Here is a 47,411-nt window from a genome sequence, read left to right on the forward strand (position 1 = left end):
CTGTCTCTCGGTTCCCGAAGGCACCAGTCCGTTTCCGGACCGTTCCGAGGATGTCAAGGGCAGGTAAGGTTCTTCGCGTTGCATCGAATTAAACCACATGCTCCACCGCTTGTGCGGGCCCCCGTCAATTCCTTTGAGTTTTAGCCTTGCGGCCGTACTCCCCAGGCGGTCTACTTATCGCGTTAGCTGCGCCACCAAGGAGTCAAGCTCCCCGACGGCTAGTAGACATCGTTTACGGCGTGGACTACCAGGGTATCTAATCCTGTTTGCTCCCCACGCTTTCGCACCTCAGCGTCAGTGTTGGTCCAGGAAGTCGCCTTCGCCACTGATGTTCCTCCGCATATCTACGCATTTCACCGCTACACGCGGAATTCCACTTCCCTCTACCACACTCTAGTCCAGCAGTATCAAATGCAGTTCCCAGGTTGAGCCCGGGGCTTTCACATCTGACTGACCAGACCGCCTACGCGCGCTTTACGCCCAGTAATTCCGATTAACGCTTGCACCCTCCGTATTACCGCGGCTGCTGGCACGGAGTTAGCCGGTGCTTCTTATTCAGGTACCGTCAAATTACGGGGTTATTAACCCTGTACCTTTCTTCCCTGCTGAAAGGGCTTTACAACCCTAAGGCCTTCTTCACCCACGCGGTATGGCTGCATCAGGCTTTCGCCCATTGTGCAATATTCCCCACTGCTGCCTCCCGTAGGAGTCTGGGCCGTGTCTCAGTCCCAGTGTGGCTGATCATCCTCTCAGACCAGCTACGGATCGTTGCCTTGGTGAGCCTTTACCTCACCAACAAGCTAATCCGACGCAGGCTCCTCAAACAGCGCGAGGCCCGAAGGTCCCCCGCTTTCCCCCGTAGGGCGTATGCGGTATTAGCCCGGATTTCTCCGGGTTGTCCCCCACTGTTTGGCAGATTCCTACGTGTTACTCACCCGTCCGCCACTCGCCAGCACCAAACGCACCCCGAAGGGATTGTCACGGTCTGCTGCCGTTCGACTTGCATGTGTTAGGCCTACCGCCAGCGTTCAATCTGAGCCAGGATCAAACTCTCCAGTTTCAAGATTGATTCCGATTTGAACCGTAAAGGCATCAAATCGTCACTCTGTCCGTGCAAGCACCGACAGAGCGTTTACTACTGGTAATTGGAATCAGACGCTAAAAGCGCCCACACAATCTACCTAATCAAATTGTTAAAGAGCGTGGCGGTTGAAATAAGCTCAACCGACCGAGGTGCGGAATTATACCCTTGAATCTCGCCTAGTCAATGAATTTACCTCCCTTTAACGGCAAATGTAGCGAAATTAAACGATTTTGGGGTCACGATCTGATCGGCACAGGCAGAGACTCCATCGGAACCCGGCGGGCCTTCAAATTACGCGGATTCGGGCAAATCGGCGCTTGCCGACCTGAAACAGCGCACTTACCCCGGTTTTGATCGTCAATTTTCGATCGTCGACTCGCTCGCCGTCGATGCGAACAGCGCCTTGTGCCATCAGGCGGTAGACCTCGGAGGTACTCCCAGCAAGACCTGCAGACTTGATGACATTGGCTACAGGCATGTCATTACCCTGGTTATCGATATCAACTTTAGCAATCTCATCAGGAATTTCACCATGCTGAAACTGATTGACAAACGACTGATGCGCTTTTTCAGCATCGCTGGCCGAATGAAACCGCTCAACTATCTCATGCGCCAATTGATACTTAACGTCTCGGGGGTTGACACCGGCCGTGACTTCTTCCTGAAGCCTCCGGATGTCTGCCAGCGGTCGGAAACTCAATAATTCAAAATATCGCCACATCAGCTCATCAGAAATCGACATCAGTTTGCCGTACATCTCGACCGGCGGCTCAGTGATCCCCACGGTATTGCCCAGCGATTTGGACATCTTCTGAACACCGTCAAGACCTTCAAGCAGCGGCATAGTCAATACGATTTGAGGCTCAAGACCATATTGTTTCTGAAGTTCACGCCCAACCAGCAAATTGAATTTCTGATCCGTACCACCAAGCTCAACATCAGCCTTAAGTGCAACAGAATCGTAACCCTGCATAAGTGGATAAAGAAATTCGTGTATCGCGATGGGTTGGCCATCCCGGTAACGTGTCGAAAAATCATCCCGTTCCAACATTCTGGCGACGGTATAGCGCGATGCCAGTCGAATCATGCCTTCTGCACCCAATTCACTGCCCCACCTGGAGTTGAAGTCGACAATGGTTTTATCCGGGTCCAGGATCTTGAACACCTGCTCTTTATAGGTCAGAGCGTTCTGATCGATCTCTTCCCGGCTGAGTGCGGGGCGTGTGGCATTTTTACCGCTTGGATCTCCAATCATCCCGGTAAAGTCGCCAATCAGAAAGATGATCTCGTGACCCAGGTCCTGAAACTGGCGCATCTTGTTGATCAACACTGTATGACCCAGGTGTAGATCAGGAGCTGTCGGGTCAAAGCCGACTTTTACGCGCAGTGATTTACCGTTCTCGAGTCGTTCTATCAACTCGGTTTCAACGAGGATTTCTTCTGCACCCCGTCGAATTTCCAAAAGCGCTTCAGTGACCGGTTTACTGGACATGACATCAAACATTGGATAAGTAGGAATACAAATTTTACCCGAAGCAACAAGAACCAGGGCGTATCATGCCGATGACCGACTCTGCCCACTGCCCTGAGCGAACGCTCACGGGTCAGCGGCTGTTCTATGACCGTTGCATCGCAGTCCTGACCAATCGACCCGCTGAGCGGTCGGTTGGAAACAAACGCCACGATTGGATTGCATGATCGCCGGTGCGCTGACTAAAACCGGCGGTTTTGTGCTCGGCATTAGGCAATTACTTTAAGAAACCATCGGAAATGACTTTGACGCAACAATTAATCACAGGTAAATTACGGACTTCCCGTATACCCCGACGGGGCTGGTGAAGCTATCGCAATGGCGCAACAGCGTTCCCTATTCGACTCTGATCTTCGTAATATGCTCAAGAGCGGGCCGCGTGACCGACCCTTGAGTCGCCGCCATGCCCTGTTTGGGGCAACAATACTCGCGATGATAATGCTGGTCGCGACCTGGCTTGCCAGTCGACCAGACGCGTCTATTGACGAGGTTGATAATTCCCAAGTGGAATACGATCCCTTGCGCTCTCAAATAGCGCAGGTACTCAATGCTCGTAAAAAAACCGCAGTAGCGAGTTCTGCAGCGCTAATTCCAAACAAATCAGTCGTCCCGTTAGGTTCGTCCAGTGCGTCATCTGCGGATCGCGGATCAGGTTTCGAAGTTGACCTGTGGCCAGCGATGAAGGAATTGCCGAAGGTCACAGTCTCCGTGTCACTTGATACGAAGGCTATCCATGCAGTCCAGCCACTATCAGCTGCCAAAATGGCTGATAGTGTTCCAACACAGACCGTAGCCAGTTCGACGAAAACCAACTGGGTTGATATCGATATACGCCCCGGTGATTCCCTGACCCGCATTTTCAGCCGTCTCAAACTCGACCCCGCGGTCGCGATTACGATTGCAGCACATCGCAAAGGTCAAGTGCTTACCAGTCTCAAAACTGGCCCTCGTCTGAAAATTCGACTCACTGACGGGCAGTTCCGTGAACTGGAATATGAGAAGAGCCTTAAACAGCTGTTACTCGTTAAAACCACCGACAACGGCTTGCGTTTCGATACGGTTAACCGGTCGTTTGAAGTGATTGAACAGAAGGCCACCGGAGTGATCACATCAACACTTTTTGACAGCGGTCTAAAGGCAGGCCTCAGCGAGCCATTGCTCTATAAGCTTATGTCAACATTTGAATGGCAGATTGACTTCAACACCGATATCCGGTCAGGCGATCAGTTTGCAGTCATCTATGAAGAGAGGTTCCTGGAAGGAAGAAAGATCGGTACCGGCCCGGTTCTGGCTGCTTCCTTTATTCTGTCTGGAAAACCTCACCATGCCATCCGCCACACCGACTCAGCCGGGATCGCCCGCTACTTTTCTCTTGACGGGACCAGCATGCAGGGCAAGTTTTTGCATTCACCTGTACGCAACAGCCGAATCACTTCAGGTTACTCGTTACGACGATTCCATCCCATACTGAAAGTATGGCGCCCTCATCGCGGACTGGATTTTTCGGGTCGAAATGGGAATTCGGTGCTCTCTACCGCCGACGGCAAGGTGGTTTTTGTGGGTCGAAAAGGCAACTATGGCAAGACCGTCATCATCAAACACGGCAGCAATTACCGAACTCTCTACGCGCATCTTTCAAAATATGGGAAGAAAGTTCGGAAAGGCCGCTGGGTCCAACAGGGCCAGATCATCGGCTATGTCGGCAGCACCGGACTGTCAACAAGTCCCCACCTGCACTACGAACTGTGGCTGAATGGAAAACGCAGAAATCCGCTAAAACTGAAGCTACCCCGCGCCACTTCAGTTCGCCAGAATGAGAAATCTGAGTTTCTGCGCCGAGCATCGACTTTTTCGGCAGCATTAGATCGACTTGTCGACGCCTGACACCGCAAGAACCTCCGGCAAAACCGGTTCGCACTTATCACCCGAATGAACAGCGGCCAAGATTTCTACATTGGCCTGATGAGCGGTACCAGTTCGGATGCCATCGACGCGGCACTGGTTCAATTCTCAGACTCGGGATGTGAACTGGTTTCTACCCTGGCTGCATCATTAGACGCGTCTATCTTGGAACGCATACAACACGCAGCTGACGGTACAGCCGATCGAATAAGCGACGTTGCAGAACTGGACGCACTTCTGGCTCAGGCGTTTGCCGATACCGCTCTGAGTCTTAAAGCCCAGGCGGGGGTCGATCAAATTACCGCAATCGGTTCACACGGCCAGACCGTAAGACATCAGCCGGATGGTTGTTTGCCCTATACCGTACAGCTTGGCAGTGGTGCCCGTATCGCAGCCTTAACAGGCATCACCACAGTGTCCGATTTCAGAACAGCCGACCTGGCTCTTGGCGGTCAGGGCGCACCGCTGGTACCCACCTTCCATCGCGCTGTTTTTTCAGATCCCGATGAGAACCGGGTAATCGTCAATATCGGTGGTATCGCCAATGCAACAACCCTCCATCAAAAAGACCCGCTATCCGGATTCGACACAGGGCCCGGGAACACATTGATGGACCATTGGTTCAGACGACATCAGCTGGGTGCCTATGATCTAAATGGCGCCTGGGCGCGGTCCGGACGGAATCTGCCAAAGCTGTTAAACGCACTTCTTGCGTGCGATTTCTTCTCCAGGCCTCTGCCAAAATCAACTGGGCTGGATGAATTTAACCTAGACTGGTTGAACACGCATCTTACTGCGGACGAACGTCCGGAGGACGTTCAGGCCACACTGGTTGAACTGACCGCTGAATCGATTGCTCAATCGCTTAAGAGAAACGCACCGGGTACTGATGCGGTGTACCTATGCGGTGGCGGTGCAAATAATGAGTACTTGGTGTGTCGGCTCGACAATCGAATTACACCTTTACCACTCTACACCACCGATCGTCTTGGTTTACCGGTAGACTGGGTGGAGGCAGTCGCTTTTGCGTGGCTGGCAAAAGAACGTCTCAAAAGCCAACCGACAAATTGTCCTGAAGTCACAGGGTCTTCTCGAGAACTGGCTTTGGGCGCTGTCTATCTGGGTTAAGTCAGCGCGCTACGACTATTACGTACTAGACACCAAATGATGAACCGCAACCGCAGGTTGTTGTCGCATTTGGATTGTTGACCACGAAACGACTCCCCTGAAGATCGTCGATAAAGTCGATTTCCGCGCCGCCAAGATACTGAAGACTCATCGGATCGACAACAACCCGGACCCCACTGTGATCAAACTCAAGATCATCGCCGGCCGCCTCCTCTTCGAATTGAAATCCGTATTGAAAGCCCGAACAACCGCCACCCTGGATATAAACCCGAAACAGCAGATTTGGGTTATCCTTGGACGCGATCAAATTCGCGAGTTGGTTTACGGCGCTATCGGATATTTGAATATCTGGCGTCACAGTATTTAAGTGGGCTATGTTCAAGGTGAACTGCTATTTTACAACCGATTGCACCCTATATTCAGACTTTTTATCAATCGCTAAAATCTAGCCGCTGAACCTGTTCGGCATTGGCGTCAAAAGCAACACTCAGTGTCCGTTCGTACTTTTTTAACAGAATTCCTTCATCACCGCAGCAATCCTGGCTACATTTGTTAACAGCATGAAGTTGCTTCCAACCAGGCAAAATCTGTTCGACTGGAGCATTCTCAGTCGCACAGTCACAGCCTTTGTCACCATAGGTATAAACACTCGTAAGTCCGGCCATCAGCGCCTGCTGCCGGGCCGCATTAAGTGTCTTTACGGGTGTCGGCTCTATATAACTTAACTGGTAGGCCGGGTAGAAACGGGTGATATGCCAAGGACTATCCGACCCAAGATGGTCCCTGATCCAGTGCGCAATCCGAAGCAGATTCGCAGTATCATCATTCAGTCCTGGTATGACATTGGTTCGTGTTTCTACATGAATACCTAAATTCTGAGCCAATTCGATCCCGTGAAGAACAGATTCGACATCTGCTTTACCGCAAATGTTCCGGTAAAACTGATCTTCCATGCTCTTAATATCAGAACAAAGAACATCTATCCGGCCGGCCAACTGCTCCAAGGCTTCATCAGTCACAAAGCTATTGCTGACATAAACCGTATAGAGTCCTTTGGTTCTTGCTAAATCACAGACATCGATCACGTATTCCAGCCACACCGCCGGTTCCGAATACGTGAAAGCGATACCCTGAACGCCCGCCTCAATCGCAGCACTCACCAATTCCTCGGGAGTCACAAACGCTGCTTTAGATTCTCCTCGAGCTAATTCGTCAAGTGCGTCGACACCCCAAGATATCTCAAGATTGTGGCAGCCTGTACAGCGAAAATTGCAACCATAGCTGCCAATCGAAAGTACCTTGGTACCCGGTCGAAAGTGACGTACTGGCTTGTCTTCTATCGGACCCACATCTGCTGAAGAGATAATTCCGTAAGATAAGGTTATACAACGTCCCGTTGCGATTCACATGAGCCTGGCAAAAGCCGCGTTGCCCGTGTCGCAAGCGACAGCGCCACAGGCACAGATTGCACACAGTGCGGCCATCATCGAATTTTTCCTGTAAACGGGTTTCGACTAGCTGGTAATTATTCTGCACGATGACTACTTGCCAATAGCTGTGTCCTAACTAGGATAACTATAAGGATTGATCGTGGTGCATTGTGACAGAACCTGTATTTATCATTCAAGCCAAATTAATTGAAACCCGCAGAGAACAAGACTGCACGCCGCGTTCAGACACTGTTAGGCTCGGCATACCAGGTAGTGGAATTCGAACACTCTACGCGAAGCGCTGCTGACGCCGCTAAAGCGATAGGTTGCGAGTCACGCCAAATCGCAAAATCACTTGTATTTCGACAAGCAGATGAGCGCCCTGTCCTGATCATAGCCTGTGGAGACAATCGCGTGGACGAACAAAAAGCAGCCGCAGTTATTGACAACGTGCTCTATCGGGCCGATGCCGACTTTGTCAAGTCGAACTCAGGGTTTTCGATTGGTGGCGTTGCTCCTATTGGACATCGCGTGCTACCTATCGTCATTCTTGATCATCACTTGGAAGATTTGGGCACAATCTGGGCTGCTGCAGGAACACCTAATGCGGTTTTCTGTTTAACTCCAAAGCAGCTGGCAGGGTTGACCCACGGCACTTTCGAGGATATTGCTGAATAATCAGCATCGGACAGAACAACACTGACAGTGCATTTGGCTGGGGGACCAGGATTCGAACCTGGGTTGGCGGAGTCAGAGTCCGCAGTCCTACCGCTAGACGATCCCCCAGTGAGTTGGACGGTAACATCGATCATTGAAAATTAGGCCGAACAGTGTTGCTATTGTACTGCAGCGCTGAATTCCATTGTTTGGCTGCACATCACTTAAACCTCTGAACGTGACCGCGTTATATCAAACTAGGCAAGGGAAACACTCGCCGGTACAGTCAACTGAAATGGAAGATATAAATCGCAAGACTCGGGCGATTGTCAACAATAACTCGTTACACGACTCCATAGAATATTTGCTGCCAAACACCCAGAATTAATCGATAAAACTCCTACAAAATGACTCAACCTGTCTTATCGGATGACTCACCAATCGGGCGTAGGGAATTGACCAAAACTATATACCTCGGCCTAGTACAGCTAGACCCGTACCTTGGAGAGAATCTCGGCCGGCACACGCTCAATATAGGCGCCGGCGCCTGGATCTGGGCAAGGTGGATCGGGTATCGGCTGAAGGACAACATATTCAAACTCTATACCTTGGTCAGACGCGGTCTGGATGATTTCAGTCAGTTGTTCACCGATAGCTGACGCTCCGCCAAGCAGACAAAACGCCCGGGCGTGTTCATCGGACAAGAAATTAACACAGCGTCCACTCGCTTCCAGGTCTGGAGCATGGTGGAAATCAGGCCACACCCGGCCACCTGATTTAAACTCATTCGGGTGCGCGCCCTTCCAATCCAGTCCCAAATGATCCAGAAGCATTGGCGAGTATTCATAGTACCCCGCCGCCATTGACTTACCCATGAGGAGCGCAACATCTTGATCATCCACAAAGACCGTATGAAACACAGCTCCTAATCGGATATTGCCAGGGTCCCTGCCTGCCCGCTTGGCACCCTTTCTGATCCGCTCCACGGACATCTGAATATTGCGTAGATGGGTGCCCACGCGGATAAATACACCATCTGCACAGGCACCCGCCATTTCTAGAGTTTTTGGTCCACCGGCGGCAACCCAGACCGGCACTTGTACCGGGAAAGGCAATACAGCAGGTTTAACTGCACCCACTTCGACCTCGTCACCGGCCAGTAACGATTTCATCAACTTGACGCTGGCTTCGAGTTCGTTGATACGGGCAGGTTTCAACCCTGCCAGGCGTACCGCAGTATCACCAATACCGCACCCCAGTATCGTGCGGCTAGGCGCTAACTCGGCAATGGTTGCAATACTGGATGCGGTGACTGTAGGGTGCCGGTTAACAGGATTGACCAGCAAGGTGCCGATGTCGATCACGTGTGTCAATTGCGCAGCAGCAGCGAGAAGAACATAAGTATCGCGCCGCCTGAGCTGCGAATCCGGTATGAACGCAGCATCCCAGCCGCAAGCTTCAGCACGGGCTACGTCCGACGCATAGGCGGCGACGGATGAGGTGTCATGTCGATTAAGTCCGAACTTAGGGACGCTCATAGACAGGTAATCAGCTCTGATGTTCCAGTTGTGTCACAACGACTGGATATGGATTGTATCAAGTAAAATAAGACCTCAAACTCGGCAATTTACCGGGTTCGGCGTCAATAGTGCAGTATCAATTCGATCAGCGAATCTCCGCTGTGGCGGGCCAGCCGACGACGGTACCAGGCACTGGCAAACACCAGGGCACCAGTGACAATGAGAAGCGCAGATACCACCATCACAAATAGCGGCGGATATACTGCAATCAGAATTCCAGCGGCACAAATCAGTATTCCAGCGAGCATAATGACCCTCCACTTGCAATCATCGGGGCTTCAATCAGCTTAATCAAGCGGGGATTCAATTGCTGCTGGCACGGTATTCGTAGCACAGACGTCTCTCGCAGCGTAGGCAGAAGTACAATTCAATAAAGTGTCACAACCTTCATCTAATCCCTTTCACCGCACTCCTCAGCGATAACCATGCCTGTACATTTTGAACCCGAAGAGATGGAGATCCGCCGGCACCAGGTGTCAAAGCGGCTGTCCGAACTCGGCCTGGATGGATTGCTGATGTTCAAGCAGGAATCAATGTACTACCTGACTGGATACGATACGTTTGGTTTCAGCATGTTTCAGTGCCTGATTATCGATGGCAGTGGCCACACAGTACTGCTGACACGACTTCCAGACCTGCGCCAGGCTCAGTTCACCTCGGACATCCAGGATATAAGATTGTGGCACGACACAGAAGATGTTAATCCGGCGCTGGAACTGCGTGGCCTCCTGGATGACCTTGGCTATCGAAACAAAACACTCGGCATAGAGTTCGACAGCTACGGTCTTAAAGCTCACTACTGGCGACTGCTGGAACCTCAACTCGACGGATTCTGTAGGCTGGTAGATGCATCAACCCTGGTCGATCAGTTTAGAAGGGTTAAAAGTCCCACAGAAATCGAATACATACGCAGGGCCGCCGAGCTGTCGGATGATGCCTGGGATGAGGCCGTACGGCTCGCCGAACCTGGCGCCTTTGAAGGGGATATCCTGGCCGCCATGCAGGGCATTGTATTTCGTGGCGACGGCGATTATGCCGGCAACGAATTCATCATTGGATCTGGTCCCAGCGCGCTTCTTGTCCGCTATCATTCCGGCAAACGACATCTCGACGATCAAGATCAACTGACACTGGAATGGTCAGCGGCCTATCGCCGCTACCATGCGGCGATGATGCGAACACTGATTGTAGGGATCGTTCATCCCGAGCATCTCGGTATGTATCAGGCCTGTAAGGATGCACTCCTTGCCTGCGAAGCGGTGATCCGCCCCGGTCGACCGATGGGTGATGTCTATCAGGCGCATGCAAAAGTCCTCGATGCCGCCGGCCTTGGCGAACACCGGATGCGCGCCTGCGGCTACGGCATGAGCGCCATATACACCCCGCTCTGGGTCGATCCGCCGATGTTCTATGAGGGCAATTCCCAGTTGATGGAAGCGGGGAATACGTTCTTCCTGCACATGATCCTCGCCAATTCTGACACAGGCCGCGCTATGACCTTAGGCCATAGCGTACTGATTACAGAATCCGGTTGCGACAGACTCAGTCGATCGTCACTGGATCTGGTCATTAAATGACACGCCACTCAACTAATGTAAATTTCTAGCATAAACAGCAGCGAGACGTCCCCGCAGCCTTCGTAGCGATTTATCCGGTATCTGATATATAGATGACGACTTGCCAATTGTCTGGTAGGGTGAGATCTGACCGGTACTTCTACAAGCATCGGTCGAGTGACGTGTAACTCGATAAAACAACTCCCTCAGGAGAATCAACTGATGAAAATAAAACAACTTTTGTCCTCAGTCGGTGTCTCATTGGTCATAAGTTTGGCCGGGACATCAGCCCACGCCGGAGAAATAACCGTTGCATCATGGGGCGGATCTTTTCAGGCAGCCCAGAGCAAGGCTATTTTTCAGCCCGTCGCGAAGGCCATGGGTATCACTATCAATGAAGAATCCTACAAGGGCATCGGCCAGGTGAGAACGAAGGTCGCCGCCGGCGCAGTACCATGGGACATTATTGACACTGGCGCCGGTGGTGGTGCCCGCGCCTGCCAAGAGGGTATCTTGATCGATCTTGATTACGACATCATCGATGTCTCGAACTTCATACCCGGTACTTATTTGCCCTGCTGTGTAGGCACCTCTACGTATTCCACAGTACCCGCGTGGAACACGGAAACCTATGGCATGAATGGCCCACGAGGCTGGGCTGATTTCTGGGATGTTAAAAAGTTTCCGGGAACCCGGTCGATTAGGGGCAAAATGCATGGCATGCTCGAGCCCGCCCTGATGGCCGACGGTGTGCCGATGGACCAGATATACAAAGTATTATCCAGCGAAGCCGGTATAACACGGGCGCTGGATAAAATCCGTGAACTCAAGCCCCACGTTGCTGTCTGGTGGGGATCGGGCGCGCAACATGCCCAGTTGATGAAGGACGGTGAAGTGGACATGTCGACTGGCTGGAACGGCCGTTTTGACGTGGCCAAAGCAGATGGCGCAAAGGTCGCCTACCATTATGATCAAGGGCTCCTTGATTACGACTGTTTCGGCATCCCCAAAGGTGCACCCAATACGGACCTTGCAATGGAGGCACTCGCGGAATTCAGTAAACCTGAATTCCAGGCTGATCTTCCCAAGTACATCAACTACGGGCCCACCAACTCTTTGGCCTATACAATGGGTAAGATGAGCGATGAAGTCGTGGCTGGACTACCGTCGTCGCCGGCAAACCTTGCAGTTCAACTTCTGATTGGAGCATCGGGAGGGTTCGACTGGTACGCGAAATGGGAAAAAATCGCGTCCGAGATGTACCAGGACATGATGACCGAGTAATTTCCTTCAGTTAGTGAGATCACCAAGTGATAAAGGCGGCGCGTTACACGCGCCGCCTTTATCTTTATTTCCACACTTCTCGATTGAGGATCTGTAAATGGCTGATGCTAATCAGATCAATGCCTTACCCATCACCATTCGAGGCTTAACTAAAACCTATGGGCCGGTATTTGCACTGGATCATGTCGACCTGGACGTACGCAGCGGCGAGTTTCTGACCCTGCTAGGGCCGTCCGGCTCAGGCAAGACGACCCTGCTGATGGTCCTGGCGGGATTTACACGCCCCGATCATGGCAGTGCGCTGTTTGGAGACGACGAGGTGATCCGGATGCAGCCCCACAAACGGGAGGTGGGGATGGTGTTTCAGAACTATGCGCTTTTCCCGCATATGACGGTCGCGAGAAATATCGGTTTTCCCCTCAAGCTCAGAAACGTGAACAAAGCGACTCTTCGCCAGCGCGTAGAAAGTGCTCTCGAAACGGTTCAGCTCGAAGGTTTCGGCGACCGACAAATCGACCAGTTATCCGGTGGTCAGATGCAGCGTGTTGCGCTGGCCAGGGCAATCGTTTTCGAACCCCGCATCCTGTTAATGGATGAGCCATTATCAGCCCTGGATAAAAAACTCCGGGAACACATGCAGATCGAATTGCGTCACCTGCATGAAAAACTCGGCATGACAACAGTCTACGTGACGCATGACCAGCGCGAGGCGCTAACCATGTCCGACCGCATTGCCGTCATCAACGATGGCAAGCTAATGCAGCTTGACTCGCCACGACGAATTTATGACCAGCCGGCGAATCCCTTCGTGGCAAATTTTATTGGTGAGTCGACACTCCTGCCGGTCGAACATAGTGACGGTCATGTGTCCTACGCTGGAACCCCGGTGAATGTCTCTGGTTCTGAATCGAAGGATGGCCGACTGCTGATGCTTCGACCAGAGCGGCTGGTACTCTTAAAACCAGGAGAAGAGGCAGACTACAATACCTTTCAAGGGGTGGTAAAAGATGTTGTCTACCAGGGGGAAAGCTTTCTTCTGTATGTCACGCTTATGGACGGAGCCGACGTGGCGGTTCGCAGTGTCAGTCAGCGGGGTTTGTTGGCAGCTGTGCCAGAGGTCGGCGCCCAGGTTACGCTGGGCCTGCACCCAGACGAAACTGTTCTGATTCCGGAAGGCGAAAGCTAGCTCGTGACTACACATTCTCTTCCAGGGACCCGCTCCACAACCGGTGCCAATGCCGCTGGCCTGCGCCAGGATGAGGTCCGGGAACGGATGCTCATGTTCGGTCTTTCCGTGCCCGCCATCCTGCTGGTTGTCGTAATCATTGGAATCCCGGTCGGGTGGCTTTTCTGGCTGTCACTCTTCAACGACGAGGGTGTTCTCTCGACGTCGAATTACACCCGAATGATTGAGCATAAATCCTACTACAGGATCTTCCGTACCACGTTCAACGTGAGTTTCCTGACCACGATCATCTGCGTCGCAATCGGATACCCATTTGCATACTTTCTTGCACAGCTCCCCCAAAGATGGGCCAACATCGGCCTGATCGCGGTGTTACTGCCATTCTGGACGTCCCTCCTGGTTCGCACCTACGCCTGGCTGGTTATTCTTCAACGCAAAGGATTGATTAATCAGTGGGGAATAGAACTAGGCCTGTGGGATACACCGCTCAGACTGGTCCACAACCTTAACGGTACCCTGATTGGCATGGCGCATATCATGCTGCCGTTCCTTCTTCTTCCGCTTTACGGATCGATGCGAACCATAGACCAGGACTACATCAAGGCGGCTAGCAACCTCGGTGCCAGCCCTTTTCACGCGTTCTGGAGTATCTATTTTCCCCTGTCTCTGCCGGGGCTGTTTGCCGGCATTGTCGTAGTCTTTGTTCTATGCCTGGGATTCTTCGTCACACCGGCTGTTCTGGGTGGCGGCCGGATCATCATGGTCTCCATGAAGATCGAAACCATTATTGATCTCTTTTATAACTTTGGTACCGCCAGCGCGCTTGGTGTGGTCCTGCTGGCACTGACTCTGCTCGTTCTGTTTATCTCTCACAAGCTACTGCGCTTGGATCGGGTTCTGGGAGGGACGGGCACATGATGACGTGGCTCGACAGCCCGGCTTCAGAAACGCAGATTACGCACCGACGCCGCATATGGCTGTATATCGTCGCGGCACTTGTGATCGTGTTCCTGGTAGTACCGACTTTCATTGTCATACCCATGTCCTTTTCTGCGTCACAATACCTGGAGTTCCCGCCAAAGGCCTGGGGATTTAGGTGGTATGAGAACTATTTCGGGTCAACCGAATGGATGACTGCAACCTGGGTTTCAGTCAAGGTAGCGGTCCTGACCGTAATCTTCACCACTCCGATAGCGACCATGGCCGCGTACGGCCTTTTCGTGTCGAAGATTCGATTGTCGAGATTCATTTTCATCTTGCTGATTACACCAATGATGGTACCGGTCATCCTGATCGCTATTGGTGTGTTCTTCGCTTATACCAAAGTAAAACTCAACAATACAATACTGGGGTTGGTTCTGGCGCACTCGGTACTTGCTCTGCCCATGGTTCTTATCGTGGTCAGCGCGGGACTCAGAAGTTACGACATGAATCAGGAGCGGGTTGCGAGAAGCCTCGGCGCATCACGTCTCAAGGCCTTTTTCATGATTACGCTGCCCCAGATCCGCTTTTCCGTGGTTACCGGTGCGTTGCTGGCGTTCATTGTCTCTTTTGATGAAGTCATAGTCGCCCTATTCATTTCCGGCGGAAAGATGTCCACAATTACCCGCAGCATGTTCCTTGCACTTCGTGATCAGATCGACCCCACGATCGCGTCGATTTCAACAGTGATGGTGCTCATTACTTCAGTAGCCCTGCTGCTCGCTCAGATGTTTGGTAAATCAAAATCTAAGTGACGCTTCGGGCGAATAGCCCGCCAAAACCGGTCCAGAGGAATCACTGAAGTCTGCACCGTGTCGACTAGAAGCACGGACATTTAATGTTGTTCATCTGTGTTATGTTATAACCGACTCATGTTCAAGTACTCAAAGGAGAATTCGCTCGATGGCAGTAGAAGAAGGTAAAAAAGCGCCCGCCTTTGCACTGAACGATCAGGATGGTGAAACGGTTAAATTGTCAGACCTTGCCGGGCAATGGGCCGTGCTATATTTTTATCCGCGTGACGACACGCCCGGGTGTACGATTGAAGCCTGCGACTTCACTTCCTCGCTCAAGGCTTTCGAAAAGCTGGGTGCAACAGTCTACGGCTGCAGCCCGGACTCAATTGAAAGCCACCAGAAATTCATCAAGAAATTCAAACTCAAAGTAGGACTACTCTCAGATCCCACTCACAAGATGATGGAAAAATACAGTGCATGGGGTGAGAAGAACATGTACGGCAAGATTTCTGAAGGCGTCATCCGTTCAACAGTGCTAATTAATCCTGCAGGTAAGGTGGCCAAGCACTGGAAACGTGTCAAGGCCAAGGGTCACGCAGAATACGTACAGAAGGCACTTGCCGAACTGGCTGGCAACTGACTACGACCAACACCTCCAGAGAATTAGCTGTAGGCTGACAGCTTCATCCGTTAACGACTGTCTGCGCAAACGATGCCAGATCGGCAAATACTGCATCAACCTCCGGCCGTTCCGTAATGACTGACGTAGCTCCCCAGTCACCTCCAGTAGAAAGGCCCTGACGATCGATCCAGACACAGTCCATACCCAGCATTTTTGCCGGCTGAATGTCGTGATAAAGGCTCTGGGCCACATGAAGTATCCGCTCTCGTGCAATACCCTGCTCGGCTAAAAGGTGTGTAAACAAAAACTCAAAATTTCCGATATCTGGCTTGTAGGTACCGATCTGCTCGGCCGTATAGATCGCATCGAATTCAACATCCAGATGCTCATTAGACGCTGCGAAACCCGCATCGTGGACATTTGAAAGGATAACCAGCTTATATCGCTTCTTCAGATGCGCGAGTGCTTCAGCGCTATCTGGGAATGCTGGCCACTGGCCGACCGATTCCCCAAATGTTGCGTCCCGCACCCCAGTCGTCACAAGTCCGTGAGTCAATGCGAACCGGTTATGAACGCTGCTCAGAACATCGGGGTACGACATGTCCGGATGATCGGACTGGATCTGGTTTTCAAACTCTGCAAATTCGGCCAGTACCTGCTGCTGGTCGACCTGTAGATTTGAGTTTGCGTCGATCAGCGGTTGGAAGGCCGACCATATCCCACTTTCCCAGTCGATCAGAGTTCCATAACAATCGAAACTCAACGCATCATAGTTGTGATAATTCAATGGCATCTGATTCAGTTCCCCCGTGGACTGGCATTAATTGATGACAATACCCTATTATCAACCAAGCATAGCAGCAGTCACTGGCATTACACTTGCATCAACGAAATACGATCTGGATACCTAACGATGACGACTGGTTCACCGGTAATCTCCGCCGACTCACATATCCAGGAACCGCTGGAGTTGTATGAGGAACGTCTGCCGAAGAAATATCGGCATCGCACACCCCGCACGATGACCGATTCCGACGGTGCGGTTTATCGCGTCATCGATGGCAAACGCCCGCGCCGCATCGATATTGCAGAAAGTCGCCTCAACGAGGACGATCAGAACCGAGAGTTTCGTGGTGATCCCAGCGGTGGCCGCGATATCCGCAAACGGCTTTCAGACCAGGATCGTGACGGTATCTGCGCGGAAGTGATCTATCCCAACCAGTCCCTTTTCCTCTACAACTCACCCGATTCAGGCTATCAACTGGCACTGGCGACGGCTTATAACACCTGGCTATGGGAACTCCTGGCGGTGGACAAAGACCGGTTTGTCCCGGTAGCCATTGTCCCGGTGGCGAACCTCGACGGCGCAGCCACCGAGGCCCACCGCGTAGCCAAACTGGGCTACCGGGCCTTAAAGATACCGATCACTATGGCCGATCGGCCCTACAATGATCCTGCTTACACCCCGTTCTGGGCAATTTGTGAAGATGCCGGTCTGGTGGTTAGTTTTCACGCATTCTCCAACAGTGACGATCGATATCCAGAAGACTGGGGGGAACAAGACGGCACCGGTGGCGCACTCAATCTGATGGCCATGTCGATGATCGACGGGATGAATCCGGTCTCCCTGCTGATCAGCAGTGGCACGCTGATGCGGCATCCCAATCTTAAGTTTGTGGTGGTCGAGTGCGGCGCCGGCTGGTTGGCCTGGTTACTGTATATGCTCGATGAGCAGTATGGGAAAAAACACATGTGGATCCAACCCCGTCTCGACCTTCAACCGAGCGAATACTTCCTGCGACAGGGTCACGTCACTTTCAGCGATGATCCGGTCGCTTTACGCTGTCTTTCCTTTACCGGTGCGGGTAGTCTGCTGTGGGGCAGTGATTACCCACACGACGAAGGAACTTTCCCGAACTCTCAAGCCGTCATTGAACGCACTTTCACCGACATCACGCCCGAAGAGAAACACCAGATCGTGTACGACAATGCCGCACACCTGTACGGTTTGAACAACTGAAAGCCTGAACCACCAAATTTCGCACCCGCAGGTATTTCGTGCGTCAGAAGCTGACAGATCAACCCGAACTTGCCAGTACACTCGCAGCCGCTTCGACAGCACCGTTGCCGTGAGAGAAATCGAGCGCCTTGAATGCAGTGTCGATCGTTGCCAGCGCACCCAGTAGCATCGGCGGGTTTAAGTGGCCCATGTGACCGATCCGAAACACCGAACGGCCATCCAGATACTCAGGCGAGTCGAAACCAAGTCCTAATCCGAGCACTAAGCCCGCCTCCGCTTCACACCACTGACGCATACGGGCTAAATCATGGCCATCGGCTCGAATGGTCGTCACCGCGTGCGACCGATACGCTTCTGCGCTGATATTGCACTGCAACGGACCTGCAACACCCCAGGCCGACACCGCAGCCCACACTGCCCGTGCCAACTTGGCATGACGCAACAAGACTGCCTCGTACCCTTCTTCCCTGATCATGTCCAGTGCGGCCCGTTGGGCGAACAGAAGGTGGGTTGGTGCGGTACCACAAAACCGTTGATAAAAAACCTCCGGTTCGATTCGCGGCTGCCAGTCCCAGTAAGGCGAACGCTTGGTAATTTTTTGTGCAGCCAGTTCCGCCTTACGATTAAAGATCAGGTAACCCAGTCCCGGTGGGGTCATCAGACCTTTCTGGCAGGCGGTCACAGTGAGATCGATTCCCCAAGCATCCATCTCGTATCGGTCACAACCGAATGAGGCAATCGCATCCACGACAAAAAGTGCCGGATGCCCTGCTTCATCAATCGCCCGTCGGATCGCCGACAGATCATTTAGAACTGAACTGGCCGTATCAGTGTGTATACCCAATACGCCTTTGATACTGTGGACTTTGTCCGCCGATAACCGGTCCCGCAGTTGGTCAGGATCAATCGGGTCATGGCGGCCAAAATCGAGTTCAATAACCTCTATTCCCATGACCCGCGCGAGGTTCGCCCAACCGCTGCCAAAAGTACCACTGTTCAAAACCAACACCTGGTCTCCGGGTTCGAACAGGTTACTGATAGCCGCCTCCCAGACACCATGTCCATTGCAGATATACAGCGCTGTACGGCCTTGGGTACCCGCAAAAGCAGCCAGATCGGAGAGGATACTGTCCGTAGTGTCGATCAGTTCTCCTTCATAGATATTCGGCGCCGCCTGATGCATCGCATTTAAAACACGGTCGGGCATGACCGACGGTCCCGGCGTCATAAATAAGTCACGCCCCGAAGACAGTGATACTGTCGCCATCGTAGTTCGACTCCTTGGATCAGTTCCGAAATTAGGCAGGAAGCTGTTTCAGACAGTTACATTTGGCTGGATGCTTCACGAATCATAACATCGCAGAAGATATGAAATTTATTTCCGCTCTGCTGAACCATACACTTTAGGTTGATCGGGCAGACCGCGGGGGCCATCGGGGTCTGCTGGTGTCGGCCAGTAGTTCAGAGGAATGTCACCGGAATCGGCTTTGCGCTCTAAAGCGCTTGTGGGTGATTCGATCTCGCAAGCCTTGGCAAGCGCTGCCTTACGGTCTACCACTTGACTCTCCAGGTTATTGGGCACGGGCATCATACTGGCAAGATAGTAGGCGATCTTCTGCTTTGTCGGATCTACTTCGTGTTCCAGATTCAGTTCACGCTGGTTTACTCCCTTGACCGGATCGACACAGACATTATCGATTACCTCGAGGTCAAACCACCATTTCTTTGCCGGGTTACGAGCGCCGTTGCCAAGCCAGTCATCAATTTTGACTGCCAGCGGCACCAATGCTGGTTTAAGAAATCGGGCATTAATACCACACCAGCTGGCGACCCGCTCCAGTAATGAACCTTCACAGGTAACTACCTTATTCAACGGACAGGTTTTCATGCACCTTCCGCACGCTGATCCCCGAGCGTTCGTCAGCCGGTAGCGCGTGCAACGCTCGACATCGGGTTTCCACATTTCATAGCCATTGAACATCACCTTCTGACCCCAGGAAATCGCATCACAAGGGCATTCGCGTGCGCATTTCGTGCAGCGACTGCAAAAATACTGGAGACCAAAATCAATCGGCTGATCGACCTCGAGCGGTATATCGGTAGTCATAACGACAGTCTTCAATCGTGGGCCCACAAATGGATTCAACACCAACTCACCGATACGGGACAGCTCTCCCAAACCAGCCAGTAGCATCAGCGGTATATGCAATACCTCGCTGTCTACATTGGTTTGAGCACGCGCACTAAACCCCAGTCTGCGGAGCATTTCAGCCATCACGCCGGCGATCTCCGCTCCCCGCAGATAAGCCCGCATAGATTGCGTTCCTGATATCCAGTCATCACCCGATGCACCTTCCATCGTGTCGAACTCCTGATCGATCAGCATAACCACCGCATACCGGTGCGATTTATCTATGGATGTGCCATCGGCATCGTGGGAGTACCAAGCGTAGTCGGGTATTTCGCAGATCCCCGTAACGTCGGCACCCAAAAGATACGACAGCGACTTAAGTGCTCGCGCATTGGCTGAAGGATTGGAGTAAGCTCCCAGTGAAGCGCCCTGTTCTGTGGGCTCTCCACCCTGAAGAGGCACCATGGCCCGCATCGACGGCATCATGCCGGCCGTATGGGGTTGCTTGAATGCAAAACGGTGTCTCTCCTGTTGCGCCTTTTCACCCAAGTCGCCCCGAAGCGCTCGATCAAAAAACGCCGCTCGCTTGGAGACCCGCGGCACCTCGTCATCGAGTATCAGGGTAGTGGGTCGGTCGACCCGCTTGACTGTCTCCATCGGATAATCACCCAGATGTGTCGCCCGTCGTCTGCGCCGATTATGTTCACGGCCTGACACCGCACCATTGCGCCCCAGCCAGTACCTCAGATCTCTTGCATTGGTCGCACTGTCAGCAAGTGGTGGATCGGGTTCCAGCGCGTAATCGGTCGTCACGACGGCCAGTGAGAACCCCGGCCCGATAAATGGATTAACTAATGTATCGCCGGACCGGACGGTCAACCCGGCAAGCACCGATAATCTCACTGGATCAACACGACCCGAACCCACCACATGAGGAAAGGCTGACCAGCCGAGCTGACAGATGTGCCCGGCCAGACAGACCGCAATACTTCCGACCCGGCAATCGGCAGCATCGGTAATGGCCGGCTCGATCCAGTCTCGCGCCGGATTACCCAACTCTGGAATCCGCCCGTGTTCCAGCAATAGAACGACGGCATAGTCATGCGCCAGAGGTTCGGTTTTGTCAGCCCAGGCCGTAGTCGGCATACGACAGACGCCGACCTGGGAGACATTCATAAAATAGCTGTACCCCTTGACGTCGACGGCCCGCCTTTGCGGATCTTCTGGAACAGGCGCCTTTGCAGCTGCCGGTTTTGTCAGTGCATTTTGAACAAAAATATCGAGATACTCTCGAACCACTTCAGCCAGCACACTGCGCGGGGGCATCCGAAACTCGGGCGCTGGTACCATCGCCCGTTCGGTCTCCCGCGTAACAACACGCGGGTCCCGCGCAAGGGTCTCAAGCGGATAAGGACCCCAGTGATAGGGCCGGTTTCGTGAGGGCATACGCAGGAGCATCTTGTAATCATAACCCGACTACGGGGTGTACAGGCAGAACCTGCACTCGGGTAGTTAACTTCGAATTCAGGCGCAGTTTGACTGGCGAGGCACTGCCAGAGCCCTGGATACTGTGGCTACCGTAGCTGGAGCGGTAACAAATGGAGGAATAAACGATTCAGGGAAAGCAGATTTACTGGACGGTCGAATTGGGTGTAGGCACGATACGCAGGACCTTGATGGCTTCCCGGTCTAGGAGTTGGTCGACTCGCGGGGTAACCTCGGTCTTCCAGTAATCGCTTTGATGCACCGCTTCGTAGAGGGTTTCCCGTTGTGCTTCACTGTCAAAGCGCCGCAGCCAGACATAAAGACCATCGTCCTGTTCCCCGCGATACATTCCAGTGATCACCATGCCTTTGGAAATCTGGAAAGGAACAATTTCTTGCTCCATAAATTCCACCTACTCATCCATACAGCCGGGCTTAATGTTGTACTGACGCAGTTCGTAAAACATCGCAGGGCACTCCCTGACTGAAGCCGTATGGGTTGGTCAGCGTTTGGAGTACTGTGGGCGTTTTCTTGCTTTGTGCAACCCGACTTTCTTACGCTCAACTTTACGTGAGTCGCGGGTCACAAATCCAGCTTTGCGCAGTGCAGGTCGAAGCGTTTCATCATACTGAAGCAAAGCCCGTGTAATACCATGGCGGATCGCACCCGCTTGACCGGTATTGCCACCACCGGACACATTGACCTTAATATCTACCTTACCCAGCATATCGGCGAGCTCAAGCGGCTGGCGGATGACCATCCGGGCGGTTTCACGTCCGAAGTACTGATCCAGTGGCCGTCGGTTGACAATAATGTCGCCGGTCCCTCGGCTTAGAAACACACGTGCAGTAGATGATTTTCGTCTACCGGTAGCGTAATAAAACTGTTCGCCTGTTGCCATCTTTGTATCTCTGATACTGACCTTTATTAAGATCTAAATTGCTAGTGTTTTTGGCTGCTGTGCCTGATGAGCGTGGTCGGGTCCAGCATAGACACGCAGCTTCCGGAACATTGCCCTTCCCAGTGGATTCTTGGGGAGCATACCTTTCACAGCTCTTTCGATCACCCGCTCTGGGTGGTTTTCAAGTTCGTCTGACAGCACCGTTTCTTTAATCCCACCGGGATAACCGCTGTGGCGATAGTACTTTTTCTGGTTGGCCTTGTCACCAGTGACCCGAATCTTTGCGGCGTTCACAATAATTATGTGGTCGCCAGTATCTACGTGAGGAGTATATTCGGGCTTGTGTTTACCACGCAGCCGTGTGGCGATCTCAGTCGCCAGTCTACCGAGCACTTTGTCGGTCGCATCGACCAGATACCAGTCTCGGACAACGGTTTCAGGTTTTGCAGTAAATGTGCCCATCGTTAATCATGATTAAAGGAAATTCGAGGCGCGGATGTTACAAGATGGCGACCCACGAAACAACTGCCCGGCACCGAAAGAGGCGGCCAAGACGAAAAAAAGCACAGCTAGCAAGCGCTGTGCTTAAACCACCAAAGGAGGATGGAGGAGATTTTCCGTTCGCGATCTTTCTTATGTTGTTCCCTGCCCTACCGGTTTGTTTGTGTCTGGTTGACCTGATCGTTAAACGTTAAGTTACTTACTTAGTACTATTATTATTAACTAATACTCTAAATTATGCAACCCCAGGGGCCAATTAAAGTTTTTCTTACTTTTCAACTTTAATTTCAATCGTTTAACTGCATCACCGAATCGACCAGTTCGATCCAGTGGCGCACCGGTACCGTCGATTGCGCCGCCAGGTGTGCCAGGCACCCGATATTGGCTGTTGCGATTACCTTCGGCCCGCCTGCCTGTAGCGCGTCGAGTTTTTCTTGTCGCAGGCGTTTGGCAATCGACGACTGAAGGATCGCATAACTACCGGCTGAACCACAGCACAGATGGGGATTCTCAACCGTGACCTGCTGAAAACCCAGGCGAGACAAGATCTCTTCTATGGATCCGCTGATCCCCTGGCCGTGCTGCAGTGTGCACGGTGTCTGAACCGCAACGCGCACCCCGCGACCAGCGGGCGAAACAGTCATCGGCTCTCTGACCAAAATCTCTGACAGATCCCATGTGAGGGAAGAAATCCGCCTGGCCTTTTCGGCATACTGGGGATCATCGGCCAGCAGTTGACCGTACTCTTTTACCGTTACACCGCACCCGCTCGCGGTCATAACGATGCCTTCAGCACCGGATTCCAGCAAAGGCCACCAGGCATCAATATTACGTCGCATGGCCTGACGTGCACTGTCTTCGAATGACAAGTGCAGAGCAAGAGCGCCACAACACCCGGCTCCTGATGCTGTAATCAAACTGATTCCAAGCCGATCCAGAACCCTGGCCGCGGCAGCATTTATATTCGGGCTGAGCGAGGGTTGCACACAACCCTCAAGCACAATCATCTGCTTTGACCTTCTCGTAGTTGGTCTTACTCCTGCTGCATAACGGACGGGAATATAGCGAGCCGCTCTTTCAGGGAGCAGCCTGCGAACTGATCGACCCAATCCAAGCAAAACGGAAAAGAGCCTTCCGGTCAAAAACCAAACCAACAGTCGACGACTAAGTCGCCGCCCGATTGATCTTGGTACGGCCTTTTCTGCCACCTGGCGCCCTATTTCAAGCAGGCGCCCGTACTGCACGCCCGACGGACAGGTCGTCTCACACGAGCGGCAAGTCAAGCACCGGTCAAGATGCAATAAAGTCGATTTTGAACAAGCCTTTCCTTCCAGCATAGATTTGATCAGGTAAATCCGCCCCCTAGGGCCGTCCAGTTCATTGCCGAGTAGTTGGTAAGTCGGACAGGTGGCCGTACAAAACCCGCAATGGACACAGCGTCCGAGAATTTCCTGCGCTTCACGCCCAGCTGGTGTGCCTGAGATAAATGCAGCAAGCTTGGTCTGCATAATCCTATATATCAGGATGCAGTCGTCCGGGATTCAGAATACCTTCCGGATCGAAGGTCTGTTTCAGCCGTACATTCAGATCGTGCAGTGTCCGCGTATTTGGATGAAATACACTGCCCGTACGGTCGCCACCGCGAAACAGTGTTGCGTGACCGCCGAGGGCTTCCACAGAAGCTCGAATCAGATCTGGCGACAGTTCGCTGTGGAGCCACCGTAATGCACCGCCCCATTCGACAAATGTTTCCCCTGCAAGATCCAAAGATCTGGCGGCGCTCGGCACGGACAACCGCCAAAGCGGTTTGTCCGAGAGGAAGTATGGATGACTATGGTCACGCAATGTTGACCACATCCCGTCACCCTCCGATGCCTGCGATCCACCGAGGACATCGACCGCCGCAGAGACACCTTCTGCCAATCCTGACAACCGAAGGCTGAGAACACCCTGGTAATAACAGGCCCCCGTCAACGGCAGGGGTCTGCCAGCCACTTCATTCATTTTCTTTAATGCCTGCTGTTCAGTAAGTTCATAACACAAAGTCTTTTCGGTTTCGGGTAATGGGTGCACTTTAATTGACACATCGAGAATTACACCGAGTGTTCCCATAGCACCTGTCATCAAGCGCGACACATCATAGCCGGCAACATTCTTGATGACCTGGCCGCCAAATCGAAGCTGCTCACCCCGCCCATTGAGCAACTCCACACCCAACACGAAATCTCGGACTGCACCGCGGTATGGCCGACTGGGACCGGACAATCCGCAAGCCACAGTCCCACCGATGGTTGCATGCGGACCAAATAATGGAGGCTCAAACGGCAGCATCTGCCGCTCACGCCTCAGCACCTCCGCCAGCTCAGAAAGGCGCGTCCCGGCTCGGACAGTTACGACAAGCTCTGTTGGATCATAAACGGTAACTCCTGTATGGTCGCCAACCGCCAGAACCTCACCTTCAGGCTCCCGACCGTAGAACAGCTTGCTTCCTCCACCGACAATTTGTAGTGAACGTTTGGCCGACGCAGCCGCGCTGATGGCATCGGACAGCTCAGCAGTTCTATCGTTCATCTGGATCATTTTTCAGAAACGGTCTATGTCCGGGAAAGGGATGCGCCCGTCGTGAACATGTATCGCATTGAACTCAGCACAGCGTGCCAGTGTTGGTACGGCCTTGCCTGGATTGAGTAATCCACGGGGATCAAACGCCGCCTTCACTCCATGAAAGTGCTCGAGTTCACTGGACTCGAACTGTACGCACATCTGGTCGATCTTCTCCAAACCGACACCATGTTCTCCGGTAATTGTTCCACCCGCTTTCACACACAACTCTAGGATCTTTCCACCAAGCTCTTCTGTTCGCTCAAACTCTCCCGGTTGTGCCCCATCGTAAAGGATCAGTGGGTGCAAGTTGCCGTCTCCTGCGTGAAACACATTGGCAATCCTTAAACCGTAAGTACTTGAGAGCTCGGTTATTCCAGCAAGCACACGGCCCAGTTGCTGGCGGGGAATAGTGCCATCAATACAATAATAGTCGGGAGATATTCGACCAACCGCGGGAAACGCATTCTTGCGGCCCGACCAGAAACGTTGCCGTTCTTGCTCTGTAGCTGAAACCTGAATGTCTATCGCGCCCTCACTCGCGAAAACAGACGTCGTCAGTTCAATCTGTCTATCTACCTCAGCTTCAGTCCCATCGACCTCACAAATCAGAATTGCAGCAGCATCACGTGGATAGCCCGCATCAGAGAAATCTTCGGCTGCCCGAATAGCCAGGTTGTCCATCATCTCCAGTCCGGCAGGAATAACGCCCGTGGCGATCAGTTTTGCAACGCTATCCGCGGCCTTTTCGACTTCGTCAAATGCAACCAGAACCGCTTTGGCAGAAACCGGAATCGGCAGCAGACGCACGGTAATCACTGTGACCACACCGAGCATGCCTTCAGAACCCGTCATCAGCGCCAACAGATCGTAGCCGGGCGAATCCAACGCTTCACTACCAATTGTTATCTTTTCACCATCAATCAATACGACCTCGAGACGGATGATATTGTGAATCGTCAAGCCATACTTAAGACAATGTACCCCACCGGCATTTTCAGCAACATTGCCACCGATCGTGCAGGCTATCTGTGATGAAGGGTCCGGTGCATAGAAGAGCCCATACGGTGCAGCAGCTTCCGAGATTGCAAGATTGCGGACACCGGGCTCCACCCGTGCTGTTCTGCTGACCGGGTCGACATCGATGATGCGACTGAACCGGGCCATGCTCAACAGCAGTGCGTCACGCCTGGGGGTTGCACCACCCGACAGCCCGGTACCGGCGCCACGCGCGATCACAGGCACGCCGTGCCTATCACACAGGGAAAGAATTTGTTCGACCTGTTCAAGCCGATCCGGCATCGCAACGGCCAGGGGCAGTTCTCGATAGCCGGTCAGACCATCACATTCATAGGGTCTTCGCTCTTCGTCGCTGACCAGCAAGCCGTCAGCCGGAAGAACATCTCGCAGGGCCCGGAAGAAGCGGGGACTCTGCCCCGTATTAGAAGTCACGTTACCCACTTTCATAGGCGTGGACAAACATGGCACTCAGTATGCCACAGGCCCGGGATCGTGATAGTTTGGATCCTGTTTTGGTCAGACCCATCAACCATGCTCGTAAATTACGGAATGTGGGTCGATTGCACCTGAAACCTGCTTAATTTGTTGCTCCGGGTACGTAATCCAGAAAGTTGTTGAACAAAATCTGCGACACGTTTCGGAATTCCAAAAACAACGGATCAGCTTGCGCCTGCATGCGCTCCAGTGAGCCGGCACCCAACGTTCGATCCAGCGCCTCGGAATATGCCGGCACCTGACCCCAGTCGGGGATAGTCGACTCCTGAAGTTCTACGTGAAATTGAATACCCCATGCGTTATCACCGACCCGCATCGCCTGGCAACTGCAGGCTTTGGAACTGGCCAGCACGCGAGCGCCTGCCGGCGGCGTCTTTACTTCGACCGAATGCCATTGAAGGCATTGAATATACGGATCGATACCTGCAAACAGGGGATCTGCACGACCAGCAGCCGTCAACTCAACTCCAAGAATCCCGATCTCTGGCGCAGCTTGCAGCGAACAGACACCACCGAGTGCATCGGCCAGCAATTGGTGACCAAGGCAAAATCCAAGGTAGGGTTTTTTCAGGTCGCAGACCCAGTGCCGGATGGCTGCTTTTTCAGGCACCAGCCATGGACATTCGTCTTCATCCCAGACATCCATCGGACCACCCATGACCCACAGCGCATCATACGATTCAAAAGCGGGAATCTTCTCCCCCACATCGAGTTCGACTGCATCCCACTGAATTCCGGCGCCGTCCAGTAGCCCACGAAATATTCCGGGATGCTCACATTCGATGTGCTGGAAAACGAGCAGCTTCACTGGCCACCTCCAGACTGATAATTCATCTCATGTGATCTTAGCAGTCCAGCGTGTGTTCACGTTCCCACTGACTGATCGCAGATGAATAACTCCGCCAATCCTGGTATTTGAGTTTGGCATAACTATCCACCAATGCATTACCGAGACCTGATCGCAGCACCTTGCTTTTTTCAAACAGGCGGATTGCATCCAGCAGATTAGCCGGCAACCTTCGTAAACCGCGAATCTTGTGGCCATCCGTATACATATTCACATCCAGTCGTTTACCCGGATCCCGTTCACTTTCGACCCCATCCAATCCAGCGGCCAGTATTCCGGCCTGCAGCAGGTAAGGGTTGACAGCACCATCCATCAAGCGAAGTTCAAATCTACCCGGGCCGGGTATTCGCACCATATGCGTCCTGTTGTTGCCACCATAGGTCACGGCATTTGGCGACCAGGTTGCACCCGACAGTGTGACCTGACCATCGATGCGCTTGTAACTATTAACTGTAGGATTAAAAACAGCGGTGAGCGCCTGGGCGTTGTGCAAGATTCCGCCCAGAAAATGGTAAGCCGTCTTCGACAAACCCATCTCGTCACCGCTGTCTTCAAAAAGATTATTCTGGCCCGTTTTATCCCAAACAGACACATGGGCATGACATCCATTACCTGTAAGATTCGAAAAGGGCTTGGGCATAAACGTTGCGCGCAACTCGTGTTTCTCGGCAATCGCCTTCACCATATACTTAAAGAATACATGGCGATCTGCTGTTACGAGCGCATCGTCATAGTCCCAGTTCATTTCAAACTGTCCGTTGGCATCTTCGTGATCGTTTTGATAAGGCCCCCACCCCAAGTCAATCATGCAGTCGCAGATCTCGCTGATCACATCGTATTGCCGCATCAGTGCCGATTGATCGTAACAGGGCTTTTCCTGAATATCATTTACGTCAGAGATCGATGACCCGTCCGCACTCACGAGGAAGTATTCACATTCGACGCCTGTCTTCATCCGGAATCCCCGTATTTCCGCACGGGCAATCTGCTGCTTGAGCGCAACCCTGGGTGAGGCTTCAACCGCATTACCATCCATGACCAGGTCGCCAGCCAGCCACCCCACTTCAGGTTTCCATGGCAGCTGAATCAGACTGTCTGGGTCTGGAATGGAAAACATATCCGAGTCGGCGGGTGTCATGTCGAGCCAGGCAGCAAAGCCAGCAAATCCGGCGCCATCCTTCTGCATGCCAGCAATGGCGCGGGCCGGCACCAGCTTTGAGCGCAGGATGCCGAATAGATCGACAAAACTGATCAGAAAGTACTTAATGCCGCGTTCAGTCGCGACCTTTGAAAGGTTTGTGGGCATCGAAATTCTCCGGATAAATCTTTAGTTATGTAACCAAAACAGGCGTATAGGGGCAAGGACTCTCCCGAGTCGCCGACTACTATAAAGAACTGAAATTAAGATAACAGCACCGACAACCATAGCGACCTGTAGTTTACGCTGGCAAAAAGCCGCGGTCTCTTCGTCTCAGCCTTGAGAAGACAAATCGACACCACGAGTCCCCGCCAGGGGGATGCCCATCATATCGGCGCTCGACAGGGTGACAACCCGCAAATCCTCCGGCTCCAAATTGTGTAACCTGGTTTTACCGGTACAACGGGCCATCATCGAGGCTTCTCCAGCATTAGCCTGCAGTAACGCCGTGACTCCGGCCGTGCGTTCGTCCATTGACCAGTCGGTAGCATAGTCAATTGACGTCGTATTGATCATTCCGCCTGCCGCAAGCGCAACCGCGACTCCATAGACTACGGCAGACGCACCCATCGCGATCAGCTTCGCCGCATCGGTCCCCGAACGAACCCCGCCGGCATAAATCAGTGTGATCTGCTCTTCCTGCCGGCGCCGGCGCAGGGTGGACACCGTGTAAGGTAAGAGATCGAACCGTGGCTGTTGACTGAGTTCGTTTCCCGGATCAGACAGACCATCAATCCCATCCAAAAACAAAGCATCGATGTTCGATGCAAGCGCAAACTCTACAGCGTCTTCAATCTCCTCCAATCTGCTGACTGCAATGCCGGTGAATGCGTCATGTTGTCGATCTGTTAGGCATTGGGCAGCACGACTCCAGGGAACAACATAGCCCGTTGCAACGGGGTCAACGGGTGACACATCATCGACCCACTGGATCCAGACAATGTTGTCGGCGATACGCTGTTTGCCGATGTAACCTGTGCCTGTTGTCTGTAATGCCCTACCCAGGGCTTTCTGGACCTGCTCCGGCACAGTATCAAATCCACTAACCAGAAAGGGCAGCTGTAGCGTAGGCGTATCCCGCCCCAGAGACACGTCGATACTACACGCCTCCCGATAGGGATCAATGACCAGGCGGGACAAGTTGGCTGGAAGAAACACGATATCGTCAAGCGAGGGCCAACGACCTTCCGGAAACGGGTTGTCGCGTGGCTGCAACCTGCGCTGCAGCATGGCACGGTGCTTGTCGACATCCAGCGGATTGGTTTGCGCCATCGAAAAAATGTCTTCCCGGTGATGGACCGAGTAATCGGCTGAACCGGTCTCTGAATCACAGCGATAACAACGTGCCGCTTCGCGTAACGCTGCAGCCTCATCGTAGGTATCTTCGATCTCTGGGAATGCAACCGGATCGTCCCCAATACCATGAAAGACTGGTTCTTCTATCGGCAGCTTCTCCCACAGCAGGTCCTGGGCAACTGGCACCCTACGGGTACGGTACGGCGTGCGATAGGGGATCGGCGTGCCGATGTTGTCCAGGTAGGCCTTGATGTAGTAGGCGGCCCGCTGGCCATGGTGCATTGCCATGACGATCGTCGAACCGCCAAAAGCACCATCCCCCGCAGCAAAGACTTTAGGGTCTGCCGTTCGCATCGACGAAAATTCGGCCCGCACTCGGTCACTGTCCATCAGGTCATGTGCTTCAAGTTCAGCGCACTCACCCTTCTGACCAACAGCGGCTATGACCATACCGCAGGTGATATCGTGGTCGCTGCCTTCCACGACCACAGGTGTGGATCGGCCGTCCTGATCCAGCACACCAGCCTGAGTCCGCACGCACGACAGCCGAAGACCGTCCTCAGTTATCTGTACTCTGGTCTGGAGTGTGTTGTACACGAACTCGACTTCTTCCTTAAGTGCATGGTGCAGCTCAATCTTGCGTGCCGGTATCTCATCGGGACCACGCCTGTAGACCACCTTGACTGTTTTGCATCCAGGCAACCGCTTAGCAACACGACAGGCATCCATAGCGACATCACCGCCGCCCACTACCACCACGGTTTCGGGTAGATGCGGCCGCTCACCTGCGTTGACCCGACGAAGAAAACTCACACCATCAATCACCCGCTCATCCGATTCCCCGGCTATCCCCATGGGCTTACCCCACCAGGAACCAATAGCGAGCAGCACGGCATCGTGCCTTTCTTTAAGTGCCTCAAGGGAAACCCCTTCACCCAGCGGCGTATTCAAATGTATCTGAAGCCCGGGACACTTGTGCTTCAATCGCGCGATATCCTCGTCGATAATACCCGGCGGCAGTCGGAATTCCGGGATGCCCCAGACCATCGTTCCACCGGCGCGGTCAGTCATCTCATAGACATCAACCTGAAATCCGGCAACACACAGGTCGTGTGCAGCCGTCAGCCCCGCTGGTCCAGAACCCACTATTCCTATGCTTTGACTTCTCGTGGTGGCGACCGGTTCCGGCCGGTAGGTCGGACCAAGTTCATCCATCACGTAGCGCTTGAGATTGCGAATCTGTACTGCACCGTCGCTGCTCACTCTGCGGCAAGCCGGCTCACAGGGCGCGTCGCAGACCCGTCCACAAATTGAACTGAACGGGTTAGTAGCCGTGATGGCCTCAAAAGCCTCTTCCGGACGCTTTTCCCAGATGTAGGCAATATAAGATGGGGCGTCGGTACCCACCGGGCAGGCAACCTGGCAAGGCGCCGGGACATAGTGATGATCGGCGGTATCATCAGCAAAACCTGGTGGGGCAACTGGAACCGTGATTCTTTCCAGGTTGTAGACACTCATGACGACGCTCGCGCTGCGGGCAGTTGGTGAGCGTGTTCGGGCTCGTACGGCAGGCCCGTCATCGTGGCCGCCTCGGGTGTCAGCGCGACCAGGTCTTCGCGACTGAGTTCGCGCACGTCGTCGTAGCCCAGGCCATGAGTAATGGCAGCAATCTGCCAACGCACACCCTCAAGGAAACGGTGAATGTTACGCGCTTCCGTTTCGGGCTTGTATCGATGTTCGTGTTCCGGATCCTGTGTCGCGATACCCGTCACGCACTGGCCGATATGACACTGCATGCAGGCAATGCAGCCGCCAGCAATGATCACGGAGGTGCCGAACCCCGCCGCATCGGCGCCCAGGCACAGTGCCTTCACCGCGTCTACACCATCGCGGAGACCTCCCATAAGTACCAGCTCAATACGCTCCCGTGCCCCGATCTCATCAAGTGCTTCCAGCGCTTCAATGATCGCCGGCAAAGTCGGTATGCCGACATAATCAATGACCTCAGAACTGCCGGCGCCGGTCGATCCCTGCATACCGTCAAGTTCGACGAAGTCAAAGCCGTCCTTGACCGCGATCTTAATATCGTCGCGGATTCTACCTGCGCCCAACTTGACACTGACCGGCAATCGATAAGCCGTGGCCTCTCGAAACTCTTCCACCTTGATGACCAGGTCGTCAGCGCCAAGGATATCGGGGTGCCTCGATGGCGAGCGCAGGTCGATACCCGCGGGTATGCCCCGTATCTCGGCGAGCTCGGGCGTTACTTTCTTGGCCATCAACTGGCCGCCCAGGCCGGGTTTCGCGCCTTGGGAGATATAAATCTCCAGACCGTCTGCCCTGCGCATATCGTGTATGTTCCAGCCCAGTCGCCCACCCAGACACTGAAAGATGAGTTGTCCGGCAGCGTCTCTTTGGGCATCACTCATGCCGCCCTCGCCGGTGTTCTCGGCTATGCCGGACATGGCCGAGGCCATAGCGATACCCTGCTTGGTGGACCGGCTTAACGCACCGTAACTCATTGGCGCAATCATAACCGGCATACTGAGCTTTAGTGGTTCCGCACCATTGATGCCACCGATCCGGGTTTTCATGTGGACACGTTCCACGACGTCGGCCGCCTCACCTGCACGGGAGAGGTCTTTGCGAAAAGCAAGATCAGAGAGGTGCGGCAACGGTCTTGCACCACCATATCCACGAATCCGATAGCGACCACTTTGTGACTTGATGTGGATATCCTCCTGCACCTTGGAGTTCCAGTATTCCGAACGACCAGAAAAAGAGGTGAATGGAAGGCTGCGCACCTGTTGTTCGCTGCTGCCATAACGCAGGTTCTTTCCCGCGTTGACGATCTTGCTGAACGATCCACTGAAAGAAATTTTATAGCGATCGAGGAAGGCACGTATGTCCTCCAACTCGGCCACATCGAGATCGCCGAGCATGGCGTCTGAACCAAGCTCCTGGATAGTGCCACCAACAAAGATCTCGCCAGCTGACATATCTTCGCCCACGCGCTCGCCCGAATCGCCCAGAATGATGATGCGACCGCCATACATCATGTAGCCGGCCATAAAGTTGGCGTTGCCGACGCAGCACAACGTTCCCGCCTTCATCACCTGCCCCGCTCGCGAACCCATGTTGCCGTGGATCACGATTTCTGCACCTCGAATGGCAACACCGGGTATGGCTCCCGCATTACCACCGACAATAACCGACCCGGTATACATATTGTCGCCGACGCCCCAACCGACGTTGTGTGAAACCTCGAAGTGTGCCTGGTCAGACAGGCCTGCACAGAAATAACCGGCAGAGCCTTCGATACGAACGGTAATTGCTTCGGTGAGCCCGACGCCGATGTGATGCCGGGCGTCGGGATTGCGGACAAGAACATCCTCGCCTACCGCCCCGGATTGTCGGAGCCGCTCGTTGACCTCGCGAACCGTAAGGTGCGCTAGGTCAAGCGTGACCATGTCGCGTAAGTGCCTGGAGCGGGTTCGCGGGTATTCAGAGCCTGGCCGGGGAAAAGCCTGTTCAAGGAGACCTCTTCAGACGCGACTGCGACCAGGTCGTCGTCCTGATACAGGATCATGGGCTTAGCCGCGAGCCGGTCTTTGGCATAGCCGATTTCATCCTGAGTAGAGGCCAGGAAGGAGAACGTGCCATCGAGATCATCGATCGATGTTTTCAGCGCGTCGTTCAGGGCAATACCCTGAGCAAGTTTGTCGGCAAGGTAAACGGCGATCAGTTCACTGTCGTTATCGGTCGTGAACAGGAAATCACGCTGCTCCAACCGGCGGCGCATCTTCCAGTAATTTGTAATCTGGCCGTTGTGCACAATTGCAACATCCGCAAATCCCGTCGCCCAGAACGGATGAGCAGCTTCTGGTTTGACGTCACTTTCAGTCGCCAGTCGCACGTGGCCGAGGCCGTGGGTTCCGCGGTAGCTGTGAACATCGTACCGATCATCGACATCATGAGCAGTGCCGACGTCCTTAACGATCTCCAGACTCGTGCCAATAGAGATCACCTTGGCGGCACGCTCCATCTCATAGGCCAGCCTCTGGACGTCATGGGCATACTCGACAGTGACCCGGTAGTTGTCGCCAATCTCCGACTCATCGGTGATCGTGGCGCCCAGTTCGGACAAACGCTGTCGGATAGCTTCAACTCCGCCCCTGGAATCTGCAGCATCACCGAGGAAAAAGCGCAATTTGAGTTTACCCGGCTGTGCCTCTTCATACAGTGCAAATCCGGTTGAATCAGGGCCGCGGTGCTGGCAGCCGTCCAACATCCGAATCAGCGCCTCCCCGGTGTCGAAGGTCTGTGCTGACCCTTTGTACATGATGCCCGCTATTCCGCACATGAGGATCGTTCCTGAACTGAAATTATGAGCAGCAAAGCCTAGTCGGAATTGGGTTTGAATTCAACCACTGCGAAATTGTATTTCCCTAGGGAAACCTTGATACCACAAACTGATGCATGTACATGGGACACCGGTGATTTCGACGGAATAGGCCCCATTGGTCTTATCCCAGGAATGATTCAGACGAGTCGTCCATTGCAGCCCACCACTCGGTGTGGTGCGTCGGCGCCTCGGTGCCTGTGACCGGTGAGCGAAACGCGTTGTTCCTGTAGGTCACGATGTTTTCTTCCTTGTAATGTTCCCAGTGCTTGAAGTTGTCGCATGCCAGATCCCAGTCGAGGCCGTAGTCCAACTCCTGACACAGGTCCTTGCAGTAATCGGTCTGGAAATCGATTTCCTGAATCGGATCCTCCAGTGCCTCCTCCCGCGACTGCCAGGTTTTTGCATCTGCTGCCATATCGCTCGCCGATGGCAACAGGATGCGACCGAGGATCACATCGCGGGCGTACCAGGCTTGTGCATCAAACATGCTGAACGTGTAGTACTGGTCCTGCATACCCAGATACATCACTTTCGAGTTGGCAATCCAGAACACACCCTTGTACAGGGTGCCAGGGTACAGTCGATTGTGCGTCGCCAGGCGCAGTCCTTCGGGCAGAAACGGGAAATGATGCAAGTAACCTGTGCACAACACCACAGCATCAAATTCCCGTGTGCCACCCCCTGAAAAGTGTGCGGTCCGGCCATCAAAGCGTTCAACCAGGGGCAGTTCCTCTATGCCATCGGGCCAGTCAAATCCCATCGCACTGGTCCGGTACGTGCAGGTGACCGACTTTGCACCGTACTTCAGGCACTGTAGTGCAATGTCCTCAGCCGAATAACTCGCCCCGACAATGAGCAACCGTTGCCCGGCAAACTCAACAGCATCGCGAAAGTCGTGCCCGTGAATGACCCGGCCCGGAAACTGGTCGATGCCCTCGAACTGCGGAATATTCGGCACCGAGAAATGACCAGTCGCGACGACTACGTAATCGAATATCTCCTCGATATCGACATTATCGACCAGATTAGTGGCACGCACGGTAAACTGACCGGTCGCATTGCTGAACTGGACATCGCGGACCGCGTGATTAAAGCGCACCCAGTCACGGACATTGGAATTGTTAGCGCGACCGATGATGTAGTCGCGCAGCAGCTCCCGAGGTGGGAACGAGGGTATGGGCTTACCGACGTGCTCATCGAAACTGTAGTCGGCAAACTCCAGGCATTCCTTCGGCCCGTTCGACCAGAGGTAGCGGTACATACTGCTGTGCACTGGCTCACCGAACTCATCTGTTCCTGTTCGCCAGGTATAGTTCCACAGCCCGCCCCAGTCACCCTGACGCTCGAAACAAACCACCTCGGGCACTTCACTACCAGCGGCAGCTGCCGATTGAAAAGCTCTTAACTGCGCCAAACCACTGGGACCAGCGCCAATAATCGCGACACGCGTCATCTGAGACCCTCTTCTCCGTATATTGCCGGAATGATTCTAACGCTCATTACCACCTGACTGGTACCGTTCAATCGAGCGTTACGACCGACGTTAGCAAATTGCTGATGCACTGGGAAACCGATCCATAAATTCATCGAAAACTAACATCCAACTGGTATGATTATCATAGAGGGCTTCTAGAATTGACTGTTTGTAGCCCAGGATATGGTCCTCGGATCATTCCTAGTGGAGTTATCTAATGACGTCAGAACGCCGCGTGATCAACATCTACGACACACCCTATTCGGCCTATGATCTTGAAGGCGCCGTTCAGGTTGATATGCAACTGCTGAACATCAGCTACGACCGGGGCACAGGACGGGGCTGGTACGTCATTCGCATGGCGCCCGGCGCAGCGTCCATTCCGCACCCGCACGAGTTCCGTGAGGAGTACCTTATTCTGGAAGGTGATCTTGTCGAAATTGACGGCACCATCTTAAAAGCGGGTGACTTCGTCAGCTACGCCCCCGGAACACGTCACAACTCACGAACAGAAAACGGTTGTCTTCTCATCGGAATTGATCGGGCAGCGGAATGAGTTTTTCCCTGACAAATAAACAAATCGAAAGGTTTAGGGACGATGGTTTTGTGGTTGTGGACAAGCTTGTAGATGAGAAAGCTATCGCACAGCTGCACACGCGATTCGATCGTCTTTTTCAGGGAGATTTCGAAACCGGCACCAGGCCCGACGAAGTGAACTGGCAGGAGGGTGAGAGTGATCCGGAACTGACTCGTCAGATCTGCAACGCCTGGAAATCCGACCGCTGCGTCGCCGCGACGGTGCTGCGTGAAGATCTCGGCCACGCTCTTGCCCAGCTGGGTAGCTGGCCTGGCACCCGAATCGTCCAGGACAACGTGATCAGTAAACCGCCGGGGGGAGGCGCCCTGGGTTATCACCAGGATAACGCGTACCTGGCTTGGTACACCCCGCGCGAAATGCTGACCTGCTGGATAGCTCTGGACGCAACGTCATCTGCAAACGGCACTCTGGAGTTCGTGAAGGGATCACATCGCTGGCAAAGACAACTGCAACCGCAGGGTGAATTCCACAATCCCGCCGACTACCAGATAGAAATGGAGACTGCGGCACAACAGGAAGGCCAGACACCGGAGGTGATCCACGTCGAAGTCCCCCGCGGTGGCGGCTCTTTTCACCACGGCTGGATGTGGCACGGATCGGGGGCCAACCGGTCACTCGACTGGCGCCGCTCGCTGGTCCTACATGGAATGAGATCTGACACACAGTTCGTGCCCGAGGGCCTCGGTTGCGGCAACGGGCCTGTCTACAGCCGCTACAAACACCTCGATGATTGTGACATGGACGAGAACCACTTTCCGATACTGTGGCGGCAGGACGGCCACCGTACTGCTGGAATCAGCACAGTCATTGCAGCGCAACACGACTGAACCTTTCGGGTGAACCTATCGCGCTAGCAGGTCTTTAACTGCACAGGCAAGCTGAGACATGGCCGCGTCCTCGCGGCCAGGTCCCCCGGCGCAGTGCCCCCAGACCGAATCAATCACTCGCACCTCAGCGTACGACATGTGGCCGACCTCAACCACACTGTCTTCAGGTGGAAAATACAGATCCGTTCTAGACGGCATCACGATTGCTTGTGATTTGATTGACGATAGCGCCTGCTCGTACCCACCGTCTAAAAAACTCCACTTACCTACATCAGCTGTGTGCCAGGTCCTGAGCTTGGCCAGAAGGTCGTTGGCGTCCCATTCAAGATGGTCTGTCTCCCAAAAAGAAAGCAGGTCGTCGAGTGTCTCAAATCCCAGTTCGCGCCAGAGCGCCTCGCGAAAGAAGGACTGCGAATAGGCCCAGCCACAATACACCCTCCCAAAGGCCTTCAGGCCCGCTTCGGGGGGCACATCATAATGACCGTCAGCATAGACGGGATCCGCAGCCAGCGCGGCTTTAACGCCAGCCAGAAACACCTGGTTATGAGGGGAACAGCGGGCAGAGCCACACCAGGGCAAAATCCGCCGCACCAGATCCGGAAATGCCACTGCCCAGTGAAAAGCCTGGATCGCACCCATTGACCAGCCGGCCACCAGCTGAATGTCAGTGACATCAAATCTCTCAGTCAACAGGCGATGCTGACATAGGACATTGTCATAAACATCGACCTGCGGAAAGCGTGGGCCTGAGTTCGAGTCAATTGCATTGCTGGGTGAGGTCGACAACCCGTTCCCGAAAAGATTCGGTGATACCACGAAATAGCGGTTCGTATCGAAAACGTTACCAGGTCCAACAAGCGGCGCATATCCCTCGTGCGTACCCGTGTAATAGGTGGGCAGCACAATCACGTTATCACGCGCAGCCGACAACCGTCCCCAGGTTTTTGCAACCAGAACTGCAGATGTCAGTTTTTCTCCTGAAAGCAGCTCGACATCTCCCAGATCGAATTTGATGATCTCTTCAGTCATTGACTGTTCCTGAGATCAGCTGGATTCAGAATAAGCGCAATCACCACAACTTAAGATAGCGGTCAACTTCCCAGTCACTGACATGCGTCAGGTAGCTGTCCCACTCAGCACGCTTGAACTCAGTATAGGTCTTGTACATCAGGTCTCCCATCACCTGTCGACCCAGATCATCGGCTTCCAAAGCATCAATGGCCTCATCAAGGCTGCGCGGCAGATAACCGACCCCCAGTTCGGCCAGTTCTACATCCGACTTGAGGTACATATTGTCGGTATGCGGCGGACCGGGATCGATCTTTTCCCGTACACCTTCCAAACCCGCAGCCAGCACCATAGCGCCGCCCAGATAAGGATTATTGGCAATGTCTGCAGAACGCAGTTCTACTCTACCCCCACCCCGCGGGATCCGAATTGAATTCGTCCGGTTGTTGTTACCAAAGCAGGTAAAAACCGGGGCCCAGGTGAATCCCGACATGCTGCCTGTTTTAATCAGCCGTTTATAACTGTTCACGGTGGGTGATATGACTGCCGATAATGCGGGTAAATGCTTCAATATCCCACCAATAAACCAATAGCCCAGCTCTGTGATGCCGCAACCTCGCGGGTCATTATCAGACTCAAAGAGATTTTCCCCTGACTGCAAATCCGCAAGCGACATATTGTAGTGAGCGCCACTGCCCGCCCGATCGGAGAAAGGTTTTGGCATGAACGACGCGAAGTAGCCCTTTCGATGCGCCAATTCCTGTACTAGGTGCCGGAAAAACACAAAACGGTCGGCCATGGTGAGGCCATCGCGATACATAAAGTCGATCTCAAACTGCCCGTTACCATCCTCGTGATCATAAGAATAAACATCATATCCAAGGCTATCTAACGTTTCGACGATCTCTTCCAAAAGCTCAAAGCTGTCGAGCGTAGATCGAATATCGTACGCGGGTTTCGCGATATCATCGCGTGGGCCGATGGGGCCAAATCCTCCATCATCCGTATGTTTGAGCAGAAAAAACTCAGGCTCAATACCAAAATTGAAGGTGTAACCCAAATCCGCCGCCTGCGATAACACCCTCTTGAAGATATTTCGGCTGCACGGTTCAAACGGCTTGCCTTCGCACCACAAATCACTCGCGAACCAGGCCACATCCTTGCGCCAGGGCAGAATGATCAGGCTTTCGGGGTCCGGATGCGACGAAACTTCTTCATCACTGACATCCTGCGGAATACCATCCAGCGCAGCACCGGTGCACAACTCTGAACCGCCCATCATCCGATCGAAGTGAGCGATCGGCACAAATTTAGATTTCGATACACCGTGAATATCAACGTAGCTTGGGAGACAATAGCGAACACCCTGTTCTTCAAGGGAATACTTTAACTGGTGCAAGGGTTCATTAGTCACGTTCTGTTTTCTCCTGTTATTAAAGTCGCTCAGAACGTCCAGCTGGTCATTCCCGGCAACGCGATTACTACAACGGTCTAAACAACTATTTCTTGATCGTACAGAATTGGTCTTTTGTATTCCAGCCTAAACAGACGTCATTTCAAAGTATTAGGGCATTCTTTTAGAATCAAAAACACTAGTTCCGTTGTAGGGTGGTTTTGGTATTTAGTGTATTTTTACTGTACACTGGCTGTCCATCTGAAGCCAGTTTTGGCTCAGGTGCACCCATCTACAAGGTGCTTCATTAGTGGGTCAGGGAATTAAATGTGCCCGACCGCTTCTGTTTCGGCGCCGAGTGTACATAGCGGTAAATTTCCTGCGGGATTAACTCAACTCGGAGGAGTTATCAACAATGAGTCCTGAAGAAGTGTTAGCGGTAGTAAATGCGACCGCCAATGCCAGCATGGAAGCCTACTACTGGTGGTGTACCGCCATCATGGTATGTATTCATGCAGGTTTCATGATGTACGAAATGGGTGTATCGAGAGCCCGAAACGTTCTGGCATCAGGTGTGAAGAACATCCTTGCCTTCGCGTTCATGATTCCGACGTTCTTTCTCTTTGGTTGGTGGCTGTACTGGGCTTATGGCACGGGCAATATCTTCATACCGGATGCCAGTGCAGAGTTTGCGCAGTACTACGTGCCTTGGAGCGATGGCATGGGACCGAACCTGCAGGATGGGGCATCGGGAGTATTCTGGGCCGCGTTTGTGCTGTTCTCGGCGACGACAGCGTCAATCGTCTCAGGATCAGTCATTGAACGCATACGAATGAGTTCCTGGATCATCCTAGCAGTTCTAGTCGGTTCCGTGGTCTGGATCATTGGTGCTGGCTGGGGCTGGTCAGCTGGTGGTTGGCTGGTTACCCAATGGGGTTATCACGACGTCGGCGCGGCCGGTGTGGTGCACGTGATCTCAGGCTTTTTTGCCCTGGGCATACTGATCAACCTGGGACCGCGTGTAGGAAGGTTCAATGCGGACGGTTCGGCCAACGATCTTGCCGGTCACAACGCACCGTTGACCATTGCCGGGCTGATGATCATCATCATTGGCTTCTTTGGCTTCCTGGGCGGCTGTTTGATCTATCCGGCTGCGATGGCAGGCTCTGCGGCTGATGCCGGCTGGCTGACGATCTATGGCAGTCCAGCCACCCTATCGTCATTCGCATTTAACACGCTGATGTCATTTGGCGGCGGCATCATCGGCGCGTACTTAATTACCAAAGACCCGTTCTGGATGATGTCCGGTGCACTGGGCGGCATCTTCTGCGCCGCATCTGGTCTTGACCTATGGTATCCAGGTACGGCATTTGCACTTGGCTTCTTAGGCGGCGTCGTAATCCCGTACAGCCACAAACTGATCACCAGTTGGGGTATTGATGATGCAGTTGGTGCGGTCTCCGTGCACGGCACCTGCGGCCTTATCGGTGTCATGGCAACGGGTATTCTATTGGGTGGATATCCTCCCCCGGTGGAAGGCATACCCGCCATCACCTTCACGGGTCAGCTAGTGGGTGCTATCGCCATGGTACTGCTGGGATTTATACCAGGCTATGTTGTCTCCTGGATCCTCAAACAGTGTGGAATTCTGCGGGTCTCTGATGCAATTCAGAATTACGGAATAGACAACGCTGAAATAGCGACGCCTTCCTATCCTGAATTTCAGCGGTCACAGTAACGGCATAACTTCTAAGGAGAATTACTATGTTTAATTCAAGTCCAATTGAATCATGGGAAGGTGCCGCTGCAATTTTCAATAGTGCAGGCAGCACCGGCGTGTGGATTTGGTTTCTGATCACGATCGTACTTTGTATCATCCCCGTGATCGCAGCCATCCGCCATGAAAGCAAGGCAGAGAAGGAGCACGGATAGTTTTATACCTAAAACTGTCTGATGTAAGTTAGTAAAAAAGGCCCGGTCACCGCCGGGCCTTTTTCCTTTACAACTGCATTTTATCGGTCACAATAGCTTCATAGATTGCTCTTAAAGGGACCACCCCAACGTTATGGCCTCCTTAAACACCGCCCCCAGATTGCTTGAACCGGGACTGTGGCGCAGTGACCCCTTATTGGAGCGCTACCAGGTCAAAGGCGGCGGTTCAGTTGTGGTCCGCTTGCGGGCTGGTGACACCATTACCATCCAGGACCCCCAGGGGCGACAGGTGGGAGAAGTCATTGCCTTCGACAAACATGGGCGTCCAGCCTCGGGGGCTCTGGGCGATCACCCTGTGCAAAAATCAACAGGTCTAGTTTCGATACTCTCCGATCGAGACATCGACACGCGTTCTCTGACTCAGCGGCTGTCAGCTTTAAATATAAACCTGGGCGATGCACTGGCGATTCCGCTATTCAGTCCAGATAGCGCCCCCGGTGAGGAGATTGAATTTGCAGCCAATGATGACCTGACCTGTCTCGTCTGTGCGCCGGGTCAGTCGATGGCGGTCGATGAACAGCATCCGCCGACACCTCTGGTGGTGTGGGTACGGCGATCAGATCTGATGGGGGAAACCGGTCCTGCTCTTCCGGACCCTCTGGCAGACCCCAGACTAGATTTTCGCATCGATCGATGCACAGCACGCGACTTTGTGGTTCGCGCTGGTGAGTTCATTCAGATCATCGACGTGGCTGGGCGAGAGTGCTCCGACTTCCTCGCATTTACCGAATCAAAACTCAATCAAGGCATCGAGCGTGGCCTGGACCCGACCACCACCCGCACCCTGATGGGCGCGGCCTATCCCGGCCCCGGTCTTTTTTCAAAATTTTTCGATCAGGACATGCAACCTCTGGTCGAAGTCATACAGGACACTTGCGGCCGACACGATACTTTTGGGCTTGCCTGCACCTCGAAGTACTATGAAGATGTCGGCTACTTTGGACACCCCAACTGTTCGGACAACTTAAGTAACGCCCTGAAGGACTACGGTGTTGAAGCCCGTCGCGGCTGGCCCGCCATAAACTTTTTCTACAACACCGGAATCGACGACCACAACGCACTTTATCTCGACGAACCCTGGTCCCGTCCTGGTGATTATGTACTCCTGCGCGCGCTCGACGACCTGGTGTGTGCATCCACTGCCTGTCCTGATGACACCAGCCCTGCAAATGGTTGGAATCCAACGGAGATCCATGTTCGGGTATATTCTCCCGACAATGTTTTCTCCAAAGCAATTGCCTACCGCATGACACCGGATGCTGAAGCCGAACTAACTCGCGAAACCGGATTTCATCCGCGAACGTCGAAACTGACACGAAACTTTACCGAGTATCGTGGGTTCTGGCTGCCGACTGTGTTTAACAACACTGGCGCAATAGAGGAGTACTGGGCCTGTCGGGAAAAAGCAGTCATCATCGATCTGTCACCGTTGCGTAAATTTGAAGTACTGGGTCCCGATGCCGAAGCACTGATGCAGACGGTCCTCACGCGAAATATTCGAAAATTGGCAGTCGGTCAGGTGGTGTATACCGCCATGTGCTATCCCCATGGGGGCATGATTGACGATGGCACACTACTGCGGCTGGGGCCGGATAATTTTCGCTGGATCGGCGGTGATGACTACGGCGGAATCTGGATGCGGGAAAAAGCGGCCGAACTCGGTTATCGCGCATGGGTGAAGTCGTCCACCGACCAGCTGCACAATGTTGCGGTCCAAGGTCCTAAAAGTCGAGACATCCTTAAAGAAATCATCTGGACGCCACCCGCACAACCAACAGTTGAAGAACTGGGCTGGTTCCGATTCGCCATCGGCCGGCTGCACGATTTCGATGGCCTACCTGTGATGGTCTCGCGAACGGGCTACACAGGTGAACTCGGATTCGAAATATTCTGCCATCCCAACGATGCACCTACTGTCTGGGACGCTGTATTTCAGGCTGGAGAGCCTTTTGGTCTTTTACCGCTGGGCCTCGATGCCCTCGACATGGTCCGAATTGAGGCGGGCCTCATCTTTGCTGGATATGAGTTTTCCGATGAAACGGATCCATTCGAAGCGGGTATCGGCTTCACCGTCCCTTTAAAATCAAAAGATGAAGAATTTATCGGGCGAGATGCTTTAGTGCAGCGAAAAGAAAATCCGCAGCGCCGACTCGTAGGACTGGAGTTGGCCGGTAATGAACCCGCTGCACATGGGGACTGTGTGCATATTGGACGTGCCCAGGTGGGTGTCGTCACGAGTGGCACGCGGTCACCCATTTTGAAGAAAAACATTGCGCTGTGTAGGCTGGATGTGACCCACAGCGATCCCGGTACCGCTGTTGAAGTGGGTAAACTTGACGGCCACCAGAAACGTATTCCAGCCAGCGTTGTGACTTTCCCGTTTTACGATCCAGGGAAAGAAAGAGTGCGGTCATAAAACTACCGAGTCTTTCTTCTGCTAAATGCTGGAAACAAGTTCTGTAGCCGCGCAAGGCCCTATTACGGCGCCAGATGGCTGTTTGTTTACCTACTAAAACAGGGATTTCAAAAAAAAACGATATTGGTGTAGTTTTGGTTATAGGTCTGTCCAGCCATTTAGCCTAGACTGGTTTCCCCTGGTATCCAGGGGATAAGCGACAGTAACTTGATATACTCGGGTTGCTTATGCAGATTACGGCTAGCTATAAGCGGTTCCTATAGGTTTAGTGGTTTGTAGCATCGTGAAAACATAACAGGGAGGAATATATGAAATCAGTATCATTTAAAGCTCTGCTGGCTGTTGTATTTATGACCCTATTTTCCATTTCAGGGTTGTCAAGAGCAGCCGACAGCAGCTCACCCATTGTGATCCCAACACACAACTGGTCAAGCCAAGTGGTCATGGCTTATGTGATCGGTGGAATTTTTGAAAGTATGGGCAACAATGTTGAATATGTATCAGCGGACACTCAAGGGGTTTATGAGGCTATCCGTCAGGGCGATGTAACCATATCGCACGAAGTCTGGCAGTCGACTTTTGGTAAGTCGTTTTATGCGGCAATGGCAAAAGGCGGCATCATTGATGCTGGAAACCATGACACAGTTTCTCTGGAAGAAGTTGGTGTCCCACAGTGGGTAATCGACCAAAACCTATGCCCAGGCCTCCCAAATTGGGAAGCTTTGAAAAACTGTAAAGACGTGTTCACAACCGTTGATTCCGGCGGCAAAGGTCGAATTCTAGACGGCCCTCAAAGCTGGCATGGCGTTGAATATACTGATCGTGTAGAAGCACTGTTAGGTGATGACTGGGTCGTTAAGTTTGCCGGTAGTGCGGATGCCTTATGGGCAGAACTTGCAGCTGCAAAGAAAGAAGGACGCGGTACTATCGTGTTCAACTGGACGCCGAACTTCACCGATGCTGAAGGTTATGCCTTTATCGAGTGGCCGGATTACTATCTTGGTTGCAGAAAACAAGATGGTGGTGACAGCAAATGCGGTTCGCCAGTCGGTTGGCTGAAAAAGGCCGCCAACTATAAGTTCCCGAAAACACACCCGGCAGCCTATACGGCGTTCTCCCGAATGTCATTTACCGCGGGCCAAATAGGCGGTATGGCCGCACTGGTTGACATTGAAAAAATGACCCATGCGGATGCTGGTAAGGCGTGGCTGGCTGCGAACGAAGATGTCTGGAAGCCAATGATTGGAGTAGGCATGTAAGAACTTATTTGTTTCTAATTTCTAATCTCTACCCCCCTCCCAGTTTGTACTGGGGGGGGGGTTTTTGCGTTTTATAGTAGTTTAATTGTCGTAGAATCGGGTTACCGGCCCCGGCCAGCCAATATTCATTTAGAAAAGTCATTATGTCGTCTCCAGGTGAAGCAACACAAAACAGGCAGCCTGTCATTCAGTGCGATTCTGTTTATAAAATATTCGGCGAGAATGCCAAAAAAATGCTCCAGAATTCACAGGGCAATGTGGATGCCAAAGCGTTCCAGGAAGCGGGCTGCATTGTCGGTGTCAACAATGCTTCTTTTCAGGTTCAAAAAGGTGATCTTCTGGTTGTTATGGGTTTGTCTGGCTCAGGCAAATCAACTCTGCTTCGCTGTACATCAAGGTTAACGGACGCGACTTCCGGCAATATCTATATCGACGGTGAAGATTTACTGGCCATGAGCAATAAAAAGCTCATCGAGCTTCGGCGCAATAAAATGGGTATGGTGTTTCAGAGTTTTGCCCTATTGCCCCACAAAACCGTTTTGGAAAATATTGCCTTCCCCTTGCAGATAAAAGGCAATAGCACAGAAGAAAGCATTAAAAGAGCCAAAGACATGGTGGACCTCGTGGGTCTGGATGGAAGGGAAAATTATTTTCCGCGGGAATTATCTGGTGGTCAGCAGCAGCGGGTAGGCATCGCTCGCTCACTCGCCGTTGAGCCTGATATATGGTTTTTAGATGAGCCCTTTTCAGCGCTTGATCCATTGATTCGTAAAGAGATGCAGGATGAATTTATGAGGTTGCAGGGTGTCTTGAATAAAACGATTTTGTTCGTTACGCATGACTTTGATGAGGCGCTTCGCCTGGCCGATCGTATTGCCATTATGAAAGATGGCATCATCGAGCAATTAGACACACCCGCCAACATCGTTTTGAATCCAGCCACGGAATACGTGCGTAAGTTCACCGAAGAAGTACCCAGGGAGAAGGTACTAAGAATCGAATCTGTAATGGATCCAGTAGATACTTCAGAAGTGTTAAGTGACTTAAAGGTATCCAAAGATGCGATTATTGAAACGGTTGCTGAAGCGGTCTTGGGTCAAGACAAACCTGTTGTGGTGGTCGATGCTGACAACAACGTGGTTGGAGCCGTACATTCCTCTAAAGTGATTCACGTGCTGTTTGGCAGCAGGGCTAAAACGGACAATAAAGATTGATGCTAGGGTTATGAATCAGTTAACAGACCATCCCAAATTATTTCAATTTTTTGGTTTGTTGGTTGTATTTGCCTTACTCTGCCTCTTTATTGTCCCATCAGACAACAATGTTCTTTGGCGTTTTCCTTCACTGATTGCAGGTCTGCCATACCTGATTAATGACTCGGTCGAGTACTTGATGTTCGATTGGTGGCCGATTCAGGTCTATGACCCCGAGATTGAAGAATTTGAGGAAAAACCGTTACTACAACAAGTCACAAGAGCCATCTCGGCGAGCATCCTTTTTGTAATTGGGTTAATTCGCGAAATTATTTTGGGCGGGGTTAAAACGATCGTTACTTTTACGAGCTGGGATTTTGTTAGTGAAAACAAGTGGGCCCGTTGGCCCGCATTGCCCTGGACGGTCGTTGCCAGCGGCGCAATTCTTTTGGGCTATAAGCTCCAGGGCAAAGGCCTTGCGATGCTGGCAGGCATTTCGACCATATACATTGCCGTTTTCGGTCAATGGGAGCCGTCCATGCAAACGCTCTCATTCGTACTGTTCGCAGCGCCCGTTTCTTTTATTTTAGGCTTAGCTCTGGGTATCTGGGCGTACAAAAATCGGAAAGTCGAACTAACACTGAATCCTTTCCTTAACGTCATGCAGATCATG

General features: G+C 52.9%; 40 protein-coding genes, 1 tRNA gene and 1 rRNA gene. 18 read left to right on the forward strand and 24 right to left on the reverse strand.

The features are described from left to right. Together MK323_11555 and tyrS are read right to left on the reverse strand one after the other, a co-directional pair. Positions 1 to 1,060: ribosomal RNA gene (locus tag MK323_11555) — 16S ribosomal RNA — on the reverse strand; the annotation flags it as partial. A 310-nt stretch (positions 1,061 to 1,370) separates the two neighbouring features. Beyond that, positions 1,371 to 2,576, reverse strand: a complete 1,206-nt coding sequence (tyrS, locus tag MK323_11560) for a tyrosine--tRNA ligase (protein ID MCH2482789.1) — start codon at positions 2,574 to 2,576, stop codon at positions 1,371 to 1,373. Between the two features lie 357 nt (positions 2,577 to 2,933). On the opposite strand from tyrS, the gene MK323_11565 reads away from it, so the two are divergent. Continuing rightward, a complete protein-coding gene (locus tag MK323_11565; protein ID MCH2482790.1) occupies positions 2,934 to 4,499 on the forward strand; it encodes a peptidoglycan DD-metalloendopeptidase family protein in 1,566 nt (521 codons plus the stop codon). Between the two features lie 45 nt (positions 4,500 to 4,544). Beyond that, positions 4,545 to 5,645 (forward strand): anhydro-N-acetylmuramic acid kinase, encoded by a 1,101-nt coding sequence (locus MK323_11570; GenBank protein MCH2482791.1) that lies wholly within the window; start codon positions 4,545 to 4,547, stop codon positions 5,643 to 5,645. 25 nt (positions 5,646 to 5,670) lie between these two features. Here the strand turns inward: MK323_11570 and erpA are convergent, their stop codons facing one another. Both erpA and MK323_11580 read right to left on the reverse strand, forming a co-directional pair. Continuing rightward, on the reverse strand, positions 5,671 to 6,003 hold the full coding sequence (erpA, locus tag MK323_11575) for an iron-sulfur cluster insertion protein ErpA (GenBank protein ID MCH2482792.1): 333 nt from the start codon (positions 6,001 to 6,003) through the stop codon (positions 5,671 to 5,673). A gap of 73 nt (positions 6,004 to 6,076) precedes the next feature. After that, a complete protein-coding gene (locus MK323_11580) occupies positions 6,077 to 6,994 on the reverse strand; it encodes a radical SAM protein (protein ID MCH2482793.1) in 918 nt (305 codons plus the stop codon). 288 nt (positions 6,995 to 7,282) lie between these two features. Here MK323_11580 and MK323_11585 point away from each other — a divergent pair, with 288 nt between their 5' ends. Beyond that, the gene (locus MK323_11585; GenBank protein MCH2482794.1) at positions 7,283 to 7,753 is read left to right on the forward strand and encodes a YbaK/EbsC family protein; all 471 of its coding nucleotides are present in this window, start codon (positions 7,283 to 7,285) and stop codon (positions 7,751 to 7,753) included. Positions 7,754 to 7,787: 34 nt separating this feature from the next. Here MK323_11585 and MK323_11590 read toward each other — a convergent pair. From MK323_11590 to MK323_11600, 3 genes are all read right to left on the reverse strand, one after another. Then, a tRNA-Gln gene (locus MK323_11590) sits at positions 7,788 to 7,861 on the reverse strand. 359 nt (positions 7,862 to 8,220) lie between these two features. Further along, positions 8,221 to 9,270, reverse strand: a complete 1,050-nt coding sequence (locus tag MK323_11595; GenBank protein MCH2482795.1) for an LLM class flavin-dependent oxidoreductase — start codon at positions 9,268 to 9,270, stop codon at positions 8,221 to 8,223. 104 nt (positions 9,271 to 9,374) lie between these two features. Next, on the reverse strand, positions 9,375 to 9,560 hold the full coding sequence (locus MK323_11600; protein ID MCH2482796.1) for a hypothetical protein: 186 nt from the start codon (positions 9,558 to 9,560) through the stop codon (positions 9,375 to 9,377). Between the two features lie 177 nt (positions 9,561 to 9,737). On the opposite strand from MK323_11600, the gene MK323_11605 reads away from it, so the two are divergent. The 6 genes from MK323_11605 to MK323_11630 all read left to right on the forward strand — a co-directional run bounded on the left by MK323_11605 (position 9,738) and on the right by MK323_11630 (position 15,696). After that, on the forward strand, positions 9,738 to 10,889 hold the full coding sequence (locus tag MK323_11605) for a Xaa-Pro peptidase family protein (protein ID MCH2482797.1): 1,152 nt from the start codon (positions 9,738 to 9,740) through the stop codon (positions 10,887 to 10,889). A 201-nt stretch (positions 10,890 to 11,090) separates the two neighbouring features. Beyond that, positions 11,091 to 12,152 (forward strand): ABC transporter substrate-binding protein, encoded by a 1,062-nt coding sequence (locus MK323_11610; protein ID MCH2482798.1) that lies wholly within the window; start codon positions 11,091 to 11,093, stop codon positions 12,150 to 12,152. A gap of 97 nt (positions 12,153 to 12,249) precedes the next feature. Then, positions 12,250 to 13,338 carry an ABC transporter ATP-binding protein gene (locus MK323_11615; GenBank protein MCH2482799.1) on the forward strand — a complete coding sequence of 363 codons (1,089 nt, stop codon included), beginning with the start codon at positions 12,250 to 12,252 and terminating at the stop codon, positions 13,336 to 13,338. 87 nt (positions 13,339 to 13,425) lie between these two features. Then, a complete protein-coding gene (locus tag MK323_11620) occupies positions 13,426 to 14,256 on the forward strand; it encodes an ABC transporter permease (GenBank protein MCH2482800.1) in 831 nt (276 codons plus the stop codon). Continuing rightward, complete coding sequence (locus MK323_11625; GenBank protein ID MCH2482801.1) at positions 14,253 to 15,074, forward strand: ABC transporter permease; 822 nt, start codon at positions 14,253 to 14,255, stop codon at positions 15,072 to 15,074. The genes MK323_11620 and MK323_11625 overlap by 4 nt, the downstream gene beginning before the upstream one ends. A gap of 148 nt (positions 15,075 to 15,222) precedes the next feature. Continuing rightward, entirely contained in the window at positions 15,223 to 15,696 is a 474-nt protein-coding gene (locus MK323_11630; GenBank protein MCH2482802.1) for a peroxiredoxin, read from the forward strand. A gap of 43 nt (positions 15,697 to 15,739) precedes the next feature. On the opposite strand, the gene MK323_11635 is transcribed toward MK323_11630, so the two are convergent. Next, entirely contained in the window at positions 15,740 to 16,471 is a 732-nt protein-coding gene (locus MK323_11635) for an HAD-IA family hydrolase (protein MCH2482803.1), read from the reverse strand. 120 nt (positions 16,472 to 16,591) lie between these two features. Here MK323_11635 and MK323_11640 point away from each other — a divergent pair, with 120 nt between their 5' ends. Next, positions 16,592 to 17,698 (forward strand): amidohydrolase, encoded by a 1,107-nt coding sequence (locus MK323_11640; protein ID MCH2482804.1) that lies wholly within the window; start codon positions 16,592 to 16,594, stop codon positions 17,696 to 17,698. Between the two features lie 58 nt (positions 17,699 to 17,756). Here MK323_11640 and MK323_11645 read toward each other — a convergent pair whose 3' ends face one another. The 14 genes from MK323_11645 to MK323_11710 all read right to left on the reverse strand — a co-directional run bounded on the left by MK323_11645 (position 17,757) and on the right by MK323_11710 (position 36,031). Then, on the reverse strand, positions 17,757 to 18,965 hold the full coding sequence (locus MK323_11645; protein MCH2482805.1) for an aminotransferase class V-fold PLP-dependent enzyme: 1,209 nt from the start codon (positions 18,963 to 18,965) through the stop codon (positions 17,757 to 17,759). Between the two features lie 108 nt (positions 18,966 to 19,073). After that, the gene (locus MK323_11650; protein MCH2482806.1) at positions 19,074 to 21,275 is read right to left on the reverse strand and encodes a Fe-S protein; all 2,202 of its coding nucleotides are present in this window, start codon (positions 21,273 to 21,275) and stop codon (positions 19,074 to 19,076) included. 184 nt (positions 21,276 to 21,459) lie between these two features. Continuing rightward, entirely contained in the window at positions 21,460 to 21,717 is a 258-nt protein-coding gene (locus tag MK323_11655) for an NIPSNAP family containing protein (protein ID MCH2482807.1), read from the reverse strand. A 99-nt stretch (positions 21,718 to 21,816) separates the two neighbouring features. Continuing rightward, on the reverse strand, positions 21,817 to 22,215 hold the full coding sequence (gene rpsI / locus MK323_11660) for a 30S ribosomal protein S9 (GenBank protein MCH2482808.1): 399 nt from the start codon (positions 22,213 to 22,215) through the stop codon (positions 21,817 to 21,819). A 33-nt stretch (positions 22,216 to 22,248) separates the two neighbouring features. Next, entirely contained in the window at positions 22,249 to 22,677 is a 429-nt protein-coding gene (rplM, locus tag MK323_11665; protein ID MCH2482809.1) for a 50S ribosomal protein L13, read from the reverse strand. A gap of 326 nt (positions 22,678 to 23,003) precedes the next feature. Then, complete coding sequence (gene glcF / locus MK323_11670; protein MCH2482810.1) at positions 23,004 to 24,224, reverse strand: glycolate oxidase subunit GlcF; 1,221 nt, start codon at positions 24,222 to 24,224, stop codon at positions 23,004 to 23,006. Between the two features lie 4 nt (positions 24,225 to 24,228). Then, positions 24,229 to 25,287, reverse strand: coding sequence for a glycolate oxidase subunit GlcE (glcE, locus tag MK323_11675; protein MCH2482811.1), 1,059 nt, complete (start codon positions 25,285 to 25,287; stop codon positions 24,229 to 24,231). Between the two features lie 12 nt (positions 25,288 to 25,299). After that, a complete protein-coding gene (locus MK323_11680; protein MCH2482812.1) occupies positions 25,300 to 26,784 on the reverse strand; it encodes an FAD-binding protein in 1,485 nt (494 codons plus the stop codon). Between the two features lie 130 nt (positions 26,785 to 26,914). Continuing rightward, positions 26,915 to 27,640 (reverse strand): type 1 glutamine amidotransferase, encoded by a 726-nt coding sequence (locus tag MK323_11685; protein MCH2482813.1) that lies wholly within the window; start codon positions 27,638 to 27,640, stop codon positions 26,915 to 26,917. 37 nt (positions 27,641 to 27,677) lie between these two features. Then, entirely contained in the window at positions 27,678 to 28,985 is a 1,308-nt protein-coding gene (gene glnT, locus MK323_11690) for a type III glutamate--ammonia ligase (GenBank protein ID MCH2482814.1), read from the reverse strand. A gap of 165 nt (positions 28,986 to 29,150) precedes the next feature. Then, entirely contained in the window at positions 29,151 to 31,691 is a 2,541-nt protein-coding gene (locus MK323_11695) for an FAD-dependent oxidoreductase (GenBank protein MCH2482815.1), read from the reverse strand. Further along, positions 31,688 to 33,643, reverse strand: a complete 1,956-nt coding sequence (locus MK323_11700) for a glutamate synthase-related protein (protein MCH2482816.1) — start codon at positions 33,641 to 33,643, stop codon at positions 31,688 to 31,690. Before MK323_11700 ends, MK323_11695 begins: the two co-directional genes overlap by 4 nt. Further along, positions 33,625 to 34,536 (reverse strand): class II glutamine amidotransferase, encoded by a 912-nt coding sequence (locus MK323_11705; GenBank protein ID MCH2482817.1) that lies wholly within the window; start codon positions 34,534 to 34,536, stop codon positions 33,625 to 33,627. Before MK323_11705 ends, MK323_11700 begins: the two co-directional genes overlap by 19 nt. Before the next feature lie 163 nt (positions 34,537 to 34,699). Next, positions 34,700 to 36,031 (reverse strand): NAD(P)/FAD-dependent oxidoreductase, encoded by a 1,332-nt coding sequence (locus MK323_11710; GenBank protein ID MCH2482818.1) that lies wholly within the window; start codon positions 36,029 to 36,031, stop codon positions 34,700 to 34,702. Positions 36,032 to 36,269: 238 nt separating this feature from the next. Here MK323_11710 and MK323_11715 point away from each other — a divergent pair, with 238 nt between their 5' ends. Further along, on the forward strand, positions 36,270 to 36,608 hold the full coding sequence (locus tag MK323_11715; GenBank protein ID MCH2482819.1) for a cupin domain-containing protein: 339 nt from the start codon (positions 36,270 to 36,272) through the stop codon (positions 36,606 to 36,608). Then, complete coding sequence (locus tag MK323_11720) at positions 36,605 to 37,477, forward strand: phytanoyl-CoA dioxygenase family protein (protein ID MCH2482820.1); 873 nt, start codon at positions 36,605 to 36,607, stop codon at positions 37,475 to 37,477. Before MK323_11715 ends, MK323_11720 begins: the two co-directional genes overlap by 4 nt. Positions 37,478 to 37,492: 15 nt before the next feature. Here MK323_11720 and MK323_11725 read toward each other — a convergent pair whose 3' ends face one another. Together MK323_11725 and glnT (MK323_11730) are read right to left on the reverse strand one after the other, a co-directional pair. Beyond that, positions 37,493 to 38,506, reverse strand: a complete 1,014-nt coding sequence (locus MK323_11725; protein MCH2482821.1) for an alpha/beta fold hydrolase — start codon at positions 38,504 to 38,506, stop codon at positions 37,493 to 37,495. Between the two features lie 40 nt (positions 38,507 to 38,546). Further along, positions 38,547 to 39,899 (reverse strand): type III glutamate--ammonia ligase, encoded by a 1,353-nt coding sequence (gene glnT / locus MK323_11730; GenBank protein ID MCH2482822.1) that lies wholly within the window; start codon positions 39,897 to 39,899, stop codon positions 38,547 to 38,549. Between the two features lie 394 nt (positions 39,900 to 40,293). On the opposite strand from glnT (MK323_11730), the gene MK323_11735 reads away from it, so the two are divergent. The 6 genes from MK323_11735 to MK323_11760 form a co-directional block, all read left to right on the forward strand. Further along, complete coding sequence (locus tag MK323_11735; protein MCH2482823.1) at positions 40,294 to 41,616, forward strand: ammonium transporter; 1,323 nt, start codon at positions 40,294 to 40,296, stop codon at positions 41,614 to 41,616. A 26-nt stretch (positions 41,617 to 41,642) separates the two neighbouring features. After that, positions 41,643 to 41,810: a hypothetical protein gene (locus MK323_11740; GenBank protein MCH2482824.1), complete on the forward strand. Its 168-nt coding sequence runs from the start codon at positions 41,643 to 41,645 to the stop codon at positions 41,808 to 41,810. A gap of 133 nt (positions 41,811 to 41,943) precedes the next feature. Further along, positions 41,944 to 44,286 carry an aminomethyltransferase family protein gene (locus tag MK323_11745; GenBank protein ID MCH2482825.1) on the forward strand — a complete coding sequence of 781 codons (2,343 nt, stop codon included), beginning with the start codon at positions 41,944 to 41,946 and terminating at the stop codon, positions 44,284 to 44,286. Between the two features lie 308 nt (positions 44,287 to 44,594). After that, positions 44,595 to 45,545 (forward strand): ABC transporter substrate-binding protein, encoded by a 951-nt coding sequence (locus tag MK323_11750; protein MCH2482826.1) that lies wholly within the window; start codon positions 44,595 to 44,597, stop codon positions 45,543 to 45,545. Between the two features lie 143 nt (positions 45,546 to 45,688). Next, on the forward strand, positions 45,689 to 46,759 hold the full coding sequence (locus MK323_11755; GenBank protein ID MCH2482827.1) for a betaine/proline/choline family ABC transporter ATP-binding protein: 1,071 nt from the start codon (positions 45,689 to 45,691) through the stop codon (positions 46,757 to 46,759). Between the two features lie 10 nt (positions 46,760 to 46,769). Further along, positions 46,770 to 47,411: glycine/betaine ABC transporter (locus MK323_11760; GenBank protein ID MCH2482828.1), on the forward strand; the 642-nt coding region annotated here is incomplete at its 3' end.

The organism is Gammaproteobacteria bacterium (genome assembly GCA_022450155.1).
Classification (GTDB): Bacteria; Pseudomonadota; Gammaproteobacteria; order Arenicellales; family UBA868; genus REDSEA-S09-B13.

What these genes read in the sequence shown, in the direction of transcription:
- MK323_11620 (MCH2482800.1), top strand. Translation starts at nt 13,426, where the DNA reads ATGCTCATGTTCGGTCTTTCCGTGCCCGCCATCCTGCTGGTTGTCGTA.
- MK323_11595 (MCH2482795.1), bottom strand. Translation starts at nt 9,270, where the DNA reads ATGAGCGTCCCTAAGTTCGGACTTAATCGACATGACACCTCATCCGTC.
- MK323_11680 (MCH2482812.1), bottom strand. Translation starts at nt 26,784, where the DNA reads ATGAAAGTGGGTAACGTGACTTCTAATACGGGGCAGAGTCCCCGCTTC.
- glnT (MCH2482814.1), bottom strand. Translation starts at nt 28,985, where the DNA reads ATGCCCACAAACCTTTCAAAGGTCGCGACTGAACGCGGCATTAAGTAC.
- MK323_11565 (MCH2482790.1), top strand. Translation starts at nt 2,934, where the DNA reads ATGGCGCAACAGCGTTCCCTATTCGACTCTGATCTTCGTAATATGCTC.
- glcF (MCH2482810.1), bottom strand. Translation starts at nt 24,224, where the DNA reads ATGCAGACCAAGCTTGCTGCATTTATCTCAGGCACACCAGCTGGGCGT.
- MK323_11650 (MCH2482806.1), bottom strand. Translation starts at nt 21,275, where the DNA reads ATGCCCTCACGAAACCGGCCCTATCACTGGGGTCCTTATCCGCTTGAG.
- MK323_11735 (MCH2482823.1), top strand. Translation starts at nt 40,294, where the DNA reads ATGAGTCCTGAAGAAGTGTTAGCGGTAGTAAATGCGACCGCCAATGCC.
- MK323_11600 (MCH2482796.1), bottom strand. Translation starts at nt 9,560, where the DNA reads ATGCTCGCTGGAATACTGATTTGTGCCGCTGGAATTCTGATTGCAGTA.
- rpsI (MCH2482808.1), bottom strand. Translation starts at nt 22,215, where the DNA reads ATGGCAACAGGCGAACAGTTTTATTACGCTACCGGTAGACGAAAATCA.
- tyrS (MCH2482789.1), bottom strand. Translation starts at nt 2,576, where the DNA reads ATGTCCAGTAAACCGGTCACTGAAGCGCTTTTGGAAATTCGACGGGGT.
- MK323_11605 (MCH2482797.1), top strand. Translation starts at nt 9,738, where the DNA reads ATGCCTGTACATTTTGAACCCGAAGAGATGGAGATCCGCCGGCACCAG.
- MK323_11630 (MCH2482802.1), top strand. Translation starts at nt 15,223, where the DNA reads ATGGCAGTAGAAGAAGGTAAAAAAGCGCCCGCCTTTGCACTGAACGAT.
- MK323_11655 (MCH2482807.1), bottom strand. Translation starts at nt 21,717, where the DNA reads ATGGAGCAAGAAATTGTTCCTTTCCAGATTTCCAAAGGCATGGTGATC.
- MK323_11750 (MCH2482826.1), top strand. Translation starts at nt 44,595, where the DNA reads ATGAAATCAGTATCATTTAAAGCTCTGCTGGCTGTTGTATTTATGACC.
- MK323_11715 (MCH2482819.1), top strand. Translation starts at nt 36,270, where the DNA reads ATGACGTCAGAACGCCGCGTGATCAACATCTACGACACACCCTATTCG.
- glcE (MCH2482811.1), bottom strand. Translation starts at nt 25,287, where the DNA reads ATGAACGATAGAACTGCTGAGCTGTCCGATGCCATCAGCGCGGCTGCG.
- MK323_11645 (MCH2482805.1), bottom strand. Translation starts at nt 18,965, where the DNA reads ATGGCGACAGTATCACTGTCTTCGGGGCGTGACTTATTTATGACGCCG.
- MK323_11695 (MCH2482815.1), bottom strand. Translation starts at nt 31,691, where the DNA reads ATGAGTGTCTACAACCTGGAAAGAATCACGGTTCCAGTTGCCCCACCA.
- MK323_11610 (MCH2482798.1), top strand. Translation starts at nt 11,091, where the DNA reads ATGAAAATAAAACAACTTTTGTCCTCAGTCGGTGTCTCATTGGTCATA.
- MK323_11740 (MCH2482824.1), top strand. Translation starts at nt 41,643, where the DNA reads ATGTTTAATTCAAGTCCAATTGAATCATGGGAAGGTGCCGCTGCAATT.
- MK323_11700 (MCH2482816.1), bottom strand. Translation starts at nt 33,643, where the DNA reads ATGGTCACGCTTGACCTAGCGCACCTTACGGTTCGCGAGGTCAACGAG.
- rplM (MCH2482809.1), bottom strand. Translation starts at nt 22,677, where the DNA reads ATGGGCACATTTACTGCAAAACCTGAAACCGTTGTCCGAGACTGGTAT.
- MK323_11615 (MCH2482799.1), top strand. Translation starts at nt 12,250, where the DNA reads ATGGCTGATGCTAATCAGATCAATGCCTTACCCATCACCATTCGAGGC.
- MK323_11725 (MCH2482821.1), bottom strand. Translation starts at nt 38,506, where the DNA reads ATGACTGAAGAGATCATCAAATTCGATCTGGGAGATGTCGAGCTGCTT.
- MK323_11710 (MCH2482818.1), bottom strand. Translation starts at nt 36,031, where the DNA reads ATGACGCGTGTCGCGATTATTGGCGCTGGTCCCAGTGGTTTGGCGCAG.
- MK323_11640 (MCH2482804.1), top strand. Translation starts at nt 16,592, where the DNA reads ATGACGACTGGTTCACCGGTAATCTCCGCCGACTCACATATCCAGGAA.
- MK323_11570 (MCH2482791.1), top strand. Translation starts at nt 4,545, where the DNA reads ATGAACAGCGGCCAAGATTTCTACATTGGCCTGATGAGCGGTACCAGT.
- MK323_11720 (MCH2482820.1), top strand. Translation starts at nt 36,605, where the DNA reads ATGAGTTTTTCCCTGACAAATAAACAAATCGAAAGGTTTAGGGACGAT.
- MK323_11745 (MCH2482825.1), top strand. Translation starts at nt 41,944, where the DNA reads ATGGCCTCCTTAAACACCGCCCCCAGATTGCTTGAACCGGGACTGTGG.
- MK323_11755 (MCH2482827.1), top strand. Translation starts at nt 45,689, where the DNA reads ATGTCGTCTCCAGGTGAAGCAACACAAAACAGGCAGCCTGTCATTCAG.
- MK323_11625 (MCH2482801.1), top strand. Translation starts at nt 14,253, where the DNA reads ATGATGACGTGGCTCGACAGCCCGGCTTCAGAAACGCAGATTACGCAC.
- MK323_11705 (MCH2482817.1), bottom strand. Translation starts at nt 34,536, where the DNA reads ATGTGCGGAATAGCGGGCATCATGTACAAAGGGTCAGCACAGACCTTC.
- MK323_11635 (MCH2482803.1), bottom strand. Translation starts at nt 16,471, where the DNA reads ATGCCATTGAATTATCACAACTATGATGCGTTGAGTTTCGATTGTTAT.